Source organism: Burkholderia sp. Bp9031 (genome assembly GCF_003857965.1).
Classification (GTDB): domain Bacteria; phylum Pseudomonadota; class Gammaproteobacteria; order Burkholderiales; family Burkholderiaceae; genus Burkholderia; species Burkholderia ambifaria_A.
In genome coordinates, this window is sequence record NZ_QTPW01000011.1 from 172,103 (window position 1) to 217,376 (window position 45,274).

Below are 45,274 nucleotides of genomic sequence, written 5' to 3' on the forward strand. Positions count from 1 at the left end.
GCATGCTTGACCGTGCTGCGATACGAGCCGGAGCCGATCTGGTCGTAACGCTGATCCCAGCCGCGCAGCGCCTCGGCATGCCGGTCTGCGTCGTCGAACATCTGGTGAAACACGAGCACGGCGCCTCCGGCGGTCGTTCGGACGGCGCAAGAATAAACCGACCGCACGGTCGGCGCAATACGGATGAGCGCTATTGCACCGGGGGTTTTTGAGGGGTCGGAAGGGGGCCGTGGCGGATGCCTTTCAGGCGGTTTTCCAATATCCCGAATCGGCACGCACGCGTTGCCGGTCCTGGTGCTGAACGGATTTATTGTCGAACTACAGTCGCCCCACATAACGTGAATCCCAACTGGAGGCGACATGAGGACAAGGCGACGCACCGCGGCTTTCGCGGCGACGCTGGCGTTTGCGGCGGCGTGGGCCGGCAACGCAGACGCGACGGAAAAGCCCGAGGAACTGGTCGTGCAGAAGATGCCGGCGTGGCATCCGCACGAGGTGTACGTCGTCGATATCGCGATGCCGACGATGACCGATGGGCGCATCTACGTGTACGACGCCGACGCGAAGAAGCTGCTCGGCCAGATCGACGGCGGCTTCGCGCCCGGTCTCGCGATCTCGCCCGACCACAAGGCGAGCTTCATCGCGACGACCTATTTCTCGCGCGGCTCGCACGGCACGCGTACCGACGTCGTCGAGATGGCCGACAACACGACGCTCGACCACACCGGCGAAATCGTGATTCCGGCGAAGCACGGGCAGCACGTGCCGTCGCCGTACAACACCGCGTTCAGCGCGGACGGCAAGCGGCTGTACGTCGCGAACATCACGCCGGCCGCGTCGGTGACGGTGATCGACGCCGTGTCGAAGAAGGTGCTGTCGGAGATCGACACTGCGGCATGCGTGCTCGCGTATCCGTCGGGGAACGACCGATTCACCGCGCTGTGCGAAAGCGGCAAGGCGCTCACCGTCACGCTCGACGCGAACGGCAAGGAGGTGAAGCGCACGATGTCCGACGCGTTCATCGACGTCGACGATGATCCTGCCTTCATCAATGCGTCACGCTACAACGGCGGCTATCTGTTCACGACGTATCACGGCAATGTGCGCAGCGCCGATTTCAACGGCGACAAGCCGGTGTTCGGCAAGCCGTGGTCGTTGCTGACCGGCGCCGAGCGCACCGAAGGCTGGCGCCCGGGCGGCATGCAGCAGACGGCCGTGCAGGCGAAGCAGCACCGCTACTACGTGCTGATGCACAAGGGCGGCGACGGCACGCACAAGGATCCGGGCACGCAGGTGTGGGTCTACGACCTGAAGACGAAGCAGCGCATCGCGCGCTGGGATCTCGCGCCGCAGAAGGTCGATCCGCTCGTGTCGATCCAGGTCAGCGAGGATGACAAGCCGCTGTTCTACGGACTGACGGGCACATCCGATCTCGTCGTGATGGACGCGCGCACCGGCAAGCTGCAGCACGTCGAGAAGCAGATCGGCAGTACGCCGTCGCTGCTCGTGAACCCGTGAGACCGCGATGACGCTCGATCCCGTACTCGCTACCAGCGCGCAGGCAGGCGCGGCCGTCGTCGTGCTGCTCGGCGCCTTCGCGAAGCTGCGCCGGCCCGCGGCGTTCCGGCAAGCGCTTGCCGGCTATCGCCTGCTGCCCGATGCGCTCGCCGCGCCAGCCGCGTTCGCGATTCCGCTCGCGGAAGTCGTGTGCGCCGCGGCGCTGCTGTTTCCCGATACGCGCATGACCGGCGCGCTCGGCCTGATCGCGTTGCTGCTCGTCTTCGCAGCCGGCATGACGATCAACATCCTGCGCGGCCACACCGACATCGACTGCGGCTGTTCCGGCTTTGCTGCCGCGCGCGCGGATGCGCCGCGCGGCATCGGCTGGCTGCATGTCGCGCGCGTGCTGCTGCTCGCCGTGCTGGTCGCGACCGCGCTCGTCGAGCCGGGCGGCCGCGCAGTCGTGTGGTTCGACTACCTGACGCTGCTTTCTTCCGTTCTGCTGATCGTCTGCGCGCTGCTCACCGTCGACGTGCTGCTCGCCAACGTACCGCGCCTTTCCCACCTGAGGAATTCATGATGCAAACCGCTCTCACCGTTTCCACCGCCTTGCTGTGGGTCGCCGTTCTCGCGCTCGGCGCGATCTGCCTCGCGCTCGTGCGCCAGATCGGCATCCTGTACGAGCGCATCATGCCGGCCGGCGCCTTGATGATCGACAAGGGGCCGGCAGTCGGCGCGATCGCACCGACGTTCGAGCTGACCGACATTCGCGGCTCGCAGGTCAAGGTCGGCGGCATCGATGCGTCGGGCAAGGCGACGCTGCTGTTCTTCCTGTCGCCGACGTGCCCGGTCTGCAAGAAGCTGCTGCCGCTGTTGCCGTCGCTGCAGGCGAGCGAATCGACGCCGGTGAACATCGTGCTCGCGAGCGATGGCGATCTCGACGAACACACGCGCTTCGCGCGGAAGCACGACCTCGCGCGTTTCCCGTACGTGCTGTCGCAGGAGCTCGGCCTCGCGTACCAGATCGGCAAGCTGCCGTACGCGGTGCTGCTCGACGACACCGGCACCGTGCGTGCGAAGGGGCTCGTCAACACGCGCGAGCATCTCGAGAGCCTGTTCGAAGCGAAGGAGCGTGGCGTTGCATCGCTGCAGCAGTTCGTGCACGGCGATCACGACCACGGCGATCACGAACATCACGCGCAGCACGCGTGATCGGCCGCCCCTCTTTCAACGTCAACGGAGAACAACGACATGGGCCTGTTTGATTCATGGTTCGAGCGGTCGGCGCGCGGCGTCGCGCAGCATAGCTCGCGGCGCAGCGCGATGGCGAAGCTCGGCAAGGTGCTGGTGGGCTCGGCGATGCTGCCGCTCCTGCCGGTCGACCGCACCGCGTATGCGGCCGATGCGGCGTCGGGCGCATCGGCGGCTTCCGGCGCCGCCGCGTCGGGTGCGAGCGACGATCCGATGAGCTGCGATTACTGGAAATACTGCGCGATCGACGGCTGGCTGTGCAGCTGCTGCGGCGGCACGTCGAGCAGCTGCCCGCCGGGCACGACACCGTCGCCGATCACGTGGATCGGTACCTGCCGCAACCCGCACGACGGTTCGGACTACATCGTGTCGTACAACGACTGCTGCGGCAAGACGTCGTGCGGCAAGTGCTTCTGCAACCGCAACGAGCGCGAGAAGCCGCTGTACAAGCTGTCGCTGAACAACGACATCAACTGGTGCATGGCGAACGGCAATTCGAATTACCACTGTTCGGTTTCGGTCTTGTTGGGAGCGGCCAAGCAATGAAAGTGAAGCAAGCTGGAAAGATCGTCGTCGCGTGCGTGGCCGTTGCAGGTGCATGCCTCGCGTTGCCGGGTGTCGCCGGTGCTCAGCAGGCCGTCCATTACCCCGCGGGCAAGAGCCTGTTCGACGCGCAGTGCGCGGTGTGCCACCAGGCGGGCGGCAAGGGGCAGGACGGCCTCGCGCCGCCGCTGACCGAGTATCCGGGCAGGTACGCGACGGCCGACGCGGGCCGCGCGCAGCTCGTCGCGACGCTGTTGCACGGGATGTTCGGCGAGATCGAGGTGCACGACAAGCACTACAACTTCAAGATGCCGTCGTTCGCGAGTGCGAGCGACGACGATATCGCGAACGTGCTGAACTACGTCGTGTTCGATCTCAACGACAAGCACGGCGACGCGAAGCCATTCACGGCGGCCGACATTCGCGCGGCGCGTGCGAAGGAGATGGACGGCACGGCCGTTCACGCGCAACGTGCGGTCGTGACGAAGGGGCTGGGGCTGTGACTGCCGTGTGGATGTGGCGCCGTGGCCGGGGTGTGCGTGAGGGCCGGCGTGCGGTGGCGGCGCGGATCGAAGGGTTCATGTCGCGCCGTCTGTCCGCGTGGCTGGTCGCTGCCGCCGCGTGTGCGATGGCCGTTCCCGCACATGCCGACGGCGTGAGCGACGCCGCGCTCGCGCGGCAGCACTGGGTGCTCAACTGCATGGGCTGCCACACGGCGACGGGCGGTGGCATTCCGGGCAAGGTGCCGCCGCTCGCGAATTCGCTCGGCTATTTCACGCATCTGCCGGCGGGGCGCGAGTACGTGATGCGCGTGCCCGGCGCGTCGAACTCCGCGCTGTCGGACAAGGATCTCGCCGACGTGCTCAATTGGGTCCTCGCGACGATGAACCGCGATGCGCTGCCGCGGGATTTCAAGCCTTATACGGCTGCCGAAGTCGCCGCGCATCGCCGGCCGGCGTTTTCCGATGTCGCGACGGTGCGTGCCGGGCTGGTCCGCGCGTTGCATGAGCGCGGGATCGAGGGGGTGTCGGATCGGTACTGATGCCGGCCGCCGCGGGTCGCGGCGACCGAAGACGTCGATGTTGAATCTCGTCGCGGCAGGCAGAGGGATTGCGATCGTGCCGGAGCGGCGCGCCCCGACGCGACGTTCAGATCTGCTGCTGGCCGCCGTCGACGAACAGCTCGATGCCGTTCACGAAGCTCGCGTCGTCCGACGCGAGGAACAGTGCCGCACCCGCAATCTCGTCGGGCTCGCCCAGGCGCCCCATCGGAATCTGCGCGGCCAGGTAATCGGCGAGACCTTGCCGCTGGGCGGCGTCCTGACCGGCGAGGTCGAGCAGCCCCGGCGTGCGGGTCGCGCCCGGGCTGATCGTGTTCACGCGGATGCGGCGTTCCTTCAGATCGAGAATCCAGTTGCGGGCAAACGCGCGCACCGCGGCCTTCGACGCCGAATACACGCTGAATGCAGCGGTGCCCGCGCTGCCGGCCGTCGAGCCGGTGAGGATCACCGATGCGCCGTCGGCGAGCAGCGGCAGCGCCTTTTGCACCGTGAACAGCACACCCTTCACGTTGCGATTGAAGGTGTCATCGAAGTGTTCCTCCGTGATGCTGCCGAACGGCAGCATCGAACCGCCGCCGGCATTCGCGAACAGCACGTCGAGGCGCCCGTGTTCTTCGTTGATTTGCGCATACAGTGCGTCGAGTTCGTCGAGCTTCGTGGAGTCGACGCGTACGCCCGTCGCGCTGCCGCCGTCTTCGCGGATCGCGTTGACCGCGGCATCGAGTTCGGCCTGACGACGGCCGGTGACGTACACGTGCGCGCCTTCGGCGGCGAAGCGCTGCGCGGTGGCGAGGCCGATGCCGCTGGTGGCGCCGGTAACCAGTGCGATCTTGTTGTCGAGCTTGCGTGCCATGGTGTTTCTCCTTTCGTTCGATACGTGGATGACTGCGTTCGGTGTTGCGTGCTGCGATGTGAGGAGAATATCGACGCACCCATCTTTTCGAAATAGAATTGATTGCAAGCTAACGTTGCATAAATGAAAAGATGAGGGGATATGGCCAAGCTGCCTGACTTCGAAGGGCTCGCGATGTTCGCGAAGGTTGCCGAGGAGGGATCGTTCGCGGCTGCGGCACGCTCGATGGGGGTATCCGTGGCGACGGTTTCGCGCGGCGTCGCCCGCCTGGAGGATCGCCTGGGCGGACGGCTTTTCAACCGCACCTCCCGTCAACTGGCGCTCACCGAGTTCGGCAGGACGATCTGCGAGAAGGCGGGCGAGGTCTACCGCCATGCCGAAGAGGCGGAAAGCGCCGCGCGTGAAATGGCCGTGCAGCCGCGTGGGCTGGTGCGCCTCGCCGTGCCGATGTCATTCGGGTTGCGCTGGGTCGCGCCACTGTTGCCGGGCTTCTTTCGTGCCTATCCGGACGTGTCGATCGACCTGCATCTGTCGGATGCGTCGGTCGACCTGATCGCCGACGGTTTCGATGCTGCATTGCGGATCGCCGCGCTGCCGGATTCATCCCTGGTGGCCCGGCGGTTGTGCGCGGTGACGCAATACGTGGTGGCGTCGCCGGCGTATCTGGAGCGCGAAGGACGGCCGGCGCATCCGCGCGAACTGGAGGAACGGCCGTGTCTCTCGTACGCGTATCGTGCGCATAGCGACGTGTGGCGCTTCACGAACGATGCGGGTGACGAGGAGCCGATCACGCCGAACGGTCCGCTGCGCGTGACGAACGCCGACGCGCTGCTGCCTGCGCTGCTCGATGGTCTGGCGATCGCCGAACTGCCCGAGTTCATCACCGGTGAATATCTGGCCGATGGCCGCCTCGAAGCCATCCTGACCGACTGGTCGCTGACGAAGGGCGGCCTGTACTTCGTCACGCCGTCTGCACGTGCACGTCCGGCGAAGGTTGCCGCGCTGTCCGACTACTTCGCCGAACACCTGGCCGATCCGGCCTGGCGATGGCCGAAGTAATCGATTGCCGCGGTATGCCGGGCGGCACACCAAAATCCCCGGCCGCAGTTGGCTTTCGTTAGAATCGTTCGTCATCTGAGCAAAACGCAGATCTGCATGGGCGCAGCGGTATCGATTCGCGAATACCGCTCGCTCTTGTCCCATGTCCTTTACCGGAGGCGAACGTGCCAGGATTACTTCCCGATGTCGACCGCGACGGGCTCCTCGAATATTCGGTGGTGTACACCGACCGGTCGATCAATCACATGTCGCAGCGCTTTCAGGGCGTCATGCGCGACATTTCCGCAGCGCTGAAAAGGGTCTACAACGCGAAGGCGGTTGCGATCGTCCCGGGCAGCGGGACGTTCGGCATGGAAGCCGTGGCCCGGCAGTTCGCGACGAACAAGAAGTGCGTGGTCATCCGCAACGGCTGGTTCAGCTTCCGCTGGTCGCAGATTTTCGACATGGGCAGCATTCCGTCCGAGTCGATCGTATTGAAGGCGCGTCCGGTCGAATCGGGAAGGCAGGCGGCGTTTGCACCGGCGCCGATCGAGGAAGTCGTCGCTGCGATTCAGGCGCACAAGCCGGATCTGGTCTTTGCCCCTCACGTCGAAACCGCATCCGGGATGATGCTGCCCGATGCGTATCTGCGCGCGGTGGCCGACGCCGTGCATGCGGTCGGCGGGATGTTCGTGCTGGATTGCATCGCGTCCGGCACGATCTGGGTCGACATGGAGAAGAGCGGTGTCGATGTGCTGATCAGCGCGCCGCAAAAGGGCTGGAGTGCATCGCCGGGTTGTGCGCTGGTGATGCTCAGCCCGCTCGCGCGCGAGCGCATCGATGCGACGACCAGCACCAGTTTTGCCTGCGATCTGCGCAAGTGGCTGCAGATCATGGAGGCCTACGAGAACGGCGGCTTCGCTTACCACGCGACGATGCCCACGGACAGTCTCGCGACGCTGCGCGACGTCATCAAGGAAACGGAAGCGTACGGCTTCGACAAGGTGAGGGCGGAGCAGCTCGAACTCGGCACGCGAATTCGTGCGTTGCTGGCCGAGAAGGGGTTCAGGAGCGTGGCGGCACAAGGCTTTGAGGCGCCGGGTGTAGTCGTGAGCTACACGGACGATGACGACATCCGCTCCGGCAAGAAATTCGCCGACGTCGGCATGCAGATCGCGGCCGGCGTGCCGCTGCAATGCGACGAGCCGGCGGATTTCAAGACCTTCCGCATCGGCTTGTTCGGTCTCGACAAGCTGCATGACGTCGATGCCGCGGTTGGGCGGTTTGCGAGCGCGTTGGAACGGGTTCTGTAGAGCATTGATTCGGTGCAGCATTGCATGGCGGCGCATGACGAGGTGAGATCGACTCCTTCGAGACGATCGAATGCGCCGCCGGAACCGCCGACCGTGTGCCGGGCACGTCGGTCGTCGTTTTTTTCGGCAATGCATCTAGCGCGATTGCAGGCGCTCGACAACGTACTGGCTGACGATGAGGTCCAGGTACGCACCTCCGGCATTTTTATAAACCGTCCGGTCCTCGGTCGAACGATGAAACGCCGACATCCGGCACAGATCGAACAGGTCCCCTTCGATCTGGTCTGCCTGTATGACCTGCGCCTGCATCGGAATCTGGATGTCGCCTGATTGCGCGGCGTTCTCGCGGTCATCCACGAAGATGCGCGCCCCTCTCAGCACGTCGCAATCAGCCTCCTGCATATCCGACCGGTATCCGCCTACCAGATCGACATGGGTGCCGGGACGCACGAACTCGCGTCGAATCATCGGTGTGGACGTGCTGGTGGCTGCGGTAACGATATCTGCGCGGGCCACGGCAGCATCCAGGTCGTCGACGATGAATACCTGGATGTTTCTTGCCTCGAGGTCCGAGCGCGCGGCGTCCAGCCTGGACGGCGTGCGATTCCACAACAACACTTGGCGGATGGACGGACGGATGTGGAGATAGGCCTCCGTCAATGACCTTGCGACCGGCCCGGCACCCAGGACGAGCAGTACCTCGCTGTTCTCGCGACTCAGTTTCCTTGCCGCCAGCGCGGAATCGGCCGCTGTCTTCCATCGCGTGATTTCCGGGCCGTCGAGCATGGCGACGATTCCTTTGGTTTGCTCGTCGAGAACCAGAAACGCGGCCTGCTCCGTCGGCAAGGGCGGGCTGGCCCGGCTATTGGCGGGAAAGATCGACGCAATTTTGAACCCCGCGCCCTTTCCCGGCAGAATGACGCCGCGGCTGAACAAGCCAAAGCCGGCATCTCCGATGAAATAACTGTCGCCGATGGGCCGGGAACCGGAATGCCCGTTGTGCAGCGCGTCGAGAACCCCGTCCCAATCCAGTACCGACCTGATCTGCTCCGCCGAAATGGTCTGCACGCTCAACGCTCCTGCTGTTGCGGCCAGATATCACCCAGGGTGTAACCCTCGGGGAATGGGTCGTCGTGATCGAGCACGATGGTGTTGATCCCATGGATCCAGCTGGTGCCGGCGAGGGTAGGAACCACCGCAGCCTTGTCGCCGATGCGGGCTTCTTCCTCCAGGCGGCCGGTGAAGACGGTGCCCAGGATGCCCTGGTGCCGGAAATCCTGGTGCAGCGGCAATTCGCCCTTGGCGTGCAGCACGGCCATCTTTGCACAGGTGCCGGTGCCGCAGGGGCAGCGGTCGATCGCGCCGGTCCAGGTTGACGGGTCATCCCAGGAGAGCGGCCCGGTCGGCATGGTGACCACGTTCTTCCAGTCTGCCCTGGGGTCGTCTGCCGGGCCGGACAGTTGGGAGATGGTGATGCCCACGCCCGGATAGTCCGGGTGCGCAACCGGCAGTTGCTCGATGGCAGCCTGCCGGATCAGCGCTGAAACCCGCGTGATCTCCTTCCCGTGTTCGGGCTTGAGCTCGAGCCCCGGAAACTGGCGCACGTCGGCAATCGCGTAGAACATGCCGCCCCAGCCCACATCCACCCGCACCTTGCCCAGATGCGGCACGTCGATGACGGCATCCAGGTGCGCAGCAAAGGCCGGTACGTTCCTGAACTTCACGCGCTTGACCTTGCCGTCCTGGCACTCCGCGGTGATGCGGATCAGCCCGGCCGGCGCTTCCAGCGTCAGTTCCGTCACGGGCTCCCGCATGGGCAGCATGCCCATTTCCAGCAGCACGGTAGCGACGGAAATGGTGTTGCCGCCCGACATCATCGGGTACTCGACCTGCTCCAGGATGATGTATCCCGCGTCCGCATCCGGATGACATGGCGGCACGATGATGTTGCAGCAGTGCGCCGGGTAGCCGCGCGGTTCGCGCAGCAGCAGCTTTCTCAAGCCGTCGTCATTGGCCTCCAGCCATTTCATCCTGGCGTGGACGGTGTCGCCGGGAATGTGCGGAATGCCGCCGGTGACCACGCGCATCGGAATCCCCGAATGCGTCTCCACCGCGTGAATCGTTCTCTTGAATCCCATGTGCCGGTTTCCTCTTCGTCGCCGCCGACCGAGTGCGGCGTGAAGGGAAATTTATGCCCGTTTCGCGGATAACTTAAACGACATTTCCTCCGGCGTTCCTTCAACTTTTGGTTGAAGATGCCGCCATCTTTGCCGGGCAGGGCGGTTCGGTGCGGGCGCTCAGCGTTCCGGTGTTACGGGGGCGGAACTGGCCTGATCTGTAGCCGGATGCAGCGCGAGTTGCTGCCTGATCCACTGGCAGAACTTCCTGCACACGGCGGCGTCCGCCTTGTCTTTCCGGATCGACAGGTAGTGGCCGCGATTCTTCATTACCGTCTTGTGCGGCAGCGGGCGCACGAAGTGGCCGCTTTGCACCAGGTCGCCTACGAGGTGATGCCAGCCCAGGACGACACCCTGGTGAGCCAGGGCCAGCTGCACGATGCCCGGGTAGTCGTTGCTGGTGAAGAGTTGACGCGGAATATCGGCGCGCCAGCTGGTGTCGACGTCATGCAGTGCCAGCCACACTTTCCAGTCGATATGCTCGGATATCTGCGAACGGCCATAGGCGCTGATATCCAGCAACGACATGTCCAGCAGCCTTTCCGGCGTCTCGATCGGGCCATGATTGCGCAGATACTGCGGTGTGCAGACTGGATAGACCTCGTCGTCGAACAGGTGCTCGCTGTCGTATCCATCGCGCATGCTGGCCAGCTTGGCGATGTAGACGTCCGGTTGCACGCCCGCTTCCATCGAGATGAAATTTTGCGTGGCCAGGACCGTGAGCTCGATATCCGGATTGTCCTGAATGAATTCGGGCAGCCGTTTGTGCAGCCAGAGTGCGGAAAACGCAGGCGAGCAGCAGACGATGAGCGTCTGCCTGGCAGGAATCTTCTTCCGCAGGCGCTCGGCGGCCTGATGGATATTGATCAATGACAGCTGGGCTGCGTCCTTGAACATCTCGCCGTCGGCAGTCAGGGTAACGGCCCTGCCCGAACGCACGAAAAGCTCCGTACCCAGGTAGTCCTCCAGTTCCCGCACCTGCTTGCTCACTGCTGCGGGCGTCACGCTCAATGCATTGGCTGCCCCGGTGAAGCTGTTGAATTTCGCGGCCGCAAGAAATGATTTGATGGCGCGCAGAGACAGCGCGCCGACCAATGTTTCGCTCATTTCAAACCGAGGCGTCATGGCGATTTCTACAGACGTTAGGGGATGGGACACGGTCCGGAGCACGGACTCGCGTTAGATTATAAGGAGACGGGAGCGCGACAGGAGAGGCGCGTGGCGGGCGCCGATGAGTCGGCCCTGATGCACGCCAAAGTTGGATCGAAGCCTTCCGGGCTTGAACGGCGTGACGTGGTATTCGCGTTTGAACCCATGTATCGGATGCGAACTGTCCGTGAAACCGTACTTGTATGCAATCCGGGGAACGGACCGATCGCATGTTGATGCCCGCCTATTTTGCGGCTTCCATGCGCATGCGTCGCCGGTACTGCAGCGACGCGGCGCGCGGACGAAGCGCCGCTATCGTCCGCCCGAAAGACTCGGGCGGACGACCGGGCGATCGCCTGCAGCGACTGGGCACGTTCCCGGATTCAGCGACCTGGCGCTTCGCGACCAAGTCGCCATCGCGCTATCTGGAATCGATCACGCCGCTGCATTGCGGTTGGCTTCAATCACCGTCAATGCCGTCATGTTCACGATCCGCCGCACCGTCGCGCTCGAAGTGAGAATGTTCACCGGCCCATTGACGCCCAGCAGGAACGGCCCCACGGCAACGTTGCTGCCGGCTTCGGTCTTGAGCAGGTTATAGGCGATATTCCCCGCATCGACGTTCGGACACACGAGCAGGTTCGCCGCGCCCTTCAGCGGCGACATCGGCAGCAGCCGCGACCGCAGCGCTTCATCGAGCGCGCAGTCGCCGTGCATTTCGCCATCCGCCTCGATATCCGGCGCCTGCGCGCGAATGATCTCCAGCGCCCGGCGCATCTTCACGCCCGAAGCCGCGCTCCCCGACCCGAAGTTCGACCGCGACAGCAGCGCAGCCTTCGGCGTGAGATTCAGCCACTCCATCTGCCGCGCCGCAGCGATCGTGAATTCCGCGATCTGCTCCGCATCGGGGTTGTCGTTGACGTGCGTATCCACCAGCGCGACCGTCCGCTGGTTGAGCAGCAGGATATTCATCGCCGCGTAGGTCGACGCATCGGGCTTCTTGCCGATCACTTCATCCACGAACCGCAGGTGATTGTGAAACTCGCCGACCGTTCCGCAGATCATCCCGTCCGCATCGCCGAGCCGCACCATCATCGCGCCGATCAGCGTCAGGCGACGTCGCATCTCGACGCGCGCCATTTCCTTCGAGATGCCGTCGCGGCAGCGCAGTTCCCAATACGTCGTCCAGTACTGCGGGAAGCGTTCGTCATATTCCGGGTTCGTCACTTCGACATCCTGACCGAGACGCAGGCGCAGGCCGAAGCGCTCGATACGCGCCAGCAGCACCTCCGGGCGGCCGACCAGGATCGGACGCGCGAGCTTCTCGTCGACGATGACCTGCACCGCGCGCAGCACGCGCTCGTCTTCGCCTTCGGTGAACACGATGCGGGCCTTGCCGCCGTCACGCACGAGCTGACGCGCCGTTGCGAACAGCGGTTTCATGAACGCGCCCGAGTGGTAGACGAACTGCTGCAGCTGCTCGACATACGCGTCGAGATCCTCGAGCGGGCGCGTCGCCACGCCGCCTTCGATCGCCGCCTTGGCCACGGCCGGCGCAATACGCACGATCAGGCGCGGATCGAACGGCTTCGGAATCAGGTATTGCGGGCCGAAGGACACTTCGTCGCCGCCGTAGGCCGCCGCGACGATGTCGTTCTGCTCTTCTTGCGCGAGGCCGGCGATCGCGTGAACCGCGGCAATTTCCATTTCGCGGGTGATCGTCGTTGCGCCCACATCCAGTGCGCCGCGGAAAATATACGGGAAGCACAGGACGTTGTTGACCTGGTTCGGGAAGTCCGAGCGGCCCGTCGCGATCACGACGTCGTCGCGCGTCGCATGCGCCAGTTCCGGGAAGATTTCCGGCGTCGGATTGGCGAGCGCGAGAATCAGCGGACGCGCGGCCATCGCCTTCAGCATGTCCGGCTTCAGAATGCCGCCGACCGACAGCCCGAGGAACACATCGGCGCCGCCGATTACTTCGGACAGCGTGCGCGCGTCGGTTTCCTGCGCGAAGCGCTCCTTGGCAGGATCCATCAGCGTGGTACGGCCGCGATAGACGACACCTTCGATGTCCGTCGCCCAGATGTTCGCGACCGGCAGCCCGAGGTCGACCAGCAGGTCCAGGCAGGCCAGCGCCGCGGCACCGGCGCCCGACGTTACGACCTTCACCTCGGAAATCGACTTCCCGACCACCTTCAGCCCGTTGATGAACGCGGCCGCGACGGTGATGGCGGTGCCATGCTGGTCGTCGTGGAAGACGGGGATCTTCATGCGCTCGCGCAGCTTGCGCTCGACCGTGAAGCACTCGGGCGCCTTGATGTCCTCGAGGTTGATCCCGCCGAAGGTGGGTTCGAGGCCGGCGATGATGTCGACGAGCTTGTCCGGATCGGTCTCGTTGATCTCGATGTCGAACACGTCGATGCCCGCGAACTTCTTGAACAGCACGGCCTTGCCTTCCATGACCGGCTTCGATGCGAGCGCGCCGATGTTGCCCAGACCCAGCACGGCGGTGCCGTTGGTGATCACGCCCACCAGATTCCCGCGGCTCGTGAAGCGGCGCGCCTGCAGCGGATCGGCGGCGATCGCCTCGCACACGCTGGCGACGCCGGGCGTGTAGGCCAGTGCCAGATCGCGCTGCGTCACGAGCGGCTTGCTGGCGACGACCGAGATCTTCCCCGGGGTCGGAAACTCGTGATAGTCGAACGCGGCCTGCTGCTGGGTCTCTGTCTGTTTCATGTTGTTGGGTCCGGGCGTGCGCGTCAGGCCAGTCCCGACGCGATCCATGGAGGATTCTAGGGGGCAGCCATAAGAAGATGATTCTGTTTTAATATCGGTCCATCATTTTTTCATGATGGGTGCGTGGTCAGACGATGACATTCGACGCGAACGACGTGGTCAGGCGCCTTGGCGCGCGCCTGAAGATGCGGCACCTGATGCTGTTGCTGCAGATCCAGCAGCACGGGTCGCTGACGCGCGTCGCGGAGCACATGGCCAGCAGCCAGCCCGCCGTGACGAACGCGCTGTCCGAGCTGGAAAGCATGTTCGGCACGCCGCTGTTCGAGCGCTCGTCGCGCGGGATGCGGCCGACCGCGCTTGGTTCGGTCGTGCTCGAGCGGGCCAAGGCGATGCTGAAGGACCTCGACCATCTCGCCCGCGAGATGGAGGCGGTCGCGGCCGGCCATGCGGCGCATCTGCATATCGGCGTGATTCCGTTTATTTCGGGCCAGATGCTGTCGGCGGCGCTCAAGCGCCTGCAGTCCCGGATGGAGCGACGTTTGACCGTGACGATCCACGAAGGCACCAGCGACCAGTTGCTGCTGCAGCTCAAGGATCACACCGTCGACCTCGTGATCGGGCGCGCATCGTCGGCGGTCGATCTCGGGCAGGTCTCCTTTGAAGTGCTGTACCAGCAGCAGCCGCGGATGATCGCGAGCCGGCGCCTCGCCGCGAAACTGGCCCGCACGCAGCTCGACTGGCACAAGCTGCACGCGCTGGACTGGATTCTCGGCGCGCCCCATACGCCGATGCGCGAGCAGGTGGCCGACCTGTTCCTGTCGGCGGGCATCGCGCCGCCGGTGCCGATCGTCGAAAGCTACTCGTCGAAGGTGATCGGCGAGATGATCGCGTCGAGCGACGACGCGGTATCGATCGTGCCGGCCGATATCGCGGAAGAAATGGTGCGCATCGCCGGGGTGGCGATCGTGCCTTACTCGCTGGTATGGACGCTGCCGCCCATCGCGCTGTTTACTCGCGCCGATGAGTCGCATGCGCCGACGCGGGATCTGCTGGTTCAGGCACTGCGCGAGATTTGCAGGGAAACCTACGTCGAGGTGCCGCGGTAGCGCTTCCGGGAGCCGGTCGAGGCCGGCAGGGCGGAGCCGCATCGCGCGCGCTCGGGCGTCGCCGCCCAAGCCCGTCCGGCCTGCTTGCCCGACGCCGCATCCGGACAAACCCCTGTCCGCCGAAATTCGTCCCAAACCCCCGCCACACAAGCCACAGCTCACGCATAGTGGTTTCCACTCATAGTCGCAAACAGTCAAGAACAGGTCGCCGCCGGTCGTCTTGCGACCAATATGGCTCGTTACTTTTACACCCACGATGCAGGCCGGGACGCACTCCGCGAACCCGTCGGATATCGGTCCACTCGGGAGAAACCATGAAGTCGACAAAGATCGCCGCGTTCGTCGCGGCCGTGCTGGCGACCGGCGCATTCGCGACCGCGGCGCAGGCCGAAACGGATGCCGCGACCTGCCGCAACGTGCGCTTCGCGGATATCGGCTGGACCGACATCACGTCCACCACCGCGCTCGCCTCGACGGTGTTCGAAGGGCTCGGCTACAAACCGACGACGACGATCGCGTCGGTGCCGATCTCGTTCGCCGGCCTGAAGAGCAAGCAGCTGGACGTGTCGCTCGGCTACTGGTGGCCGGTGCAGCAGAAGCAGCTTCAACCGTTCCTCGACAGCAAGTCGATCAACGTGGTCGAACCGCCGAACCTGTCGGGCGCGAAGGCGACGCTCGCGGTGCCGAGCTACGAATATCAGGCCGGCCTGAAGACTTTCGAGGACATCGCGAAACACCGCGCCGAGCTCGACGGCAAGATCTACGGGATCGAGCCGGGCAGCAGCGCGAACGCGACGATCCAGAAGATGATCGATACGAACCAGTACGGCCTCGGCGGCTTCAAGCTGGTCGAGTCGAGCGAAGCGGGAATGCTTGTCACGGTCGAGCGCGCGATCCGCGAGAAAAAGTGGGTCGTGTTCCTCGGCTGGGAGCCGCATCCGATGAACATCCAGATCAGCATGAACTACCTGTCCGGCGGCGACGCGGCGTTCGGTCCGAACTACGGCGAAGCGCGCGTGTACACGCTGACGGCGCCCGACTTCATCGCGCGCTGCCCGAACGCGGGCAAGCTCGTCGAGAACCTGCGCTTCACGACGCAGCTCGAGAACCAGCTGATGCAGTCGGTAATGAACAAGACGAAGCCGGCCGACGCCGCGAAGGCGTACCTGAAGAAGAATCCGCAGGTGCTCGATGCGTGGCTCGCCGGTGTCAAGACGTTCGACGGCAAGGACGGCCTGCCCGCCGTGAAGGCCTATCTCGGCCTGTAACGGCCTGCGCGCGCCGCCTGCGTGCGGCGCGCAGCGAAAAATCATCTGCAGTACGACAGAAATCAGCGACACGAACCGAATCAAGCGAGGGTAACCAGCATGAACCACGAAGTCATCATCACCTGCGCGGTCACCGGCGCGGGCGATACGGTCGGCAAGCATCCGGCGATCCCGGTCACGCCGAAGGAAATCGCGGCCGCCGCGATCGAAGCCGCGAAGGCCGGCGCGACGGTGGCGCACTGCCATGTCCGCGATCCGCAGACGGGCCGCGGCAGCCGCGATCCGAACCTGTACCGCGAAGTGGTCGACCGGATCCGCTCGGCGGACGTCGACGTGATCATCAACCTCACGGCCGGCATGGGCGGCGATCTGGAAATCGGCCCGGGCGAGGACCCGATGCGCTTCGGCAAGGGCACCGATCTCGTCGGCGGCCTCACGCGTCTCGCGCACGTCGAGGAACTGCTGCCGGAAATCTGCACGCTCGACTGCGGCACGCTGAATTTCGGCGACGGCGACTACATCTACGTGTCGACGCCCGCGCAGTTGCGTGCAGGCGCGAAGCGCATCCAGGAACTCGGCGTGAAGCCGGAGCTGGAAATCTTCGATACGGGCCATCTGTGGTTCGCGAAGCAATTGCTGAAGGAAGGACTGCTCGACGATCCGCCGCTGTTCCAGCTGTGCCTCGGCATTCCGTGGGGCGCGCCGGCCGACACCGGCACGATGAAGGCGATGGTCGACAACCTGCCGCCGGGCGCGCACTGGGCCGGCTTCGGGATCGGCCGCATGCAGATGCCGATGGTCGCGCAGGCAATGCTGCTCGGCGGTCACGTGCGGGTCGGCCTCGAAGACAACATCTGGCTCGATCGCGGCGTGCATGCGACCAACGGCACGCTCGTCGAGCGTGCGCGGGAAATCATCGAACGCCTCGGCGCCCGCGTGCTGACGCCGGCCGAAGGGCGTCGCAAGCTCGGCCTGCCGGCGCGCGGCGAGCGTCTGCTCGAGCGCCGCGCGGTGGCCGAATTCGCGTGAGTCTCGACGGCTGATCCAGTGATTCATTGCGGCGGCGCGCATGGGCGCGGCCGCCGTCCGATTCCCCTCGATTTGAAGGATGCGTTGACATGGCTGTGAAGACCGACATCAGGACGTTCGCCGCGATCGGCACCGGCGTGATCGGCAGCGGATGGATTTGCCGTGCGCTCGCGCATGGTCTCGACGTGGTCGTCTGGGACCCGGCACCGGGCGCCGAAGAGCGGCTGCGCGCGAGCGTCGCGAATGCATGGCCGGCGCTCGAACGCGTTGGCCTCGCGCCGGGCGCCGATCCCGCGCGGCTGCGCTTCGCGTCGACGATCGAGGCCTGCGTCGCCGACGCGGACTTCATCCAGGAAAGCGCGCCCGAGCGCGAAGCGCTGAAGCTCGAACTGCACGAACAGATCAGCCGCGCGGCGAAGCCCGATGCGATCATCGCATCGTCGACGTCCGGGCTGCTGCCGACCGACTTCTACGCGCGAGCGACGCATCCGGAGCGCTGCGTGGTCGGCCATCCGTTCAATCCGGTCTACTTGCTGCCGCTCGTCGAGGTGCTCGGCGGCGAGCGCACGTCGCCGGAGGCGGTCGACGCGGCGATGGAGATCTATCGCACGCTCGGCATGCGGCCGCTGCGCGTGCGCAAGGAGGTGCCGGGCTTCATCGCGGACCGGCTGCTCGAAGCGTTGTGGCGTGAGGCGCTGCATCTCGTCAACGAAGGCGTCGCGACGACCGGCGAGATCGACGATGCGATCCGCTTCGGCGCGGGCATCCGCTGGTCGTTCATGGGCACGTTCCTGACCTATACGCTGGCCGGCGGCGACGCGGGCATGCGACACTTCATGCAGCAGTTCGGCCCCGCGCTCGAACTGCCGTGGACGAAGCTGGTCGCGCCGAAGCTGACCGACGAACTGATCGACAGCGTCGTCGAAGGCACGAGCGAGCAGCAGGGCACGCGCAGCATCAAGGCGCTCGAACGCTATCGCGACGAGTGCATTACCGAGGTGCTGAACGCGATCGCCGCTGTGAAGGCGCGGCACGGAATGCGATTCGAGGACTGAACGAACATGACCGGCGATACCCCGCTGACGATTTACCGCGACGTCGTGCGGCCCGAGTGGGTCGACTACAACGGCCATCTGCGCGACGCGTTCTACCTGCTGATCTTCAGCTTCGCGACCGATGCGCTGCTGGACCGCATCGGTCTCGACGACGCCACGCGTCGCGAGCGGGGCCGCTCGGTCTACACGCTCGAAGCGCACGTGAACTATCTGCAGGAGATCAAGGAAGGCACGCGCGTGCGCGTCGATGCGCGGGTGTTCGCGCACGACGCAAAGCGCGTGCACCTGTATCTCGAGCTGTTCGCGGACGGGCACGACGGCGCGGTATCGGCAAGCGAGCAGATGCTGCTGCACGTCGACACGCGCGACGGTGCGAAATCGGCGCCGTTCGACGACGACGTCGCTGCGCGCGTGGCCGAACTGCATGCGTTGCAGCGCGATTGTGCGGCGCCCGCGTATGCGGGCCGCGTGATCGGATTGCCGCCGCGCCGCTAGCGCCGGCGACAACGGGGCGCATACGATGCTCGAACCGGAAATCGCCGCGTTCGTCGCGGCCGTCGACGCGGCGTATCCGGCCGACACGGCGGCGCGCTCACCCGACGAGCAACGCCGCATCTACGATCGCTTCGCGGCCGCATGGACGCCCGCCGCACTGCCGCCCGGTATCGTGCGGCACGATGCGGTGTGGCACGCACCGCACGGACACCCGATCGCGCTGCGGCGCTATGCGCCCGCTCGGGGCGAACCGCGCGGCACCGTACTGTTCTTTCATGGCGGCGGCTTCGTCGTCGGCTCGCTCGACAGTCACGCGCTGATCACCGCGCAACTGGCGGCCGACACGGGGCTTGCCGTGATCGCGGTCGATTACCGGCTCGCGCCCGAGCATCGCGCACCGGCCGCACTCGAGGATTGCCTGGCCGTCATGCGTGCCGCGCGCGACGCACACTGGCCATTCGGCTCGTGCGCGCGCCCGTTGACGCTCGCGGGCGACAGTGCGGGCGGCAATCTCGCTGCCGCCGTCGCAACCGCGCTGCGCGATGCGGGCGAGGGTGGCCTCGACGGCATCGCACTCGTGTATCCGATGCTCGGCATCGAACCGCAATCTCCCGCACGCGAAACGGAAGCGCACGCGCCGATGCTCACGCTCGACGACGTCCATCGCTATCGCGCACTGTACTGGGGTGGTGGAGGGCGCGTTGCGCCGAGCGATGACGATCCGCTGCTGCGTGCATCGGTGCCGCTCGCGGCGTCGCGTTTCGACAATCTGCCGCCCGTGCTCGCGATCGGCGCGGAACATGATCCGCTGCGCGACGATGCGCGTGTCTATGTCGAACGCATGCTCGCGGCCGGCGGCGCTGCGCGTTACTGGATGGGGAAGGGGCTGGTGCACGGCTGCTGGCGCGCGCTCGGAACGAGCCCGCAGGCGGCGCGGATGCACCGGATGGTCGGTGAGTTTCTGCTCGCACCACGTGCGTAGCGGGCATTTCCGGGAGCAAATGATGCAGGCAGCGCAAGAGCGTATCGAGGACTGGCGGACGTTTTCCAGCGAGGCGGCGATCGCGGCGGCGGCGATCGGCGATGGCACCGTGGAGGTCGAATGGACCGACGCGCGACGATCGCCGTTTCACTTCGACTGGCTGCGCGACAACTGCGCGTGCCCGTCGTGCGTACATGCTGTCACGCGCGAACAGACGTTCGAGATCGTCGATGCACGCGACGATCTCGAGGCGCACGCGGTGCGCGTCGAAGCGGACGGCGCGCTGCACGTCGAGTGGAACGACGGGCACCGCAGCGCATGGTCGTCCGGCTGGCTGCGCGCCCACGCGTACGACGACGCGTCGCGCGCGGCGCGTCTGGCCGCACACGGGCGTCACATGTGGACGGGCGGCGATGCGGCGGCGATCGGCGTGTTCGCATGGCGCGACGTGATGCACGACGACGATGCGTTGCAGGCATGGCTCGCCGCGTTGCAGCGCACGGGGCTCACGCTCGTGGAAGGCGTGCCGGCCGAACGCGGGCGCGTGGACGAGATTGCGCGCCGGGTCGGGCTGGTCCGGGAGACCAATTTCGGCGTGCTGTTCGACGTCGAATCGAAGCCGCGCCCGGACAGCAATGCCTATACGTCGCTGAACTTGCCGCCGCATACGGACCTGCCGACGCGTGAATTGCAGCCGGGCGTGCAGTTCCTGCATTGCCTTGCGAACGACGCAACGGGCGGCGACAGCGTGTTCCTCGACGGCTTCGCGCTCGCCGACGCGCTGCGGCGCGAGCATCCGGTCGATTTCGCGCAACTGACGTCAACGCCGTTCGAGTTCTGGAACAAGAGTGCGAGCAGCGACTACCGCTGTTCCGCGCCGGTGATCGGGCTGGATGCGCGCGGCGAGGTCACGGAAGTGCGCGTCGCGAACTTCCTGCGCGGGCCGCTCGATGCGCCGGCCGATGTGGTGGCGGCCGTCTATCGTGCATACCGGCGTTTTCTCGCGCTGGCGCGCGAGCCGCGCTTTCGCGTGCAGCGCCGGCTGCGGGCCGGCGACATGTGGGCGTTCGACAATCGCCGCGTGATGCATGCGCGCACGGAGTTCGATCCGTCGACGGGTCGCAGGCATTTGCAGGGCTGCTACGTCGATCGTGATGAACTGCTGTCGAGGTGGCGCGTGCTGTCGCGCACGGCGTCTGCCGCGCACGGCGGGTGACACCGCACACCGCTTCCGGAATCATTCGAAAAAGCGCCCGGACGCATGGCGCCCGGGCGAAGCCACCCGCTGCCGGGCGGCGGAGGTATGCGTTTCACAAAAAGGACGAGCCCGCATGGCGGGCTCGTCCGGATACAACATCGTCGCGCGATGCGCGGTGCGCCCGCTGGGGGCGCGTCGGCTTACTGGCCGAAGAAGACCGAGTCGCGAGCGTTCGACTTCGCTGCGGCAGCCGGGGCGCCCGAGTGGACGACCGGAGCCGGTTGCGCGCCGTAGCCGCTGGCGTCGGCACCATGAACACGCGCTTCCGCCGACTGGATGTCGTTCGGGTAGTACGGGCTCGACAGGCCCGGCTTGTAGCCGGCTTGTTCGAGCTGGACCAGTTCGTTGCGCACTTGTGCGCGGGTCACGGTGCTTTGTGCGAAAGCGCCGAACGAAGCGGACAGGGCGACAGCGGCAACAACTGCGGAAACGAGCGATTTCATGATGACCTCCGGTGTTTTATTGGGTTCGCTTTCGACACCATGTCTGCAGCGATTGACTAAATCTTAGTCACCGGCCGGTTCAGGGTAAACGCTGATTTTGACGATAGATTGTTTCCTGGGCGGTAACAGTGGCGCGTCGAATCAGGCTTTCATCGAGCTTTCGTTTCGTTGGGTGCAATAAGTATGAAGAATGGCGGGGCGACTGCGCACGGTTCAGCGCAGCTCGGCCGCCGTGTCGAACGGCTTGGCCGGCGGCCGGCCGGCGGGCACGCCCGAGCTCAGGAAACGCACGCCCGTCGCGGCCTCCGACGCTTCCCACAGCAGCGCCGCCACGGCCGCGTCGCGGGCCGCGCGCGGCACGCTCGCCGGTGCCGGCAGGCCGCGCGACTCGAACCAGCCGGACGGTCCGATGTACGCGCCGCCTGTCAGGTCGGGCGACGTCGCCGCATGAATGGCTGGCAGCGCACCCTGGTCGGCCGGTTGCGCGAGATAACGGTTCGCCGCGCGCATCAGCGCGGCGCGGGTGGGCGAACGCTCCATCGCGGGGCCCGCGAGCTGCAGGTTGGTCGCCGCGTAGCCGGGATGCGCGGCGACGCTGATTCCCGCAAACGCCGCGCGCTGAAAGCGGCGCTGCAGTTCGATCGCGAACATGAGGTTCGCGAGCTTGCTGTCGCAGTACGCGAGATAACGGTTGTAGCGGTGCTCGGCGCGCAGGTCGTCGACGTGGATCCGGCCGCCGCGGTTGAAGCCGCTCGACATCGTCACGACACGCGCCCGATGCGCGGCGCACAGCGCGGGCAGCAGATGGCCGGTCAGCGCGAAATGGCCGAGGTGGTTGGTGCCGAACTGCATCTCGAAGCCGTCGCGCGTATGCCGCAGCGGCAGGAACATCACGCCGGCGTTGTTGCAGAGGATGTCGACGCGGCCGTGGCGCGCCGAGACGTCGGCGGCGAAGCGCTGGATCGATGCAAGATCGGCGAGGTCGAGCGGATCGACTTCGACCCGTGCGGCGGGATGGAGACGGCGGATCGCATCGGCGGCTTGCGCGGCGCGCGCGGCATCGCGGCAGCCCATCACGACGGTCGCGCCCTTGGCGGCCAGCGTTTCCGCGATTTGCCAGCCGAGGCCGCTGTTGGCGCCGGTCACGACCGCGACCTTGCCGCCTTGCGCCGGGACGTGGCGCGCGCTCCATGCATGCATGTCTGCCTCCATCGGCGTGGGCGATGCACCACGACGCGTAATCGTTACATTGAATGATGTAACGATAGTCCGCGCAGGCGGGACAGACAAGCGGGGGAATTAGACCGGCGGTTCCAGGGCGGGCATGCGAATCTCGCAGCCGGCCCGCGGCCCGCGGCCCGCGGCCGGCGGGCGTTATCGGCTGCCGGCCAACGCGAGCACTTCGGCAGCGGAGATCATCGCGGCCGCATTCGCCGGGGCCGGGCGCTCGGCCGGGCGGAATACTTCGTCGCCGCGCTGGATCACCTGGCGCGACAGCGCGCAGGTGCCGGTGCGCTGCGCGAAGCGGCGGCGCCAGCGCTGTTCGCCGTAATGACAGCGGCCGGGTTCGACCCAGCGGACGACGAGCAGCGTATCGGAACGTTCGAGGATTTCGACGTGGACGTCGGCGGGATCGAGCGCAGGCAGGGATTTGGAGGCCTTCATTTTGCCGTTTCCTAAAGCTCGTGCGGTTCGGCCGTGGCAGTGGATGTCACTACCCAAAGACGAATCCGTAGCGGTTTCCATGAGTGGTGCGCTAAATGTAAGCGTCTGTGACCGGAAAAAACATCCTGTCTGGCTCAAATTACCTTTTGCCGATTTAGAAACAATCGGCGCGCATTTTCTTGAGAAACCAGCGACAAAAGCGCCCCGGACGCGGACGCCCGGGGCGGAAAATCGGGCCGCGCCACCGTGTCTGCTCGCTCAGTCACGTGGACACCGCGGGGGACGGAGGGGCCCGTCAGAGATCGGCGACGGGCGGGGTGCGGTGTACCGGGAAGCGCGGTCCGGCAACGCCATGATCGCGCGCGCCCCCCGTTGACACCCTGACGGGAACATGACTTTTTTGTCAGTTTCGCCCGGCCATCCCGCGGCCCGGGGCATCGAAAACCTCCGCAAACCCCCGTCGATATTGGCTTTGCGCGACGTACGGTCAATCGACGGCGTCCGAAAAAACGGCATTGCCATCGCCGAAGACACCGCCTTCGGCCCGATTCTGCCGCTCGGGAAAATACTGAATCCCACGTTCGTGACAAATCCGGGATCTGCACCTATGATTGGTTGGACCTTTAGTCCTTTGTGCCAATGAGCCGGCGTGTCCGGCTTTTACAGGAGAGGTGCTCATGAGATTGCAGGGCAAGCGCGCGCTGGTGACGGCGGCCGGGCAGGGTATCGGCCGCGCGACGGCGCTGCGGTTCGCAAGCGAGGGGGCCGACGTGCTGGCGACCGACATCAACGAAGCCGCGCTCGCGCAACTCGCGGCCGACGCCGAGCGCGCGGGCGGCCGGCTGGCCACGCGGCGGCTCGACGTGACCGATGCGGGCGACGTCGCGGCGCTCGCCGCGCAGGAGCGCGCATTCGACGTGCTGTTCAACTGCGCGGGCTTCGTCCACCACGGCTCGATCCTCGACTGCGACGACACCGCCTGGGCGTTCTCGCTGAACCTCAACGTCACGTCGATGTACCGGCTGATCCGCGCGCTGCTGCCGGCGATGCTGGAAGCGGGCGGCGCGTCGATCATCAACATGGCGTCGGCCGCGTCGAGCGTGAAGGGCGTGCCGAACCGCTTCGTCTACGGCACGACCAAGGCGGCCGTGATCGGCCTGACCAAGGCGGTTGCCGCCGATTTCGTCGAACAACGCATTCGCTGCAACGCGATTTGCCCGGGCACGATCGAGTCGCCGTCGCTCGAGCAGCGGATTGCCGAGCAGGCGCACACGCGCCAGGTGTCGATCGACGCCGTGCGCCAGGCGTTCGTCTCGCGTCAGCCGATGGGCCGCATCGGCACCGCGGACGAAGTGGCCGCGCTCGCGCTGTATCTCGCGTCCGACGAAGCGTCGTTTACCACCGGCGCGATTCACCTGATCGATGGCGGCTGGTCCAACTGACCCTCTCCCATTGACTACGCATCCCTATTCACTTTCCGTTTCCGCTTAAACGATATGAAACTGCTGAGATTTGGCGACAAACATCATGAGAAACCGGGCCTGCTCGATGCGCAGGGAAAGATCCGCGACCTGTCGGGCGTGATCGAGGACATCGCCGGCAATGCGCTGACGCCTGCGTCGCTCGCGCGGCTGCGCGACATCGAGCCGTCGTCGCTGCCGTTGGTCGAGGGCACGCCGCGGCTCGGCGCGTGCGTCGGCCGCGTCGGCAAGTTCATCTGCATCGGGCTCAACTATTCCGACCATGCGGCCGAATCGGGGATGGAAGTCCCGAAGGAGCCGGTCGTGTTCGGCAAATGGACAAGCGCGATCTCGGGGCCGAACGACGACGTCGAGATTCCGCGCGGCTCGGAGAAAACCGACTGGGAAGTCGAGCTCGGCGTCGTGATCGGCCAGGGCGGCCGCTATATCGACGAAGCCGATGCGCTGTCGCACGTCGCCGGCTACTGCGTGGTGAACGACGTGTCGGAGCGCGAATACCAGCTCGAACGCGGCGGCACGTGGGACAAGGGCAAGGGCAACGACACGTTCGGCCCGCTCGGCCCGTGGCTCGTGACGGCCGACGAAGTGCCCGATCCGCACGCGCTGCGGCTGTGGCTCGAAGTGGACGGCCACCGCTACCAGAACGGCACGACCGCCACCATGGTGTTCCGCGTGCCGCACCTGATCAGCTACCTGAGCCGCTTCATGAGCCTGCAGCCGGGCGACGTGATCTCGACCGGCACGCCGCCGGGCGTCGGGCTCGGCCAGAAGCCGCCCGTCTATCTGCGCGCCGGGCAGGTGATCACGCTCGGCATCGACGGGCTCGGCGAGCAGCGTCAGCGCACCGTGCAGGCCTGATTCCCTTTAACGGACCGTTCGTCATGCCTATCATTCGATCGATGCGCGTCCTCGACGTGCGCTTCCCGACCTCGCGCCAGCTCGACGGCTCCGATGCGATGAATCCGGACCCCGATTATTCGGCTGCGTACGTCGTGCTCGAAACCGACCACGACGGGCTCGAAGGCCACGGACTCACGTTCACCATCGGGCGCGGCAATGAAATTTGCTGCGCGGCGATCGACGCGATGCGTCACCTCGTCGTCGGCCTCGACCTCGACTGGATCCGCGAAGACATGGGCCGCTTCTGGCGGCACGTGACGTCGGACAGCCAGTTGCGCTGGATCGGCCCCGACAAGGGCGCGATCCACCTGGCGACGGGCGCCGTCGTCAACGCGGTGTGGGACCTGTGGGCGAAGGCGGTTGGCAAACCGCTGTGGCGGCTCGTCGCCGACATGAGCCCCGAGGAAATCGTGCGCGCGATCGATTTCCGCTACCTGACCGACTGCCTGACGCAGGACGAGGCGCTCGACTTGCTGCACCGGCAGGTGCCGGGCAAGGCCGCGCGGATCGCGACACTCGAGCGCGAAGGCTACCCGTGCTACACGACGTCGGCGGGCTGGCTCGGCTACAGCGACGACAAGCTGCGCCGGCTGTGCCGCGAGGCGGTGGACGCCGGGTTCGACTACGTGAAGCTGAAGGTCGGCGCGAACCTGGAGGACGACATTCGCCGCGTGACGATCGCGCGCGAAGCGATCGGCCCGGATCGCAAGCTGATGATCGACGCGAACCAGGTGTGGGAAGTCGACGAGGCGATCGACTGGGTGCGCGAGCTCGCGTTTGCGAAACCGTGGTTCATCGAGGAGCCGACGAGCCCCGACGACGTCGAAGGGCATCGCAAGATTCGCGAGGCGATCGCGCCGGTGCAGGTCGCGACCGGCGAGATGTGCCAGAACCGCGTGCTGTTCAAGCAGTTCATCGAGCGCGGTGCGATCGACGTCGTGCAGATCGACGCGTGCCGGCTCGGCGGCGTGAACGAGATTCTCGCGGTGATGCTGCTGGCCGCGAAGTACGGGCTGCCGGTGTGTCCGCACGCGGGCGGCGTCGGGCTGTGCGAGTACGTGCAGCATTTGTCGATGATCGACTACGTGTGCATTTCCGGCACGAAGGAAGGGCGCGTGACCGAGTACGTCGATCACCTGCACGAGCATTTCGTCGAGCCGTGCGTCGTGCGCGGCGCGGCGTATATGCCGCCGACGGCGCCCGGCTTCTCGATCGAGATGAAGCCGGAATCGCTGGAGCGGTATCGGTTCCGCGGCTGACGCACACGGCAAGATGGCCGCGCATGGCCCGCGCGGCGACAACATGAACGACGGAGACGTGAAGTGGATTTGAATCTGCAAGACAAGGTCGTGATCGTGACCGGCGGCGCATCGGGCATCGGCGCCGCGATCTCGATGCGGCTCGCCGGCGAAGGCGCGATTCCGGTGGTGTTCGCGCGTCACACGCCGGACGATGGCTTCTGGCGCGCGCTCACGCAGAAGCAGCCGCGCGCCGCGTGCATGTCCGTCGAGCTGCAGGACGACGCGCAGTGCCGCGACGCGGTTGCGCAGGCCATCACGCGTTTCGGTCGCATCGACGGCCTCGTCAACAACGCGGGCATCAATGACGGCATCGGTCTCGATGCCGGGCGCGATGCGTTCGTCGCATCGCTCGAGCGCAACCTGATCCACTACTACGTGATGGCGCACTACTGTGTGCCGCATCTGAAGGCAACGCGCGGCGCGATCGTCAACATTTCGTCGAAGACGGCCGTCACCGGGCAGGGCAACACGAGCGGCTATTGCGCATCGAAGGGCGCGCAGCTCGCACTGACACGCGAATGGGCGATCGCATTGCGCAACGACGGCGTGCGCGTGAACGCGGTGATCCCGGCCGAGGTGATGACGCCGCTCTACCAGAACTGGATCGCCGGCTTCGACGATCCGGACGCGAAGCTTGCGGAAATCGCCGACAAGGTGCCGCTCGGCAAGCGCTTCACGACGGCCGACGAGATTGCCGACACGGCCGTGTTCCTGCTGTCGGAGCGCGCATCGCACACGACGGGCCAATGGCTGTTCGTCGATGGCGGCTATACGCATCTCGATCGCGCGATCGGCTGAGGACGGCGATCCATGCAACCCGACCCGAACCTGAACACCGCGCCGCCGCTGATTGCCTTGAGCGGCGTCAGCAAGCGCTTTCCGGGCGTGCAGGCGCTCGACGATTGCCGGTTCGACCTGCGCGCCGGCGAAGTACACGCGCTGATGGGCGAGAACGGCGCCGGCAAGTCGACGCTGATGAAGATCCTCGCCGGCGTGTACCAGAAGGACGGCGGCGAGATCCGGATGGACGGCCGCGCGGTGGAGATCGACGATCCGCGCGCCGCGCAGGCGCTCGGGATCGGCATCATCCATCAGGAACTGAACCTGATGAATCACCTGAGCGTCGCACAGAACATCTTCATCGGACGCGAGCCGCGCGGCCGCTTCGGCGTGTTCGTCGATGAAGACAAGCTGAACCGCGACGCGGCCGCGATCTTCGTGCGGATGCGGCTCGATCTCGATCCGCGCACGCCGGTTGGCCGGCTGACCGTTGCAAAGCAGCAGATGGTCGAGATCGCGAAGGCGCTGTCGTTCGATTCGCGCGTGCTGATCATGGACGAGCCGACCGCCGCGCTGAACAGCGCGGAGATCGCCGAGCTGTTCCGCATCATCGGCGACCTGCGCGCGCACGGCGTCGGCATCGTCTACATCTCGCACAAGATGGACGAGCTGCGCCAGATCGCCGATCGCGTGACGGTGATGCGCGACGGCAAGTACGTCGCGACCGTGCCGATGGCGGACACGTCGATGGACGCGATCATCGCGATGATGGTCGGCCGTCAGCTCGATACGGCGTTTCGCGCGCCGCCCGATACGTCGGCCAACGACGTCGCACTCGAAGTGCGCGGGTTGTCGCGCGGCCGCGCGATCCGCGACGTGGGCTTCACGCTGCGTCGCGGCGAGATCCTCGGCTTCGCGGGGCTGATGGGCGCGGGGCGCACCGAGGTCGCGCGCGCGGTGTTCGGCGCGGATCCGGTCGACGCGGGCGAGATCCGCGTGCACGGCAAGACCGTGACGATCCGCACGCCGGCCGATGCGGTCGCGCACGGGATCGGCTATCTGTCCGAGGACCGCAAGCACTTCGGGCTCGCGGTCGGGATGGACGTGCAGAACAACATCGCACTGTCGAGCATGCGGCGCTTCGTGCGCCGCGGCCTGTTCCTCGATGCACGCAAGATGCGCGACACCGCGCAGTCGTACGTGCGCCAGCTCGCGATCCGCACGCCGTCGGTCGCGCAGCCGGCGCGCCTGCTGTCGGGCGGCAACCAGCAGAAGATCGTGATCGCGAAGTGGCTGCTGCGCGACTGCGACATCCTGTTCTTCGACGAGCCGACGCGCGGCATCGACGTCGGCGCGAAAAGCGAGATCTACAAGCTGCTCGACGCGCTTGCCGCCGACGGCAAGGCGATCGTGATGATCTCGTCGGAGTTGCCCGAGGTGCTGCGCATGAGCCACCGGATTCTCGTGATGTGCGAAGGGCGCGTGACCGGCGAGTTGCGCGCGGCCGACGCCACGCAGGAAAAGATCATGCAGCTCGCGACGCAGCGCGAGTCGACCGTATTGTCCTGATTCAGACGCTTACCCGATCATGTCCAACGATACGCATTCCGTTCCGCCCCTTGCTTCCGGCGACACGCCGGCCGCCGCATCGAGCCTGAAGTCGCGCTTCTTCAACCCCGCCGCGAGGCAGAAGCTGCTCGCGCTCGCGAGCCTCGTGCTGCTGATCGTGTTCTTCAGCTTCGCGTCGTCGAACTTCCTCGATGTCGACAACCTGGTATCGATCCTGCAGGCCACCGCCGTGAACGGCGTGCTGGCCGTCGCCTGTACCTACGTGATCATCACGTCGGGCATCGATCTGTCGGTCGGCACGCTGATGACGTTCTGTGCGGTCATGGCCGGCGTCGTGCTGACGAACTGGGGCATGCCGCTGCCGCTCGGGATCCTGGCCGCGCTGTTGTTCGGCGCGCTGTCGGGCAGCGTGTCGGGCTTCGTGATCGCGAAGATGAAGGTGCCGCCGTTCATCGCGACGCTCGGCATGATGATGCTGCTCAAGGGGTTGTCGCTCGTGATCTCGGGCACGCGGCCGATCTACTTCAACGACACGCCGGGCTTCACGTCGATCGCGCAGGATTCGCTGATCGGCAACCTGATTCCCGCGCTGCCGATTCCGAACGCGGTGCTGATCCTGTTCCTCGTCGCGATCGGCGCGTCGATCGTGCTGAACCGCACCCTCTTCGGCCGCTACACGTTCGCGCTCGGCAGCAACGAGGAAGCGCTGCGGCTGTCCGGCGTGAACGTCGACGCATGGAAGATCGCCGTCTACACGTTCAGCGGCGCGGTGTGCGGGATCGCCGGGCTGCTGATCGCGTCGCGGCTGAATTCCGCGCAGCCCGCGCTCGGCCAGGGCTACGAGCTCGATGCGATCGCGGCCGTCGTGATCGGCGGCACGTCGCTGTCGGGCGGCGCGGGCAGCATCGTCGGCACCATCATCGGCGCGTTCATCATGAGCGTGCTGACCAACGGCCTGCGCATCATGTCGGTCGCGCAGGAATGGCAGACGGTCGTGACCGGCGTGATCATCATCCTCGCCGTCTACGTGGATATCCTGCGCCGGCGCCGCCGCTGACGCACGAACATACATACGCATCCGCTTCACCGCCGGCCGGGCCGGCATTTCATTCGATACATTCGATACCAACCAAGGAGACGCGAAGTGATCAGGAGCAAGGTGTTGAACGCGATCGTCGGGCTGACGTTCGCCGTCGGCATGACGGCCGGCGCGCAGGCGCAGGAAACCTACATCCCGCTGATCTCGAAGGGCTTCCAGCATCAGTTCTGGCAGGCCGTGAAAGCGGGCGCGATGCAGGCCGCGAAGGACTACAAGGTGAAGGTGACGTTCGAAGGCCCCGAAACGGAGGCGATGGTCGACAAGCAGATCGACATGCTGTCCGCCGCGATCGCGAAGAAGCCGGCCGCGCTCGGCTTCGCGGCGCTCGACAGCAAGGCCGCGCTGCCGCTCCTGAAGAAGGCGCAGGCCGAGAAGATCCCGGTGATCGCATTCGACTCGGGCGTCGACAGCGACATCCCGGTCACGACGGCCGCGACCAACAACAAGGCTGCCGCCGCGCTCGCCGCCGACAAGCTCGCCGCGCTGATCGGCGACGAAGGCGAGGTGGCCGTGGTCGCGCACGACCAGACGAGCCGCACCGGCATCGATCGCCGCGACGGCTTTCTCGAACGGATGAAGTCGGCGCACCCGAAGGTGCGGATCGTCACCGTGCAGTACGGCGAAGGCGATCAGCTGAAGTCGACCGAGGTGACGAAGTCGATCCTGCAGGCGTATCCGAAGCTCAAGGGCCTGTTCGGCACCAACGAAGGCTCGGCGATCGGCGTGGTGAACGGCGTGCGCGAGATGAAGCGCAAGGTCGTGATCGTCGGCTACGATTCGGGCAAGCAGCAGAAGGACGCGATCCGCAGCGGGCTGATGGCCGGCGCGATCACGCAGAACCCGATCGGAATCGGCTACAAGACCGTCGAGGCGGCCGTGAAGGCGATCAACGGCGAGAAGCTGCCGAAGGTCATCGATACCGGTTTCTACTGGTATGACAAGACCAATATCGACGACCCGAAGATCGCGGCGGTGTTGTACGACTGAGCGTGACGTGATGTGATGCTGCGGGCAAGAGCGAACCACGAGGACACCATGGGCGCAGTGCGTATCGATTCCCATCAGCACTTCTGGCGTTACCGCGCGGCCGACTATCCGTGGATCGGCCCCGGAATGGGCGTGCTTGCCCGCGACTACCTGCCCGACGCGCTGTGGCCGCTGATGCATGCGCAGGCGCTCGGCGCGTCGATCGCGGTGCAGGCGCGCGCCGGGCGTGACGAGACGGCGTTCCTGCTCGATCTTGCCCGCGACGACGCGTGCATCGCGGCGGTGGTCGGCTGGGAGGACCTCGGTGCGCCGGCGCTCGCCGATCGCATCGCCGAATGGCGCAGCCCGAAACTGCGCGGCTTTCGTCACCAGGTGCAGGACGAAGCCGATGTCGGCGCGTTCGTCGCGGATCCCGCGTTCAATCGCGGCGTCGCGTGGCTGCAGGCGAACGGCTATGTGTACGACGTGCTCGTGTTCGAGCGCCAGTTGCCAGACGTGCACGCGTTCTGCGCGCGGCACGACGCGCACTGGCTCGTGCTCGATCATGCGGGCAAGCCCGCGCTCGCCGAGTTCGACCGGGACGCTACGGCGCTCGCGCGCTGGCGTGCCGGGCTGCGCGAGCTGGGCGCGCTACCGCACGTCGTCTGCAAGCTGTCGGGTCTCGTGACCGAGACCGACTGGCGGCGCGGCCTGCGCGGCCGGGACATCCGGCACATCGAGCAATGCCTCGATGCGGCGCTCGATGCGTTCGGCCCGCAGCGGCTGATGTTCGGGTCGGACTGGCCCGTGTGCCTGCTCGCGGCGTCGTATGACGAAGTGGCGTCGCTGATCGAGCGCTGGGCCGAGGCGCGGTTGTCCGCAGCCGAGCGCAACGCGTTGTGGGGCGGCACGGCCGCGCGTTGCTATGCGGTGCCGCGCGATACGAAGCCCGGCATATAGAATAGGCGCGAACGGCTTGATGCTTCATTCGTCAGACCGTCCGCAACGCAACCGCTTACCTGTATCAACGTATGTCCATCCAGCCGATTCAGAACCGCCGCCTGTACCAGCAGATCGCCGACAAGCTCAGCGCGATGATCGAGTCCGGCGATTTCCCGCCGGGCAGTTATCTGCCGCCCGAGCGCGAACTGGCCGAACGATTCGGCGTGTCCCGCACGTCGGTGCGCGAGGCGCTGATCGCGCTCGAGGTGAACGGGCTCGTCAGCGTGCGTGTCGGCGACGGCGTGAAGGTGCGCCAGCCCGAAGCGGCTGCCGTACCCGAACCGCAGCCGGATACGACCGTCGCGCCGTTTTCGATCGTCGAGATCGATCCCGAACTCGGCATCGCGCTCGACCTCGATACCGAAATCCCGCCGTTCGCGCTGCTGCAGGCGCGCAGGCTGATCGAGCCGGAAGCCGCATCGCTTGCGGCGAAACACGGCTCGGACACGCAGATCGAAGGGATTTACGAGGCGTTCCTGCGCAACCAGGAAGACAACCGCAGCGGCTCGCTCACGCATCCGGGCGACCGGCTGTTCCATATCCGCATCGCGGAAGCGAGCGACAACCCGGCTTATGCGCTGATGATCAAGCAGTTGCTCGCGCACAAGTACGACCTGATGTTCCAGCGGCTGCAGTCGCTGTACATGCCGAACGACATGCCGCATCGCTCGGAGCTCGAACACCGCGCGATCCTCGACGCGATCCGCGCGCGCGACCCCGAGGCCGCGCGCCGCGCGATGGCCGAGCATCTCGACGAAGTGATCCGGATCTTCGGCCGCGCGCTCGACTGAGCGCGCGTGGTCAGAAGCGGTCGGCGCGGTAGGGCGTCGGATCGGTGAAGGGCGTCTCGCCCGTCATCATCTCGGCCAGCAGGCGCCCGGAGACGGGCCCGAGCGTGAGCCCGTGATGGTTATGCCCGAACGAGAACCACAGCCCGCGATGTGCGGGCGCGGGGCCGATTACCGGCCGCATGTCGGGCGTGCACGGCCGGAAGCCGAGCCACGGCTGCGGATCGAGCCGCTCGCCGAAGCCGAACACCGGGCGCGCGACGCGTTCCGCGCGATCGAGCTGCACGCCCGTCGGCGGCAAGCCGCGCCGCGCGATCTCGACGCCGGTGGTCAGGCGCAAACCGCGCCGCATCGGCGCGATCACGTAGCCGTATTCGCGATCGACGATCGGTGCTGACGGCGCGCCGCGTTCGGAGGGCGCGTAATGCATGTGATAGCCGCGTTTCTCGCGCAGCGGAATCCTGTAGCCGAACTTGCCGAACACCGTGTCGGACCACGGGCCGAGCGCGACGACCACGGCCGGCGCCGCGATCCTGCCTTCTTCCGTCGTGACCTGCCAGCCTGGCGAGAGCGCGTCGAGGCTCGCGGCATCGCCGGTGAGCAGCGTGCCGCCGCCTTGCACGAAGAGTTGCGCGTAGGTTTTGACCAGCGCGGACGGGTCGACGACGCTTTTCGGATCGAGCCAGTGCAGCGCGCCGCAGAAGCCGGCCGCGAGGCTCGGTTCCTGCGCCCGAAGTGCCGCGGCATCGAGCGGCGTGATGCCGAGCCCGTGACGACGCGCGGTGAGCCCCGCATCGGCAGCCGCGCGTTCGAACGCGGCCGGCGTGCGAAACGCTTCCATCCAGCCGCTGGCACGCACCAGCTCTCCTGCGCCGGCGCGCGCGATCAGCGCGTCGTGCTCGACGATGCAGCGCTCGATCAGCGGCAGCATGTCGCGTGAGGCGGCTGCGTGACGCATCGGTGCCGACTCCCACCAGAAGCGCGCGAGCCACGGCGCGAACGCGGGCAGCGACGTGCTGTGCCAGTAGAGATCGGTGGAGCGGTTCAGCGCGTAGCGCATCAGCGTGAACGGGCTGCGCGGAAACGGATACGGTTCGATCGACGAGCGCTCGATCAGCCCGGCGTTGCCGAAGCTCGTGCCTTCGCCGGGCGCGCCGCGGTCGACGAGGGCCACCTTGCGGCCGCGATCCTGCAGGTGCAATGCGGCGGACACGCCGACGATGCCTGCGCCCAGAACGATTACGTCGAAGTCCATCGTGTAAGTGGCCGTTGGCGGGGCGCCTGGCCGCGGTGCGGAATGTGCGCCCTGGTTGGATATCGTTCGAACCGCAAGCATACTCGTGGCGGCGCGGTGCACCAAGAGGGCACGCGTGGCCGACACAGTGTGGATGGCCCGCGCGCGACGATTCGCGATCGTCGCGATCAGGCGGGGCAGTAGCGTGCATGGGTTCCGGCATTGTGGAGTGACGCGCGATGCTCGAGTCGACCGCACACGCGTACGCAGCGGCGTTGCAGCGCTTCCGGGCAACCGGCAGCGTGTGGCTCGCGGCGGACGAGATTCCGGCCGGCGCCGAGGTGCCGGCGGCGTGGGGCGCGTTGCTGACTGCTTTGGATGATCGGGTTGCCGACGCGCTCGCGCAGATGTGGACCGATGTCATCGATCGTCTGCCGGCGGTTGCGCAATTCTTTCGCGACAAGCTCGCGCGGCCAGCCGTGTTCTGCAGCGACGATGGCGACGTCATGCTGCTGTATCCGTACACGGTCGAGCACGGATCTCGTGTGGACGGCATTTCAGAACGGCAGCGGCGACTATCGGTGCCTCGATCTGCGCGACAGTGCCGGCGATGGCAGCGCGACAGGACGGCTCTGGCGGCACGAGAATCCGACCGGACTCGATCCCGTGGATTTCCGGGCCGTCGTGAACGCATGGTTCGAAATCTTCGTCGAGGAAGCCGACAAGTGGTAACTCGACACCCGCGCGTGGCGGATATGCCGCGCGTGCGTTTGCGTACATCGTCGCGCCTCGTTTCTGCGTACTGTATGACGTAAATCGCGGGTGTATCCCACTGGTTTGGGATACGAATTTTTACCTAAGATGGAAGCAATCGTGCGTGTGATACGGTGCCGGCACGCGCATGGCAAGCAGGGCAGCGCCGGGAACGACTGCAACAGATGTTTCCATCATGGATGCAAGTGTGTGCGCGGCGGTCGCGAATCATGCGACCGTATCGACGCCAGCTGGCGCGGCGGCAATCGTCGCGCGGACGGCGTCCGGCCGGTCGGGCCGAGTCGCCTCGTTGCGCCATGCGTTCATCGCAATCGTTTGCGTTCTGAGCGTTGCGCCGGCCGTACTCGCCGGGATTCCCGCCGAAGCGGATGTTCCGTTCGATACGGTGCAGATCGCCGCCGCCGCGAGTCCCGCCAATCCGGCCAGTCCCGCGATTTCTTCACACGACTCCTCCGTGCGTCAGGTCGTGCTCGGCATCGTCAGTTTTACGCGCTGGCCGACGACACCCGTTCGCCTGCATCTGTGCGTGACCGGCCGGCCCGACTACGCGGCCGGCCTGACCGACACGTTGCAGGCCGGCTCGACCGTGCTCGACGTGCAGCGCGTGCGCTTCGACGATCCCGGGCTCGGCATTGCATGCGACGTCGTCTATCTCGGCGCCCTCGGCAACGATGAACGAACCCGGGTGAGGGCTGCGCTGGCCGGCCATCCGGTGCTGACGATCGCCGAACACGACGAGTCCTGCACCGCTGGCGCGATGTTCTGCCTCACGGTCGATGGCGAACACGTCACGTTCGACATCAATCTCGACGCCGTCGCACGCAGTGGCGTGCGCGTGCATCCCAATGTCCTCAATCTCGCGCGACGGCCGCTGACGCCATGACACGTTCCGCGCCGTCCATTTCGTCTTCACGCATGCCGCGCCCGACGCTGCAAAGCGTGCTGCGCCGCGCGCATTTGCGCCTGGCCTTCGTCGCGGTTGCGATGGCCGCCGTGTCGCTGATCGTCGTCGCCGTGATCGCGTTGCGTGCGTATGCCGGCAACAACCTGAACCTGCTGGCCCGCTCGCTCGGTTATACGGTCGAGGCGGCGCTCGTGTTCGGCGACCGCGTCGCGGCGAACGAGGCAATCGCGACGATCGCGAACGACGAGGACGTTGCACAGGTGGTGGTCACCGACGGCAAAGGCCAGTTGTTCGCGACCTGGAAGCTGCCCGCCGCAGGCCGGATTGCCTGGCTCGAGCGTGGCGTCGCCGATCTCGCGCTGCCCGGGCCCGTGACCATCCCGGTGACGCACGACGGTATCGTCGTCGGCCAGGTCATCGTGCGTGGCCGCGGGCATCAATTTTTCGGATTCCTGCTCGGCGGTATCGGCGGTATTCTCGGTTGCCTGGCCGTCAGCGTGCTCGGCGCGTATGTCAGCTCGAAGCGTCTGCTGCGCAATATCGTTGCGCCGCTGCGTGCGCTCGCCGGCGTCGCGCATGCCGTGCGGCGCGAGCGTGCGTTCGCGCGGCGCGTCGAGCCCGCGATGATCGCCGAGCTGAACCAGCTCGGCGACGACTTCAACGCGCTGCTCGACGAATTCGAAGACTGGCAGAATACGCTGCGCGACGAGAACGCGTCGCTCGAACACAAGGCGACGCACGATGCGCTCACGGGGCTGCCCAATCGCGCGCAGTTCGAGTCGCGTCTGTCGCTTGCCCTGTGCGACGCCGTGGTGACGGGGCAGCGAGTCGCGATCCTGTATCTGGATTGCGACCGCTTCAAGGAGATCAACGACTGCCTTGGCCACGATGCCGGCGACGCGGTGCTGGTCGGTGTCGCGGCGCGGCTGCGCACGCAGGTGCGCGAGACCGACCTGGTCGCGCGCCTGGGCGGCGACGAGTTTGCGGTGATGCTGGGCGCTGTGCGCGAAACGGACAGCGTGTGCCGGATTGCCGATGAGATCTTGTCCGGCATGGTGCCGTCGATCGAGCTGTCCGACGGACGCATGGTGGCCACCATGATGAGTGCCGGTGTAGCGCTGTATCCCGATCATGCGTCGGACGCGAGCGGCTTGCTGCGCGCGGCGGATGCCGCGATGTACCGCGCCAAGCGTGCGCGGCCGGGGTCGTGGCAGTTGGCGGAGGGCGTTGCCGGGCCGGTTTGATGTCCATCGTTTCGCGCTGCGGGCGAGGCCGCGGCGGCGGGATAAGAAGCGCACGCGACGCGGGCGCATACGAAGGGGTCGATGATGAAAAACTCGTTGCCTGTGAGCATTGGGCGGATGTGCGTCGGGAGCGCGGTGCTGCTGTGCTTGCTGCTTGCCGGATGCAATACGCCGCCGCCGCTTCATCGGGGGCTCACGCAGACGCAGGTCACGGCGCTGAAGTCGGCCGGGTTCCAGGAAACCGAGCAGGGGTTCGAGTTCGGGTCGACCGGGCCAATTTTGTTCGACTTCGATCGGTATAACCTCCGGCCGGATGTCAGGCGGATTGTCGAGCGGATCGGAAGGACATTGAGGTCGGCGGGGATCAATGGCGTGCGGGTTTACGGGTACTCGGACGAGGAGGGGGAGGCTGCCTACGATCTCGAGTTGTCGAGGCGGCGGGCGGAGGTGGTGGCGATCGAGCTCGTGGACGTGGGGTTGGATCGGAAGCAGATTGCGGTTGTCGGCAAGGGGAAGAGCGATCCTGTCGGGGACAACCGGACCGTAGCCGGGCGGGCGCAGAATCGGCGAGCGGCGATCGTGGTTTCGCCGAGGTGAGGGGGCGCATCGGGCATTCGCGCGCAGCAATTGCGAGTCATCACCTGCCGATACGCAATCCGCCCGGTTTGCCGCTGAATGCATGGACATTGGAATGTCTTGATGCGTTCGGCTGTAACGGTTTGCCACCATTGCCACGCAGATGCCGGAGCGTCTGATCACACGTGGCGGACCTTGATGTTTATGGCGTCCGGGACGGACAGGCGTGGTGAAACCGTCATGCGTGACCGGAAGCTGCCCGGTAAATTCGAAACGCGATTTTCAATTGCCTGAATAGAATCGTTCCGCATTTTTTTAACGCTGCATGGCCAATCGGCGAGCGCAGCGGCCACCGGAACGTGTATGGCCCTCGAACCCAACGATCTGCTTCCGCACTTCGAACGCGAGATCGCGCTGCTGCGCCGTTCGATGCAGACCTTCGCGCAGCGTTACCCCAAGATCGCGGCGCGCCTGGCGATTACCGGCGAGCGTTCGGAAGACCCGCATGTCGAGCGTCTGCTGCAGTCGTTCGCGTTGATGGCGGCGGCTCACGACATCCGCCTCGACGATGATGTGCCGGCGTTTACGCACGCCCTGCTCGAATCGCTGCACGGCGCGTTCCTGCGCCCGTTTCCCTCCTGCGCGATCGCGCAATTTCATGGTGACTGGACCGACAAGCAGACTGCGCCTCGCGTCATCTGTCGCGGTGATCGATTGATCGCACCCGCCGGCCTGGAAGTATTTCGTACGTCGGATGACGTCACGATCGTGCCGCTGACTGTTGCGGCGGTGCGTTACGCGACGTCGGCGATCGCGCCGCGAGACGCGGCGTTGCCCCCGGAAACAACCGGGTTGCTCACTGTCACGTTCGAGCTGACATCGACGGAAGCGACCTTCGCGATCGTGCCGGACACGTTGCGTCTGCACTTCTCCGGCGCGCGCGAGGTCGTCGCGGCACTCACGGACGCCGCGCTCCTGCTTGCCGTACGAAGTTTCGCCGAAGCCGGCGATTCCGGTCGCTGGAAGCGTCTTCCGGGCGCGGCATTGACGGCCGTCGGCCTCGAGCCGACCGATGCGCTGCTCGACATGCCGCCTGATGACGCCCTCGGGCCGTTTCACCTGCTGATGGAGTACTGCGCTGTTCCGGAGCGTTTCGACTTTGTCGACGTCGACATGCGACCGCTCAAGCGGGCCGCCGGCGCCAGTCGTCGCGTCGCGCTGCATCTCGCGATCGCCGGTGTGCATCCCGACTCGCATCGCGCCCGGCGTCTGGCCGCCGCGACGGCCGACCATGTGCGCTTGTTCTGTACGCCGGTGATCAACCTGTTTCCGGACGATGCCGCGCCGATCGAGACGCACGCCGGTTGCGCGTATTACCCGGTGAAGGCGCTTGCACAAGCAGGTACGTCGCAGACGGACATCTGGTCGATCGACGCCGTTCGTCAGGTTTCCGACGCGGGACCATCCACCCTCGCGCCATTCCATTCGCTACGGCACGGCATGGACGGCCGTCCGGGGTTGTTCTGGACGGTATTGCGCGACGAGGCCAGGCGGGCACCGAAGCAGAAGCCTGTCGATTCCGACGCCAAACAGGCGGACAAGGCACCGACGCCGGCCCCAGCCTCGGACGACACGCCAGAACCGCTCCACGGCGTCGAACTCCAATTGACCGATCGGGACGGCCGACCTGCCGATCCGGGCAAGCGCAAACTGGCGATCCGGCTTTCGTGTACGCAGGGTGACCTGTCCGGGATGCAGGCGCGCGAGCTGGCGCTGGCGAAAGGCGACCCGGTGGGAACGATCATGCTGCTGAACCGGCCGACCCGGAGCCGGGCGCCGGCTTTCCGCTACGGGGCGCTGTGGGATCTGCTGTCGCTTCTCGTGCCGCAGGCGATCCGGTTGGACAAGGGCGGCCTGACCCAGCTCAGGCGGCTGTGCGCGCGCTGGGCGGAGGACTCCGTCGACGCCGGGCGGCGCTTCGATGCGCTCGTCTCGTTGTCGACCGCCCGCGTGCGGTGCTGGCTGCCGGGCAAGCCGGCGTCGGCGTTCGTGCAGGGGCTGGAAGTGCGATTGGTCGTGGACGAGCAGCGTTTCGCCGGGTTCAGCCTGTGCGGGTTCGCACACGTGATGGACTGGTTTTTCGCGCCGTACGTGCCGGTCACCAGCTTCGTGCAGGTCGTGCTGTTTTCGGCTCAGACCGGTGCGCTGCTTCGGCGCGGACAACCGCGTCCCGGCGTCCAGCCGTTGGTCTAGTTTTTGATTATCGGGGCGCGAACGAAAACGTTTGCGCGATGTCTTTCGCACCGAGGGGTTTTGACCTACATTATCGAGGCCTCGGGCCGGGAAACCGGCCGATAGAACCTGAGAACATAAGCAAGGAACAAGAATGAGTTTCGCTCCGAACGGGGGTATTCCCAACGGTTTGGGCGGCAGTGCGCTTGGCGGCCTTGCCGCGCCGATCGCGTCGAGTGTGGCCGGAAGCCTCGGGCCGCTTGCCGGCCTGGCCGGGCACGTCGACACCGTCCAGCGCGCGATGCAGCTCGCGCAAACCGGCTTTTCGCTGATGGACAAGACGCCCGGCGCGATTGCCGAGGCGATCAACGGCGCCGCCAACCCCGCGCGCCTGACCCAGCTCAATCGTTACGTGACGCTCGATACGCCGCTAGGCCCGGACGTGCTGCTGGTCAGCGCGGCCGTCGTCGACGAGTACGTGAACCGGTTGCCGGAAATCCATCTCGACCTACTGTCGCACCGTCACGACCTGCGCCCGGACGACCTGATCGGCCAGCAGGTCAAGATCCGGTTCGACCAGCAGGCCCGCTTGTCGACGCTCGAGCGCGTCGTCGCATCCGGCACCGGCGATAACGATCGTTACTTCGACGGCTACGTTGCGTCGTTCGACCGGGCCGGCAACCCCGGGAACGTCACCCAGTATCACCTGACGGCCGTGCCGTGGTTCTGGTTCCTGACGCGCTCGACCGACTGCCGGATCTTCCAGAACAAGACCGCGCAGGACATTCTCACCGAGATTTTCCAGGAGCACGAGTTTTCCGATTTCGTGTTCGATATCCGGACGAGCCAGAAGCCGCTCGAGTACGTCGTGATGTATCAGGAGACCTACTACAACTTCTGCGCGCGGTTGATGGAGCAGGAGGGGCTGGTCTGGACGCATCGCTACGAGAAGGACAAGCACTTTCTCGTGATCGGCGACACGAACCTGCTGTTCCGTCCGATCAACGGGCTGGCCACCGTGCCGTTCGCCGCGACCGAGGCGAGTGAGGACAGCGGTATTGATCAGTTACACGAAGGACGGCGTTTCGGTGTCGGCAAGGTCACGTTTCGCGACTTCAACTACCAGAACCCGTCGTCGCCGCTGATGCTGGTGGAGGCCGAGCCGCAGAACCTCAAGCACGCGCGGCTCGACGCGACCGAACGGTTCGAGCACCAGTCGCTGTACGACCATGGCGACGACGGCAACCGCTACGCGCGTTTCGCGATGGAGGCCGAAGAGGTACAGGCCCATCGCTACACCGGTGGCGGCTACGCATGGCGCATGACGACGGCCGGTGCCGTGACCGTGGCGAATCATCCGGTCCTCCAGAACAACCAGGAATATGTGATCCTGCACGTGCGTCACGAGGCCGTGAACGACTACACGCAGCACAGCGCAAAACTGCCATACCGCAACAGCTTCGCGCTGTTGCCGAAGAAGATTCCGTATCGCGCGCCGCGTGCGACGCCGAAGCCGGTGATCCATGGCACGCAGTCGGCGATCGTCGTCGGTCCGAAGGGCGAGGAAATCTATACGAACGGGAGCGCCGTGAAGGTGCACTTTCCGTGGGACCGGCGCGGCAAGAAGGATGGGTCCGACTCGATGTGGGTGCGCGTGTCGCAACCGTGGGCGGGTGATGGCTGGGGGGCGGCCGCGATTCCGCGGATCAAGCAGGAAGTGCTCGTGGCGTTCAATCAGGGTGATCCGGACAACCCGGTGATCGTCGGCCGCGTGTTCAACGGCGAGCAAGGCAACCCGTATCACGGTGCGGCCGGGCAGACGATGGGGATCAAGAGCCAGACGCACAAGGGGCAGGGGTCGAACGAAATCCGCATGACCGACACGAACGGCATGCAGGAATTCTTCATGCATGCGCAGAAGGACATGAACACCGTCGTCGAGAACAGTGAGACGCACAAGGTGCTGGGGCCGATGCGTACCGTCCTCGTGGCGACCGGCAGCGAAGAGAAGCAGATTCCGCAGGGCAACCTGACCGAGACGATCGCGGAGAAGCGCGCCACGACCGCGACCACCGTCGAGGTGACGACGCCGGCCAAGGATGGCGGCGGCGGGACGCAAGCCTACGTGGCCGAGCGCGGCATTCTGCTGAAGGTGCAGGACAGCTCGATCTCGCTCGCGCCGGAAGGCATCCGCCTCGAGCACAAGGGCTCCGTGATCCTGATGACCGACGACGGCGTGATGGTCAACGGCAAGCGCATCGATCTCAACAAATAATTCAAACGACACCAGCCATGCACTACGCAATCCACGAAGGCACCTTCGAACTACCGGACGCGGCGCTTGACCGCACGGTCAACATCCTGATGATGAACGTCGGCCCCGGTGGCCTCAATCTCGTGATCGCCCGCGGGCGGTTCCGCGACGGGGAGAATCTCGCCGCATTCGTCGCGCGCGAATGGGAAGTGGCGTCGCGCGATGCCCGGATGCTGACCGAGAAGGCGCGCCGGCCCGTCACGGTCGGCGGGCGTGCGGGTATTCAGATCGATTCGACGCACGAGCGCGACGGCCGGCTGTGGCATCAAATGCAGACCATGTTCCCGTCGGACGATGCCGGACGCGTGCTCGTGATGACGCTGACCAGCGCGGCACCGCTGACCGAGGAACAGCAGGCGATCGCCGACCGCATGCTCGCCAGTTTCCAGCCGCGCGGCACCGGACCGACCCTGCTCGGGGCGGGTGACGCGTCGTGAGCGCGGAACACTTCGCGGCCGCGCGCTTCGAAGACCCGATCCAGCACACGTCGTTCTGGGGTGAGCTGGTCGGCACGGTCGGGTCGGTGATTGGCGGTGCCGTCGTCGGTGCGTTGGTGGCGGAGGCGATGGAGGGGCTGGTGTTCGTCGGCCTCGCCGCGCTCGAAATCGGCACGGCCGGGTTGGCGACGCCGCTCGTGATCGCGATCGGTGTCGGTGTGGCGGTCGGCTCGGGCGCGCTGATGGAAGCGAGCGGCATGAACGAAGCCATCGACGACGGCGCGAAGGCGCTGGCCGACGCGATCGCGCCGCCCGAGATCAAAGGCAAGATCGCGAGCGGTTCGGGGGACGTCTACGTCAACGACAAGCCGGCCGCGCGGGCGGCGCAGCCGGGGGACCTCGATACCGTCGCGTGCACGGACCATCCCGGGCCGCAGATGATCGCCGATGGTTCGGGGAGCGTTTACATCAACGATCAGCCGGCGGCGCGGGTTGGTGACAAGACGACTTGCGACGGGACGATCGCCGAAGGCTCCGACAACGTTTTCATCGGCGGCGGCACGCAGCGGGTGCGGGATGTGAAGTCGGCCACGCGGCTCGGGTGGCTGGGAGCTGCGCTCGGGATTGCGCTGGCGGTCTGCGGCCGCGGCAAGATGAGCTGGGGGCAGTTCCTGAAGAGCAAGGTGCCGTGTCTTGCGATTAATTTTGCGGCCGGTGCGTTTGGGACCTGGCTCGGCAGTCTGGCGAGGCCTTCAGCCGGTCACCCGGTCAACGTCATTACCGGCGGCAAGATTCTCGACGGCACGGACGACACCGACTTCGCATTGCCCGGGCCACTGCCGATCGTGTGGCGGCGTTTCTACAGTAGCCACGATGATCGCGCGGACAGCCTGTTCGGGGCGGGATGGAGCGTGCCGATCAGCGTTGAGCTTCGGCTCGCGCGTGAGCGTGGCGAGGTCACGTCGATCACGTATTGGGATGAGCAGGGGCGCGATATCGTGTTCCCGGCCGTGCCACCGGGTGAAAGTCATTTCAGCGTGCCGGAAGGGATTTACCTGATTTGCACCGAAGGCGGCCACTACGTGGTTGAAACGGTCGATGGGGTGTATCGCGATTTTGGCCGCGCGCGTAGCAATGCGGACAGCGAGACGCTCAAGCTGTGGCGGCTCGAGGATCGCAACGGTAACTGGATCGAGGTCGAGCAGGAAGCGGCCGATGAGGTTGTGCGGCCTGTGCGGCTGCGTGACAGCGCTGGTCGCGTGCTGACGCTGGGCTATGAGATATCTCATCCTCGACGCATTGCCACGATCGAACTGACGCGTGGGGTGGACGGTGAACAACCCGACACGCTGGTGCGTTATGCGTACAACGATGCTGGCGAGTTGGTGGCCGTTACCGATCGCAGCGGCCACACCGGGCGACGGTTCGCATACGAGCGTGGACTGATGGTCCAGCACACGTTGCGCGGTGGCTTGAAGTGCTTTTATGCGTGGCAGGGCGTTGGCCGCGACGCGCGCGTCGTGCGCCACTGGACCGACGACGGTGAAGCGTACACGTTCGATGCGGACCTCGCGCAGCGTACGGTGACGATCACCGACCAGATCGGTCGCGTTACGCAGTGGACGTGGAACGAGGACCAGCAGCCGACGAGTCACACGGATGCCGAAGGCCATGTGTGGCGACTCGAGTGGAATGCGATGCGGCAGTTGGTCAGCACGACCGACCCGGCCGGCAACACGACCCGTTTCGAATACGACGAGCGCGGGCGGCAGACGCAGCGTATCGATGCGCTTGGCCAAGTCGAGCGCACGGAGTGGAACGGGCACTACGATCTGCCCGTTGCTGAAACCGATCCGGCCAATGCGCGCTGGATCTACCGATACGACGATCGCGGCAACCTGACGATGACGCGCGATCCGGCGGGCTGCGCGACCGAGTATTACCGCGACGATCGTGGGCTCGTGCATACGATTCGCGATGCGCGTGGCGGGTACAAGTTCCTTGAGTGGAATGGTCGGGCGCAGTTGACCTCGTATACCGATTGTTCCGGCAAGGTCACGCGGTTTGCGTATGACGCACGTGGGGCGCTTGCGCGGGTGACGGATGCCGCCGGCCACGCCACCGTGTACGAAACGGATGCGATGGGGCGGGTCACGGGGATCGGGACGGCTGATGGTGCGCGTCAGACGTTTCGGTACGATGCGGCGGGGCGTCTCGTTGAGGTCGTTGATGCGAATCAGCGCAGCACGCGTTACGAACTCAATGCGCGTGGATTGTTGCTGGCACGCACGGATGCGGCCGATCGTGTCGTGCGGTTCGGCTACGACGATGCGTTCAGGCTCGCGAGTTTGACCAACGAAAATCGTGAGACGTATCGCTTTCAGTATGACCGTCGCGATCTGGTTTCCGTACAGATTGGCCTCGATGGCCACAAGCGTACGTACGAGTACGACGTGTGTGGTCAAGGCACGATCGTACGCGATGGGCAGATCGAGACGCGATACGAGCGCGACGCGGTCGGGCAACTGACGGCGAAGCAAGCCTCGCACGAACGCTGTGAATACCTGTATGACAAGGCCGGCCGAATCACATCGGCCGAGTTGTACGCGCTTGCCGCGCGTGGTCCATCGCTGAAGAATCGGGTCAGCTTGAAATACGACGCGCGCGGTGAGGTCGTCGAGGAGTACACGCCGACTGGCTGGCTCGCACATACCTACGACGAGCTTGGGAATCGCGTCAGCACGACGATTTC

At 65.9% G+C, this 45,274-nt stretch carries 43 protein-coding genes (1 of these 43 only partly in view); 32 read left to right on the forward strand and 11 right to left on the reverse strand.

The annotated features are described in order from the left end of the window. Positions 1 to 119, reverse strand: the 5' end (the start) of a protein-coding gene (locus tag DIE15_RS17175; RefSeq protein ID WP_124833886.1) for a helix-turn-helix domain-containing protein. It extends 844 nt beyond the left edge of the window; the window shows 119 of its 963 coding nt (coding positions 1-119); the start codon lies at positions 117 to 119; its stop codon lies beyond the left edge, outside the window. 241 nt (positions 120 to 360) lie between these two features. Between DIE15_RS17175 and DIE15_RS17180 the strand changes: the two genes are divergently transcribed. The 6 genes from DIE15_RS17180 to DIE15_RS17205 all read left to right on the forward strand — a co-directional run bounded on the left by DIE15_RS17180 (position 361) and on the right by DIE15_RS17205 (position 4,336). Continuing rightward, positions 361 to 1,518 carry an amine dehydrogenase large subunit gene (locus DIE15_RS17180; RefSeq protein ID WP_124833887.1) on the forward strand — a complete coding sequence of 386 codons (1,158 nt, stop codon included), beginning with the start codon at positions 361 to 363 and terminating at the stop codon, positions 1,516 to 1,518. A gap of 7 nt (positions 1,519 to 1,525) precedes the next feature. Beyond that, entirely contained in the window at positions 1,526 to 2,080 is a 555-nt protein-coding gene (locus DIE15_RS17185) for a MauE/DoxX family redox-associated membrane protein (RefSeq protein WP_057927518.1), read from the forward strand. Then, on the forward strand, positions 2,077 to 2,712 hold the full coding sequence (mauD, locus tag DIE15_RS17190) for a methylamine dehydrogenase accessory protein MauD (RefSeq protein WP_057927517.1): 636 nt from the start codon (positions 2,077 to 2,079) through the stop codon (positions 2,710 to 2,712). Before DIE15_RS17185 ends, mauD begins: the two co-directional genes overlap by 4 nt. Positions 2,713 to 2,751: 39 nt before the next feature. Further along, positions 2,752 to 3,297: a methylamine dehydrogenase light chain gene (locus DIE15_RS17195; protein WP_044847763.1), complete on the forward strand. Its 546-nt coding sequence runs from the start codon at positions 2,752 to 2,754 to the stop codon at positions 3,295 to 3,297. Continuing rightward, a complete protein-coding gene (locus DIE15_RS17200; RefSeq protein ID WP_057927516.1) occupies positions 3,294 to 3,797 on the forward strand; it encodes a cytochrome c in 504 nt (167 codons plus the stop codon). Before DIE15_RS17195 ends, DIE15_RS17200 begins: the two co-directional genes overlap by 4 nt. A gap of 77 nt (positions 3,798 to 3,874) precedes the next feature. Beyond that, positions 3,875 to 4,336, forward strand: a complete 462-nt coding sequence (locus DIE15_RS17205; RefSeq protein WP_057927515.1) for a cytochrome c — start codon at positions 3,875 to 3,877, stop codon at positions 4,334 to 4,336. A gap of 106 nt (positions 4,337 to 4,442) precedes the next feature. On the opposite strand, the gene DIE15_RS17210 is transcribed toward DIE15_RS17205, so the two are convergent. After that, a complete protein-coding gene (locus tag DIE15_RS17210) occupies positions 4,443 to 5,207 on the reverse strand; it encodes an SDR family NAD(P)-dependent oxidoreductase (protein ID WP_057927514.1) in 765 nt (254 codons plus the stop codon). A 141-nt stretch (positions 5,208 to 5,348) separates the two neighbouring features. Here DIE15_RS17210 and DIE15_RS17215 point away from each other — a divergent pair, with 141 nt between their 5' ends. Continuing rightward, complete coding sequence (locus DIE15_RS17215; RefSeq protein ID WP_124833888.1) at positions 5,349 to 6,266, forward strand: LysR family transcriptional regulator; 918 nt, start codon at positions 5,349 to 5,351, stop codon at positions 6,264 to 6,266. Positions 6,267 to 6,430: 164 nt separating this feature from the next. Further along, positions 6,431 to 7,558: an aminotransferase class V-fold PLP-dependent enzyme gene (locus DIE15_RS17220; protein ID WP_124833889.1), complete on the forward strand. Its 1,128-nt coding sequence runs from the start codon at positions 6,431 to 6,433 to the stop codon at positions 7,556 to 7,558. A 135-nt stretch (positions 7,559 to 7,693) separates the two neighbouring features. Here the strand turns inward: DIE15_RS17220 and DIE15_RS17225 are convergent, their stop codons facing one another. From DIE15_RS17225 to DIE15_RS17240, 4 genes are all read right to left on the reverse strand, one after another. After that, on the reverse strand, positions 7,694 to 8,626 hold the full coding sequence (locus DIE15_RS17225; RefSeq protein WP_057927625.1) for an ornithine cyclodeaminase family protein: 933 nt from the start codon (positions 8,624 to 8,626) through the stop codon (positions 7,694 to 7,696). 2 nt (positions 8,627 to 8,628) lie between these two features. Next, entirely contained in the window at positions 8,629 to 9,696 is a 1,068-nt protein-coding gene (locus DIE15_RS17230; RefSeq protein WP_057927511.1) for a proline racemase family protein, read from the reverse strand. 159 nt (positions 9,697 to 9,855) lie between these two features. Further along, on the reverse strand, positions 9,856 to 10,860 hold the full coding sequence (locus DIE15_RS17235; RefSeq protein WP_124833890.1) for a LysR substrate-binding domain-containing protein: 1,005 nt from the start codon (positions 10,858 to 10,860) through the stop codon (positions 9,856 to 9,858). A gap of 459 nt (positions 10,861 to 11,319) precedes the next feature. After that, positions 11,320 to 13,620: an NADP-dependent malic enzyme gene (locus DIE15_RS17240; protein WP_124833891.1), complete on the reverse strand. Its 2,301-nt coding sequence runs from the start codon at positions 13,618 to 13,620 to the stop codon at positions 11,320 to 11,322. A 134-nt stretch (positions 13,621 to 13,754) separates the two neighbouring features. On the opposite strand from DIE15_RS17240, the gene DIE15_RS17245 reads away from it, so the two are divergent. The 7 genes from DIE15_RS17245 to DIE15_RS17275 all read left to right on the forward strand — a co-directional run bounded on the left by DIE15_RS17245 (position 13,755) and on the right by DIE15_RS17275 (position 20,771). Then, the gene (locus DIE15_RS17245; protein WP_057927509.1) at positions 13,755 to 14,726 is read left to right on the forward strand and encodes a LysR substrate-binding domain-containing protein; all 972 of its coding nucleotides are present in this window, start codon (positions 13,755 to 13,757) and stop codon (positions 14,724 to 14,726) included. Positions 14,727 to 15,040: 314 nt separating this feature from the next. Further along, positions 15,041 to 15,994, forward strand: coding sequence for a choline ABC transporter substrate-binding protein (locus DIE15_RS17250; protein ID WP_057927508.1), 954 nt, complete (start codon positions 15,041 to 15,043; stop codon positions 15,992 to 15,994). A gap of 99 nt (positions 15,995 to 16,093) precedes the next feature. Beyond that, positions 16,094 to 17,023, forward strand: a complete 930-nt coding sequence (locus tag DIE15_RS17255) for a 3-keto-5-aminohexanoate cleavage protein (RefSeq protein ID WP_057927507.1) — start codon at positions 16,094 to 16,096, stop codon at positions 17,021 to 17,023. Positions 17,024 to 17,112: 89 nt separating this feature from the next. Continuing rightward, on the forward strand, positions 17,113 to 18,078 hold the full coding sequence (locus DIE15_RS17260; protein WP_057927506.1) for an L-carnitine dehydrogenase: 966 nt from the start codon (positions 17,113 to 17,115) through the stop codon (positions 18,076 to 18,078). A gap of 6 nt (positions 18,079 to 18,084) precedes the next feature. Beyond that, the gene (locus DIE15_RS17265; RefSeq protein ID WP_057927505.1) at positions 18,085 to 18,573 is read left to right on the forward strand and encodes a thioesterase family protein; all 489 of its coding nucleotides are present in this window, start codon (positions 18,085 to 18,087) and stop codon (positions 18,571 to 18,573) included. A 25-nt stretch (positions 18,574 to 18,598) separates the two neighbouring features. Continuing rightward, entirely contained in the window at positions 18,599 to 19,555 is a 957-nt protein-coding gene (locus DIE15_RS17270; RefSeq protein WP_124833892.1) for an alpha/beta hydrolase, read from the forward strand. A gap of 22 nt (positions 19,556 to 19,577) precedes the next feature. Beyond that, on the forward strand, positions 19,578 to 20,771 hold the full coding sequence (locus DIE15_RS17275; protein ID WP_124833893.1) for a TauD/TfdA family dioxygenase: 1,194 nt from the start codon (positions 19,578 to 19,580) through the stop codon (positions 20,769 to 20,771). Between the two features lie 182 nt (positions 20,772 to 20,953). Here the strand turns inward: DIE15_RS17275 and DIE15_RS17280 are convergent, their stop codons facing one another. The 3 genes from DIE15_RS17280 to DIE15_RS17295 form a co-directional block, all read right to left on the reverse strand. Continuing rightward, positions 20,954 to 21,256, reverse strand: coding sequence for a DUF4148 domain-containing protein (locus DIE15_RS17280; RefSeq protein WP_057927502.1), 303 nt, complete (start codon positions 21,254 to 21,256; stop codon positions 20,954 to 20,956). Positions 21,257 to 21,469: 213 nt separating this feature from the next. Continuing rightward, positions 21,470 to 22,456, reverse strand: coding sequence for an oxidoreductase (locus DIE15_RS17290; protein ID WP_124833894.1), 987 nt, complete (start codon positions 22,454 to 22,456; stop codon positions 21,470 to 21,472). 174 nt (positions 22,457 to 22,630) lie between these two features. Then, the gene (locus DIE15_RS17295) at positions 22,631 to 22,921 is read right to left on the reverse strand and encodes a DUF3331 domain-containing protein (protein ID WP_006749506.1); all 291 of its coding nucleotides are present in this window, start codon (positions 22,919 to 22,921) and stop codon (positions 22,631 to 22,633) included. A gap of 677 nt (positions 22,922 to 23,598) precedes the next feature. On the opposite strand from DIE15_RS17295, the gene DIE15_RS17300 reads away from it, so the two are divergent. The 9 genes from DIE15_RS17300 (at position 23,599) to DIE15_RS17340 (ending at position 32,810) form a co-directional block, all read left to right on the forward strand. Continuing rightward, the gene (locus DIE15_RS17300; RefSeq protein ID WP_124833895.1) at positions 23,599 to 24,363 is read left to right on the forward strand and encodes an SDR family oxidoreductase; all 765 of its coding nucleotides are present in this window, start codon (positions 23,599 to 23,601) and stop codon (positions 24,361 to 24,363) included. A 54-nt stretch (positions 24,364 to 24,417) separates the two neighbouring features. Further along, positions 24,418 to 25,260: an ureidoglycolate lyase gene (locus tag DIE15_RS17305; RefSeq protein WP_057927500.1), complete on the forward strand. Its 843-nt coding sequence runs from the start codon at positions 24,418 to 24,420 to the stop codon at positions 25,258 to 25,260. A gap of 23 nt (positions 25,261 to 25,283) precedes the next feature. Then, on the forward strand, positions 25,284 to 26,561 hold the full coding sequence (locus DIE15_RS17310; RefSeq protein ID WP_057927499.1) for an L-fuconate dehydratase: 1,278 nt from the start codon (positions 25,284 to 25,286) through the stop codon (positions 26,559 to 26,561). Between the two features lie 63 nt (positions 26,562 to 26,624). After that, positions 26,625 to 27,401, forward strand: a complete 777-nt coding sequence (locus DIE15_RS17315) for an SDR family oxidoreductase (RefSeq protein WP_124833896.1) — start codon at positions 26,625 to 26,627, stop codon at positions 27,399 to 27,401. Positions 27,402 to 27,413: 12 nt separating this feature from the next. Beyond that, positions 27,414 to 28,952, forward strand: a complete 1,539-nt coding sequence (locus tag DIE15_RS17320; protein WP_057927497.1) for a sugar ABC transporter ATP-binding protein — start codon at positions 27,414 to 27,416, stop codon at positions 28,950 to 28,952. A 19-nt stretch (positions 28,953 to 28,971) separates the two neighbouring features. Beyond that, positions 28,972 to 30,009, forward strand: a complete 1,038-nt coding sequence (locus DIE15_RS17325; RefSeq protein WP_124833897.1) for an ABC transporter permease — start codon at positions 28,972 to 28,974, stop codon at positions 30,007 to 30,009. Between the two features lie 87 nt (positions 30,010 to 30,096). Then, the gene (locus DIE15_RS17330) at positions 30,097 to 31,038 is read left to right on the forward strand and encodes an ABC transporter substrate-binding protein (RefSeq protein ID WP_124833898.1); all 942 of its coding nucleotides are present in this window, start codon (positions 30,097 to 30,099) and stop codon (positions 31,036 to 31,038) included. Positions 31,039 to 31,086: 48 nt separating this feature from the next. After that, complete coding sequence (locus tag DIE15_RS17335; protein WP_124833899.1) at positions 31,087 to 31,977, forward strand: amidohydrolase; 891 nt, start codon at positions 31,087 to 31,089, stop codon at positions 31,975 to 31,977. A gap of 71 nt (positions 31,978 to 32,048) precedes the next feature. Continuing rightward, the gene (locus DIE15_RS17340) at positions 32,049 to 32,810 is read left to right on the forward strand and encodes a FadR/GntR family transcriptional regulator (protein ID WP_057927494.1); all 762 of its coding nucleotides are present in this window, start codon (positions 32,049 to 32,051) and stop codon (positions 32,808 to 32,810) included. Positions 32,811 to 32,820: 10 nt separating this feature from the next. On the opposite strand, the gene DIE15_RS17345 is transcribed toward DIE15_RS17340, so the two are convergent. Continuing rightward, on the reverse strand, positions 32,821 to 34,062 hold the full coding sequence (locus DIE15_RS17345; RefSeq protein WP_057927493.1) for an FAD-binding oxidoreductase: 1,242 nt from the start codon (positions 34,060 to 34,062) through the stop codon (positions 32,821 to 32,823). Positions 34,063 to 34,229: 167 nt separating this feature from the next. Continuing rightward, entirely contained in the window at positions 34,230 to 34,577 is a 348-nt protein-coding gene (locus DIE15_RS37720) for a hypothetical protein (RefSeq protein WP_260428275.1), read from the reverse strand. Between the two features lie 7 nt (positions 34,578 to 34,584). On the opposite strand from DIE15_RS37720, the gene DIE15_RS37725 reads away from it, so the two are divergent. From DIE15_RS37725 to DIE15_RS17385, 8 genes are all read left to right on the forward strand, one after another. Next, positions 34,585 to 34,773, forward strand: a complete 189-nt coding sequence (locus DIE15_RS37725; protein ID WP_244104904.1) for a hypothetical protein — start codon at positions 34,585 to 34,587, stop codon at positions 34,771 to 34,773. A 217-nt stretch (positions 34,774 to 34,990) separates the two neighbouring features. Continuing rightward, positions 34,991 to 35,698 (forward strand): YfiR family protein, encoded by a 708-nt coding sequence (locus DIE15_RS17355; RefSeq protein WP_124833900.1) that lies wholly within the window; start codon positions 34,991 to 34,993, stop codon positions 35,696 to 35,698. Further along, the gene (locus DIE15_RS17360) at positions 35,695 to 36,963 is read left to right on the forward strand and encodes a diguanylate cyclase domain-containing protein (protein ID WP_124833901.1); all 1,269 of its coding nucleotides are present in this window, start codon (positions 35,695 to 35,697) and stop codon (positions 36,961 to 36,963) included. Before DIE15_RS17355 ends, DIE15_RS17360 begins: the two co-directional genes overlap by 4 nt. An 84-nt stretch (positions 36,964 to 37,047) precedes the next feature. Then, positions 37,048 to 37,560: an OmpA family protein gene (locus tag DIE15_RS17365; protein ID WP_057927621.1), complete on the forward strand. Its 513-nt coding sequence runs from the start codon at positions 37,048 to 37,050 to the stop codon at positions 37,558 to 37,560. Positions 37,561 to 37,902: 342 nt separating this feature from the next. After that, on the forward strand, positions 37,903 to 39,792 hold the full coding sequence (tssF, locus tag DIE15_RS17370; RefSeq protein WP_124833902.1) for a type VI secretion system baseplate subunit TssF: 1,890 nt from the start codon (positions 37,903 to 37,905) through the stop codon (positions 39,790 to 39,792). A 133-nt stretch (positions 39,793 to 39,925) separates the two neighbouring features. Next, positions 39,926 to 42,046: a type VI secretion system Vgr family protein gene (locus DIE15_RS17375; protein ID WP_124833903.1), complete on the forward strand. Its 2,121-nt coding sequence runs from the start codon at positions 39,926 to 39,928 to the stop codon at positions 42,044 to 42,046. A gap of 17 nt (positions 42,047 to 42,063) precedes the next feature. Further along, positions 42,064 to 42,522, forward strand: coding sequence for a DcrB-related protein (locus tag DIE15_RS17380; protein WP_124833904.1), 459 nt, complete (start codon positions 42,064 to 42,066; stop codon positions 42,520 to 42,522). A gap of 182 nt (positions 42,523 to 42,704) precedes the next feature. Continuing rightward, the coding region (locus DIE15_RS17385; RefSeq protein WP_260428276.1) for a DUF6531 domain-containing protein at positions 42,705 to 45,274 on the forward strand (2,570 nt) is incomplete at its 3' end.

Excerpts from the sequence above, each read along its gene's own strand:
- DIE15_RS17195 (WP_044847763.1), top strand. The coding sequence starts at position 2,752 with ATGGGCCTGTTTGATTCATGGTTCGAGCGGTCGGCGCGCGGCGTCGCG.
- DIE15_RS17215 (WP_124833888.1), top strand. The coding sequence starts at position 5,349 with ATGGCCAAGCTGCCTGACTTCGAAGGGCTCGCGATGTTCGCGAAGGTT.
- DIE15_RS17365 (WP_057927621.1), top strand. The coding sequence starts at position 37,048 with ATGAAAAACTCGTTGCCTGTGAGCATTGGGCGGATGTGCGTCGGGAGC.
- DIE15_RS17275 (WP_124833893.1), top strand. The coding sequence starts at position 19,578 with ATGCAGGCAGCGCAAGAGCGTATCGAGGACTGGCGGACGTTTTCCAGC.
- DIE15_RS17210 (WP_057927514.1), bottom strand. The coding sequence starts at position 5,207 with ATGGCACGCAAGCTCGACAACAAGATCGCACTGGTTACCGGCGCCACC.
- DIE15_RS17180 (WP_124833887.1), top strand. The coding sequence starts at position 361 with ATGAGGACAAGGCGACGCACCGCGGCTTTCGCGGCGACGCTGGCGTTT.
- DIE15_RS17185 (WP_057927518.1), top strand. The coding sequence starts at position 1,526 with ATGACGCTCGATCCCGTACTCGCTACCAGCGCGCAGGCAGGCGCGGCC.
- DIE15_RS17335 (WP_124833899.1), top strand. The coding sequence starts at position 31,087 with ATGGGCGCAGTGCGTATCGATTCCCATCAGCACTTCTGGCGTTACCGC.
- DIE15_RS17280 (WP_057927502.1), bottom strand. The coding sequence starts at position 21,256 with ATGAAATCGCTCGTTTCCGCAGTTGTTGCCGCTGTCGCCCTGTCCGCT.
- DIE15_RS17360 (WP_124833901.1), top strand. The coding sequence starts at position 35,695 with ATGACACGTTCCGCGCCGTCCATTTCGTCTTCACGCATGCCGCGCCCG.
- DIE15_RS17200 (WP_057927516.1), top strand. The coding sequence starts at position 3,294 with ATGAAAGTGAAGCAAGCTGGAAAGATCGTCGTCGCGTGCGTGGCCGTT.
- DIE15_RS17250 (WP_057927508.1), top strand. The coding sequence starts at position 15,041 with ATGAAGTCGACAAAGATCGCCGCGTTCGTCGCGGCCGTGCTGGCGACC.
- DIE15_RS17245 (WP_057927509.1), top strand. The coding sequence starts at position 13,755 with ATGACATTCGACGCGAACGACGTGGTCAGGCGCCTTGGCGCGCGCCTG.
- DIE15_RS17325 (WP_124833897.1), top strand. The coding sequence starts at position 28,972 with ATGTCCAACGATACGCATTCCGTTCCGCCCCTTGCTTCCGGCGACACG.
- DIE15_RS17355 (WP_124833900.1), top strand. The coding sequence starts at position 34,991 with ATGGATGCAAGTGTGTGCGCGGCGGTCGCGAATCATGCGACCGTATCG.
- tssF (WP_124833902.1), top strand. The coding sequence starts at position 37,903 with ATGGCCCTCGAACCCAACGATCTGCTTCCGCACTTCGAACGCGAGATC.
- DIE15_RS17305 (WP_057927500.1), top strand. The coding sequence starts at position 24,418 with ATGAAACTGCTGAGATTTGGCGACAAACATCATGAGAAACCGGGCCTG.
- DIE15_RS17265 (WP_057927505.1), top strand. The coding sequence starts at position 18,085 with ATGACCGGCGATACCCCGCTGACGATTTACCGCGACGTCGTGCGGCCC.
- DIE15_RS17290 (WP_124833894.1), bottom strand. The coding sequence starts at position 22,456 with ATGCATGCATGGAGCGCGCGCCACGTCCCGGCGCAAGGCGGCAAGGTC.
- DIE15_RS17255 (WP_057927507.1), top strand. The coding sequence starts at position 16,094 with ATGAACCACGAAGTCATCATCACCTGCGCGGTCACCGGCGCGGGCGAT.
- DIE15_RS17240 (WP_124833891.1), bottom strand. The coding sequence starts at position 13,620 with ATGAAACAGACAGAGACCCAGCAGCAGGCCGCGTTCGACTATCACGAG.
- DIE15_RS17380 (WP_124833904.1), top strand. The coding sequence starts at position 42,064 with ATGCACTACGCAATCCACGAAGGCACCTTCGAACTACCGGACGCGGCG.
- DIE15_RS17235 (WP_124833890.1), bottom strand. The coding sequence starts at position 10,860 with ATGACGCCTCGGTTTGAAATGAGCGAAACATTGGTCGGCGCGCTGTCT.
- DIE15_RS17295 (WP_006749506.1), bottom strand. The coding sequence starts at position 22,921 with ATGAAGGCCTCCAAATCCCTGCCTGCGCTCGATCCCGCCGACGTCCAC.
- DIE15_RS17205 (WP_057927515.1), top strand. The coding sequence starts at position 3,875 with ATGTCGCGCCGTCTGTCCGCGTGGCTGGTCGCTGCCGCCGCGTGTGCG.
- DIE15_RS17310 (WP_057927499.1), top strand. The coding sequence starts at position 25,284 with ATGCCTATCATTCGATCGATGCGCGTCCTCGACGTGCGCTTCCCGACC.
- DIE15_RS17345 (WP_057927493.1), bottom strand. The coding sequence starts at position 34,062 with ATGGACTTCGACGTAATCGTTCTGGGCGCAGGCATCGTCGGCGTGTCC.
- DIE15_RS17270 (WP_124833892.1), top strand. The coding sequence starts at position 18,599 with ATGCTCGAACCGGAAATCGCCGCGTTCGTCGCGGCCGTCGACGCGGCG.
- DIE15_RS17320 (WP_057927497.1), top strand. The coding sequence starts at position 27,414 with ATGCAACCCGACCCGAACCTGAACACCGCGCCGCCGCTGATTGCCTTG.
- DIE15_RS17230 (WP_057927511.1), bottom strand. The coding sequence starts at position 9,696 with ATGGGATTCAAGAGAACGATTCACGCGGTGGAGACGCATTCGGGGATT.
- DIE15_RS17260 (WP_057927506.1), top strand. The coding sequence starts at position 17,113 with ATGGCTGTGAAGACCGACATCAGGACGTTCGCCGCGATCGGCACCGGC.
- DIE15_RS17340 (WP_057927494.1), top strand. The coding sequence starts at position 32,049 with ATGTCCATCCAGCCGATTCAGAACCGCCGCCTGTACCAGCAGATCGCC.
- DIE15_RS17375 (WP_124833903.1), top strand. The coding sequence starts at position 39,926 with ATGAGTTTCGCTCCGAACGGGGGTATTCCCAACGGTTTGGGCGGCAGT.
- mauD (WP_057927517.1), top strand. The coding sequence starts at position 2,077 with ATGATGCAAACCGCTCTCACCGTTTCCACCGCCTTGCTGTGGGTCGCC.
- DIE15_RS17300 (WP_124833895.1), top strand. The coding sequence starts at position 23,599 with ATGAGATTGCAGGGCAAGCGCGCGCTGGTGACGGCGGCCGGGCAGGGT.